Raw genomic sequence first — 54,206 nt, forward strand, 5'->3', positions numbered from 1 at the left:
ACCGTGCGCAAAACCACTCGCCAAGCCGCCGCCGCCTGGCCTGCTCCCGACCCCGCCACGCCGGTAATGGCCGCCGTCACGAAGCCCACCGGCTGGGAGGCCTACGACGATGCCCAGGCCCGCCAGGGCCGCGACGCGGTGTACGCCGCCCCGGGCATGGGCGTGCACATCCGCACGGGCCACGAAATGGACAACTACGACGGCACGCCCCGCAAAACCCCGGTTAGCACGAAGCAAACCACGCTCTCGCCCAGCCCCCGCTAGGCCGGGACTAATCCACGGCTGACGATTACACGTAAAGGTGGGCCCCGGCTAACGGCTGGGGCCCACTTCTTTATTCCAAATAATTGTACTGTTATGCTACGTTCTTTCCTCGCTGGTGCCCTAGTGCTCGCTGTGTTATTCGGGGCCCAGGCCCAAACCGGCACTAAAAACTACAAGCGCGCGGTGCGCCAAACCAGCCGCAAGAAAGGCAAGTACTACCGCGCCGGTACCCTCAAGGCCACCGGGGCCGGCAAGCGCCAAATGGAAGTGTCGCGCGGCGACTACTACCTGGCCCCCGGCATGCCTATGCCCCAAACCGACCACCGGCACATCGATAGCTACATGGGCGACGTGCCCCCGCGCAAGCACTACGCCAAAAAGCCCGCCCCCGGGGCCCCCGGCAGCAACAGCACCCTCAGCCCCGCCCGGAAATAAGGGAAGCTGAAAATTGAGGTGAGTGGCCGATAATTACAAGGCCGTCATGCTGAGCGCAGCCGAAGCATCTCTCCCGCAGCAGTAAATAATTACTTGCGCGGGAGAGATGCTTCGGCTGCGCTCAGCATGACGGCCTTGTAGCTTGGCGCAGCGGCCTTTTTTGTATCACCGCCCGTCTGGTGCGGCCGTTCTACTCAGCTTCCATCTCTATTTCCTCGGCTACGAACTCGCCAACGGCTTCGTAGTAGAGCGTATTACAGTTTTCGGGGCGGAGCACTTGGGCGGCGGCGGCGCGTACGGCGGCCACGTCCACGGCCTGGATGCGGCGGCTCTCGTCGTTCACCAGGTTGGCGTCGCCGATGAGCTTGCTGTAGGCTAGATTGAGGGCCCGGTTCAGCAGGTCGATTTCGCCGAATACCAGGAGGCTTTCGGCCTGGTTTTTTACTTTTTCCAGTTCGCGAGCATCCACGTCGGCGGCCACGAACTCGGCCACCACGGCTTCCACGGCGGCGTTGGCTTCGTGCAGGTCCACGCCGGCGTTCAGCTTGCCGCTCACCACGAGCAGGCCCGCGTCGAGGGCCCCGGTAAGAGAGGCCGAAATGTTGTTGAACAGGGCCAGCTCCTTCACCAGGCGCTGGTACAGGCGGCTCGATTTGCCCCGGCCTAGCATGTCGGCCAGCAGGTCCACGGCGTAGTAATTGTCGTCGCGGCGGGCGGGGGCGTGGTAGGCTTTGTAGAGGGCCGAGAGGGGCACGGGGGCCTGCACGGTTTGGGTGCGGGCCTGGGTTTGGGTGGGCTCCTGGGGCAGGTCGCGCACGTAGGCGGGGCCCCCGGCAATGGGCCCGAACCATTTCTCGGCCAGGCGCTTGGCTTCATCAAACGATACGGCGCCGGCCAGCACCAGAATGGCGTTCTGGGGGGCGTAGTGCTTGTTAAAAAAGCCGCGCACGTCGTCCATCACGGCGTTCTCGATGTGCGCAATTTCCTTGCCGATGGTGTTCCACTGGTAGGGGTGCACCTGGTAGGCCAGGGGCATCATTTTCAGCCACACGTCGCCGTAGGGCTGGTTGAGGTAAGTTTGCTTGAACTCCTCGACCACCACCTTGCGCTGCACTTCCAGGCCATTTTCCGAAAATGCCAGGTTCAGCATCCGGTCCGATTCGAGCCAGAAGCCGGTTTCGAGGTTGGCGGCGGGCAGCGAGAGGTAGTAGTTGGTGACGTCCTGCGAGGTGAAGGCGTTGTTTTCGCCGCCCACGCGCTGCAAGGGCTCGTCGTAGCTGGGGATGTTCACGGAGCCCGAAAACATCAGGTGCTCAAACAGATGCGCGAAGCCCGTGTGGTCGGGGTCCTCATCGCGGGCCCCCACGTCATACATCACGTTCAGCACGGCCATCGGGGTGCTGAAATCTTCGTGCACAATGCAGCGCAGGCCGTTGGCAAGGGTAAATTCCTGGAAATTAATCATGTAAATTGGAGTGAGGCTATCTATTGGGTGCAAACTTACGGGGGTCCGATTTCAATAGGTCTCTAACAGCAGAAACGGCAAAATAGTGTACGGGTCTGCCCATGGGCCCGTGTACCATCTTGCCGTCCGAAAACGTCAATTCTCGCCCCTGGTTACTTCCTGGCTGGCGCCCCTCAAATGGACGCCCGCACGCCCAGCAGCCAGGTGCGGGGCACGGGCACAGCTCCGTAATCGCGGCCGGCTAGGGCGGGGGCGGGGCCCCCGCTGCTCACATTGGGGTCATATCCGCGGTAGCCGGTCAGTACCAGCAGGTTCTGGCCGCCAATCCACAGGCTGAGGTCCTGGGTGGCCGTTTGGCGCAGGCGGTAGGTGAGGGTGAGCGAAGACAGCCGCACGTTGCTACCGTTTTCCAGCAAGCGGTCCGTTACGGCAGGGCCATTGGTAGCGTTAAAATTACCGGCGTAGCCCGCCCCCGGAATGGACGTGTCTTGATGCGTGGGCGTCCACCGGTCACGCACGGTGGTGGCGTTATTGCTGTAGCCGGTGGGCGTATCCAAAAAGTCGCGTTGGTAGTTCAGTACCTGGTAGCCAAACATGCCGTCCATTTGCGCATCGAGGGCCAGGGGGCCCCGGCGCAGCTGCTGGCTGAGGCTCACGAGTTGCGCCGGAATGCCGCTGCCGATTACTGTCTGGGTCAAAAAAGCATAGCCGCCGCTGCTCTGGGTTCGAAACCGCAGCGTGCCGTCGGCGTTCAGCCCATCCTGCTGGAAGCCATAGAACGCGCCCGTGGGCTGGTTGTCATATACCGGCCCAAGCGACGGGGGCGTATTGCTCGTATTAGTCGGGCTGTCCTCTCGGAGGCGATTGTGGTTATAGCTGGCGGCCAGCGAAGTAGCGCCTTGCAGGCGGCCCCGCCGCCAGTGGGCGGTTAAGGTCAATTCCAGGCCCCGGTTGCGGATGGTAGCCTCGTCAAATACCGTGACTGGGCCCCCATTAGCATAATCCGGAATGGCTACGGCGTTGCTGATCAGCGCGTGGTAGCTGGTGCGCTGGTAGGCCACGAACTGGCCCGTGAAGTGGCCGCTGCGCGGGCCAAAATGCACGCCTGCCTCTGCCTGGTCGTTGTGCAGGGGTAATTGGTAGCGGTAGTTTGGGTAAGACCCTCCAAGGATTTGGGCGGGCCCAAACTGCCCGTAGCCCAGCTGGGGCACGCCGGTGCGGGCCGCCCCCAACCACAGGCGCAGGCCGGCGCGGCCGGGGCGGGCCTGCCAGCTAAGTTGGGCGTTGGGGTAATACTCGGTGGCGTCGCTGCCGCGGTAGTGGCCGTAGCTCAGGCCGGCTTGTACGGTAAGGGTGCTGTCGAAAGTGTAGTGCAGGCTGGCCCAAGGCCGGTGCAGGCGCGTTTCGCCGGGCCCCAACTGGTAGAAACCAGTGCTGTAATTGGCCCCGGGACCGGGCGTAGGTTGGTTGCTGAAATAGTAGTCGGTGCGCGATACTAAGTCGGCGGCCTGGTATTGGTAATCCACTTCGGCGCCTACTTCGTGCCGGGCCCCCAGTTGCCGCTGGTAGCGCACGGCCAGCTGGGCCGCCCACTGGCTGGTGTGGTAAATCTGGGTAGCATAGACCTGGCTAGTAGCTGGGCCCTGGTTCGTGTAGAAGGGCGGGGCGCTGCTCTCCGCATCGAGCAGAGTGCGCTGAAAATTGGCGGCGGCCTGCACCGTGAGGTGCGGCAGTGGCTCGTAGTCGGCGGCTAGCTGCGCGAGCAGGCGCCGGGTGCGCGGGCTGCGGTACGTGTAATCATTGATGGCCAACGGGTTCGCGAAGTTGTAAGGTATGCCGTATTGCCCCGTAAAAGATCCGTAGCCACTGTAGCCGCCCTGGTCGGTGCGCACCGATTGGGTAGGCGGGGCCAGCAGCGCGGCAAAGGTGCTCCCGCGCGTGCCTTGGGTGTAGGGCAGGCGCTGGTCGGTTTGGCCCATGGCCGCGGTGCCGTGCAGGCGCAGCTGGTGCCCCACGCGCTGGTCAAGGGCCAGGCGCAGGCCCAGGCGCGTCAGGTCGGTGCCCCGCAGCACGCCACTTTGTTGGCGGTAGTCGGCGCTGAGCAGGTAGGTGGTATTGGCGCGGCCGCCGTCCAGGCTCACTTGGTGCTGCTGTAAGCCCGCTACCCGGTAGGTTTCGGATTGCCAATCGGTGCCCGTGCCAAGGTTGGTACTGAGGTAGGGCGCTGGCGAATTATAGCGGAGCGCGGCTTCGTTGACCAATGCGGCGTATTCGCTGGCCGGCAGCAAATCATAGCGCTGGCGCATCTGCTGCACACCGGCGTAGGCGGCGTAGCGCACGCGCAACGGCCGCCCGCCCTGGCCCCGGCGGGTGCGGATGCTGATGACCCCGTTCGCGCCCAGGGGCCCGTAGCGGGCCACGGCGGCGGGGCCCGCTAACACCTCCACGCTCTCAATGCTTTCGGGTGGCAGCAGTTGCAATGGGTTGGCCCCCGCCTCGGCGTGTTGCTCCGCGATAGTCGCCGCCGAAGAACTACTGCCGCTCGACGATTCAAAGGGCGCCAGGGGGGCGCTCACGCCGGGTGCCTGGCCCACCGTCAATTCGTCGTTGAGGGCGGGTAGGCCGTCGATGACGTACAGCGGTTGCGCCTGCCCCAGGGCCAAACTGGCCCCGCGGATGCGCACCGCCCTGCCGCTGCCGGGGCTGCCGTCGTAGGGCGTTACCTGCACGCCGGCCACGGTGCGTAGCTGGTCTTGCACAGTGAGAAAAGGGCGCGCCGGCTGCTCCTGGTTTTGCACGCGAAACGTGCCGGATAGCGTCGGGGAGGGACTCAGCGAATCGGGTAAATCGATGCGAAAAAAGTGGGTGGCTGGTAGCGTATCGGCGGGAGCCGCGTGGGTAACTGGCTGCGCAACGGCTGGTAATGCCGCCGTTAGCAGGAAAATACCAAGATAATAGTTGGCCATAAAATCGGCGGCGGTCTATTGAAGAGTGAGGTTGTAATTGTCAATCACAATCTTGATGCGAGCCGTGTGCATGCGCAAACTTTTACTAAAGGAGCAGGATTTGCGGACCAATACCCCGCAGCGCTGGCGTAAGGAGCAGTTGATAGCCTCAACAATATTGGTTTTGCCGCTGCCTTTGGGATGAGGCCGATGCTGGTGGGCGGGCAAGACCTTGGCGTAGGCTTCCCACTGGTCGGTGTGGTAGCGGCAGTGGCGTTGGTAGCGTCGCGGCAGCGCGGCCCACAAGCGCCGGGCCGTGGCGGCTCCCCGGCAACCCAGCACCCAGGCCACGATGCGGCGCGAGGCCCGTTCAACGGCCAGCCACAACCAGACTTTGCACGTGCGCCGGCCCACGAAGGTCCACATTTCGTCAAGTTCGAGGGCTTCAGGTTTCCGGCGTTGGGCCTTTTTCGTCCGGCGACGCGGCAGCCGGGGCGAGTCCAAGGCCGCTTTTTTTTATCAGCTTGGCGATGGTCATCCGTGCCACGCCGGTGGCGCGCACGATGCTACGTTGGGAGTTACGCTCGGTGAGCAAGGCTTCCACCTGCGCATACTGTGCCGCCTTGGCCACGGCCGCTGGTATAAACCGTGCCTGATACCCGCACGCCTTGCACTGGTATTTAGGCTGACCACCCTGCGTGCCATTGCGGCGGATGTGTTCACTACCACAGCGGGCACATAAGTGTTGCGTATAAACCATGCGCTAATTTACAACCTCACTCGCTAATAGACCACCGCCATAAAATGAAACGTGGATGAAGGCCTCCAAATCTACTGTTCAGCCCCCTATTGTGCTGCCCGTTCTGCGGATTTTTGAAGAAACCGCAAACCCCGGGCCCTCACCGGTTGGGAAAACGGCCGCCGCTACCTTTGCCTCATCCCTATCCGCCCCATCCGCCCACCCCACGCACCCCATGACCTTCGACCGCCGCGACTACGCCAACGATACCCTGCTGCACCTGTACCGCGAGTTGCTGAAGCCGCGCCTGATTGAGGAGAAAATGCTGATTCTGCTGCGCCAGGGCAAGGTCAGCAAGTGGTTTTCGGGCATTGGGCAGGAGGCCATTTCGGTGGGCAGCACCCTGGCCCTGGAGGCCGATGAGTACATTTTGCCGCTGCACCGCAACCTGGGAGTGTTCACGGCGCGGCAGGTGCCGCTGGCCCGGCTGTTTGCGCAGTGGCAGGGCAAGCCTGCGGGCTTCACCCAGGGGCGCGACCGCAGCTTCCACTTCGGCACCAACGAGTACCACATCGTGGGCATGATTTCGCACCTGGGGCCCCAACTAGCCGTGGCCGACGGCATTGCCCTGGCCGATGTGCTGGATGAAAAGCCGCGCGTCACGCTCACGTATTCCGGCGACGGCGGGGCCTCGGAGGGCGACTTCCACGAGGCCCTGAACGTGGCCGCGGTGTGGCAGCTGCCGGTCATTTTCCTGATTGAAAACAACGGCTACGGCCTCAGCACGCCGTCCAACGAGCAGTTCCGGTTCAAGTCATTCGTGGACAAGGGCCCCGCCTACGGCATGGAGGCCGTGCAGGTGGACGGCAACAACGTGCTCGACGTGTTCGACACCATCCACCGCCTGGCCGTGGACCTGCGCCAGCGCCCGCGCCCCGTGCTGGTGGAGGCCCTTACCTTCCGGATGCGCGGCCACGAGGAGGCCAGCGGCACCAAGTACGTGCCCGCCGAGCTGCTCCAGGAGTGGGCCCAGAAAGACCCCGTAGACCGCTACGAAAAGTGGTTGCTGGCCGAGGGTATCCTCACCGAAACCGCCCGCCTCAGCCTGCGCGAGCAGTTCAAAAAGGAAATCGAAACCGCCCTGGCTGAAGCCGATGCCGCCCCGGGGCCCACCGCCGACACCGCCCACGAGCTGGCCGACGTGTACGCGCCCTTCGTGCCGGATGCGTCGGCAGTTGTCGGTTATCAGTTGTCAGTTGTCAGTGAGCAAAAAAACTCTCCAAACGTCCTGACAACTGACAACGAACAACGAACAACTAAAAGCCTACGCTTCATCGACGCCATTTCCGATGGGCTGCGCCAGAGCATGGTGCACCACCCCGGGCTGGTGCTCATGGGCCAAGACATTGCCGAGTACGGCGGCGTGTTCAAGATTACCGAGGGCTTCGTGGCCGAGTTTGGCAAGGGCCGCGTGCGCAATACGCCCCTGTGCGAGTCGGCCATTGTGGGGGCCGGGCTGGGCCTGAGCGTGCGCGGCAAGAAATCGATGGTGGAAATGCAGTTCGCTGATTTTGTGACCTGCGGCTTCAACCAAATCGTGAACAACCTGGCCAAGAGCCACTACCGCTGGGGCCAGGCCGCCGATGTGGTCATCAGGATGCCCACCGGCGCGGGCACCGCCGCGGGGCCCTTCCACTCGCAAAGCAACGAGGCGTGGTTCACCCACGTGCCGGGCCTGAAGGTGGTATACCCCAGCAACCCGCACGACGCCAAGGGCCTACTCTGCGCCGCCTTCGACGACCCCAACCCGGTGCTGTACTTCGAGCACAAGCTGCTCTACCGCAGCCTCAGCGGCCCCGTGCCCGACGGCTACTACACCACGCCCATCGGCGAGGCAGCCTTGGTGCGCGAGGGCGACGAGCTAAGCATCGTCACCTACGGCATGGGCGTGCACTGGGCCCTGGCGGCCTGCAACGAACTGAACATCAGCGCCGACATCCTCGACCTGCGCACCCTGCTGCCCTGGGACACCGAAGCCGTGCGCCGCACCGTGGCCAAAAACGGCCGCCTCCTGGTGCTCCACGAAGACACCCTCACGGGGGGCCTGGGCGGCGAAATCGTGGCCTGGGTGGCCGAGCACTGCTTCCAGCACCTCGACGCCCCCGTGCAGCGCGTAGCGGGCCTCGACACGCCCATCCCCTTCGCCCCGCCCCTCGAAGCCGATTTCCTGCCCCAGCAGCGGCTGAAGGAGCGGCTGACGTGGCTGCAAGCGTATTAGCCAGCGATATCTGGCCCCAGCTTCTGTAAGCGTAGCCCTGACACGTATTCAAAGTGTTGGTCACGGGACAGCAAAGGCACGTCGTATGCCACGCACAAAGCAGCAATCCAGATATCATTTTCGGGAATGGGCCGGCCTGCTTGTTTCAGTTGCAGCCGAATTTCGGCATAGGTATCTGCCACCAGCGCATTAGTGTTTAGCAGTACGCAGCTGGCAATAAAAGCCTAGTAACGCGCTTCGTTACGGCTGCGGTTGGCCGAGTTTTTCGCGCCAAAAAGCAATTCGCCGCTAACAGTTACGGGTAGGCATATCACTTCAAACTGCTGTAAAAGCGCCCGCACGGCTTGTTTACCGTTTAGCACATCCACTACTACGTTCGTGTCGAGGGCTATCGTATCCATCTACCACTCGCCTTCTATTTGCCCAAACTCCTGCGCTAGCGACTGCCGCAACTCAGCCGCCTCAGCATCGGAAATAGTGTCGGCAAAGCGTAGCACGGCGTCACGGTTAGGCGTAACCTGTCCAACGTTGCGCTTGATAACCTGCATATAGTCAAACAGCTGATTTAATAATTGTAAATCAGTAATCGAGTTGACATCGTGGATAATTCGCTCGCGTAAAACCATAATTGTGAGTGCTAAAGGTGAGGAAAAGGGCGCTGATAACTGCGAAAAATTTATACTGCGTCAGGAAGTCGATTACCACGCTAGTATCAAGGAAAAGATGCCTCATTTGCTGGAACGTTCCAGCAAAGCTTCTGTCAGGCTTTCCTTGTAATCAAAGTCGTCGGGCACTTTCAAGGAACCAAATAATTCCTGTACAGCCGGTGAAAGAGTTGGCGTTACAGCTGCTGGCGAAGTGTTAGCTCTAAGCATCGTTTCGACTAGTTCATCTAAGCTTCTGCCTGTCGCTTGGGCATACGCCTGAGCTTGTTCAACGACTTGGGAGTCGAGCGTGAGGCTGGTAGACATGGCGCTGGGGATTTTGGTTGAAGAAGATACGAAGAACAATGGCTGCAAGGGTACTAAGGCCCCAGCCCCTAATCGTCCAGCATTATCCGCTTGCCCGGTACTTCCTGGTGGTAATCGGCCATGATCTGCCGTAGAATCTGCATGTCCTTGGGGCAGGCCCGGGCGAAATTTTACCAGTTTTGCAACACCAGGCAATCAGGCATTTCAACCACGGCGATGACGGCATCCCAGAAAGCGTCCCAACCCACGCCGTACCAGTCCGGAAATCCCAGCTGGCTTTTCATCGTCATGTGAAAAGCAGCTTTGGTATTGACGTTGGTTTGGCCGATGGTCATTGATTAATTGCAGATGGCGCTTGCGTGTTGCAGCAGTGAAATCACAGCCTCTACGCCATAGTTGGATTTTTAAAACTAAATTTTGGTTATTTATAAAATGGGGCAGTCGTCTAATTTATAGTGATTTGCAAAATCATTAATCAGACTTAGAATTTTTTTCATGCATAAACTATTGATTAACAATATATTTATCCAATAATTTTTCCTCAAAATCATTATATTAAATAACGATTTTAGCACCTTGGTTTAGACCATCGACGGTAATCATTTTGACGCCCGGGGCCCGCATTTTGGCTGCGTAGCTGCTGTCTTTGGCCTAGGCCCCGGCCAGCAGCGGCAGTAGCAGGAAGAGGGATAAACAGGCTTTGCGAAACAGCATGGAGGGTGGCGGTAGCGGATGGGCCCCGGGGGAACCTCACGAGGCCCCCCGGGGCCCTAAAGTTCACAACTCGAACCGCTTCATAACCTGCGTGGTGAAGCTGCTGTAGCCGGGCGCGGCCACCATTTCGGCGGGGAGGGGCTGCACTTTGGCGGTGGTGGGCAGGCCCAGGCTGCGGTCGGTGGCGGTGAGGTGCAGGCGTTTGGCGTCGTTGGGGCCCAGCTCGAACTCCAGCACGACGCCCTGGGGACCCGGGGCGAAGAAGGTGAGGGCGCTGTACGCGTTGCGGGAAAACAGGAGGGTGGGGTCCACGGCGTGGCCCGCTACGCGCAGGCTTTTTAGCTTGAGGGTGGGCCAGCTTAGGCGCAGGCTCACCACATCGGGGCGGGCGGGGCGCACTTGCAGGCGCAGGCGGCGGCCGGTGGGCAGGGTGGTATCAGCCAGCACGGTGAGGGTGGGCGGGGCCAGCGGCAGGCGCGGGGCTGCCTGGTGCAGCACCGGCAGCGCCGAGCTAGGGAACAGCTCGGGCAGGGGCCCCACGGTGGGCGCGGGGAAAAACTGCCGCGTCCAGGCGTCGGGCTGGGCCATGCTGCTGATCCAGTAGGCTTGCCCGTGGTTGGCATCAAGAGTGTAGTATGCGTGCGTTTGCTGCGGGTGCTCGGCGGTGGGGCTGCTGGTGGCATGGCCCGCCGCCAGGGCCCCCAGGGCCACGGCGGCGGCTAGCAGCGGCAGGCCCCAGCGGGCGCCGGTGGTTTCGGTGCGGCCCAGGGCGGGCAGCAGCGCCGGCAGCAGCAAACCCAGCAGCACCGCCAGAAAAAATAGGCCGGCCAGCACCAGGGGCCCCAGGCCGGCCAGCGTGAGCAGCGCGCGCAGGTTGGGCGCCAGCAGCGCCACCGCCGGCACGGCCAGCAGTGCGCCCACGGGGCCCAGGGGCAGTGAATAAATCTCGCGCCGGCCCCGGGGCCCGATGAACGGCCGCGGTGTGGTCACCGTTTGCCAGAGCCAGCCCAGGGCCCCGCATCCGATGGGAATGCCCAGCAGGAAGCCCGACGTGGGCGCCTTCAGCTGCAAAAAGGCTTGCAGCCCGGCCAGCACCAGCAGCACGCCGCCGGTCAGCGAATCGGGCCGCAGCCACTGGCGCAGGGCTCCGTAGTAGGCCGCGAACACGGCCGTGCCCAGCGCCGCCAGCGCCAGGTGGTACCAGCCCACGTTGTAAAAGGCGTGGTCGTAGAACACCGCGTACTTTGGGTAGGCGGCCACCACGGCGCGCGCCAAGTACCAGCCCGCGGCCAGCACCAGCGCGGTGCCGATGAGCCAGGCCAGGGCCCCGCCCAGCAGGCCCGCCAGGCGCAGGCGGCCCCGCCGTCGGGCCTGCGCGATGGCTGCCAGCAGCAGCAACCCGCCCGCAATGTTTAGCCCCCAGTTCCAGCCGGCGTCGTAGCGCACCAGCCAAGTGCCCAGCGGGTTGAAGAAGGAGCTATCGGACGTGGGCGCGTGGGCGAGCGAGATGCTAGCGAAGTGCCGCACCAGGGGCAGCATGTAGTCGCCGTGGTGCTGGAGCGAGGCCAGGTCGAGGTGCGCGGGCGTGTCGGCCGGGCTGTGGTAGTAGGCGTAGCCGCCGGTGAAGGCGAAGTTTAGCCCCGGCAGTCCCGCGGCCCGGAAGGCGGTGAAATCGGTGCCGTTGGGCAGGTAGCGGTAAATTTCGTAGGCTAGCGACGAGCCCAGCGGCGCCGACGGCGCGGCTCTGACGAATTCTTGCAGCACCCAGGTATTGCCGCTGCTTACTTCGAACAACAGGCTGGGCCCCGCGTTGCCCCGCGCCTCAAAATTCAGCACCACGCCCACCTCGCGCCGCAGCCGGGCCGTGTCGGCGGCGTAGGCCTGGGCCCCCAGCAGGCCCACTTCCTCGCCGTCGGTGAACACCCAGCGCACGTCGTGGGCCAGGGGCGGGCCGGCGCGCAGGGCCCGGATGGTTTCAAGGGCGGCTGCCACACCCGCGCCGTCGTCGCTGGCGCCGGGTGTGTGCGGCTGCGAGTCGTAGTGCGTGAGCACCAGCACAGCGGGGCCCCCGGGCAGGCGGCCGGGCAGGCGGGCCACCACGTTTTGCACCCGCGCCCCGGTGAGGGCCCCGGGGCCCCCGGCCACCACCACAGTGGTGTCCTGCACGGTGGCCGTGAGGCCCAGGGCCCGGCAGCGGCGCAGCAGGTAGTCGCGCACGGCGGCGTTGGCCGGCGTGCCGATGCTGTGGGGCGTGCGTGCCACCACAGCCACCTCGCGCAGGGCCCGCTCGGCCGAAAACGCGGTGGCTGGGGCCCCGGCCGGCACTGGCCGCGGCGCCCGCGCCAGGTAGATGGCCAGCGCGGCAAATAGCAGCAGCCCAAGCAATGGCAGCCAGCGGCGTAGAAATGCGGACATAAGCAAGGCGCTGCGTAAGGTCAAGTTAGGAATGAGCACCAAAGCAACGCACTGGCCCCCAGCAATCCAAAGCCGCCCGCCGGCTGCCGGCCGGGGCTCCCGCGCCCGGCCCGGCGTCGGGGCGAAATAGCAAGGTAGCAAGATGAAATAGGGAGCCGCCAAGATGGGGCCCAGTGGGGCGCGGCCGCTGCTAGGCCGTGCTTATCTTCCAGCCCTTATTCTATGCTATGCCCCCCGTAAACCGCTTAATTATCCTCCTGCTGCTAGGCGCACTGCTGGGCTCGTGCAGGCTGTTTCACCCCTACCGGCTGCCCACGCCGCCCGTTTCGTCCGAGGTGAAAGCGCAGCGCAAGGCCGCTGAGCACGCCCGCAAGCAAAGCGCCCGCGCCGCCGGCCAGCACCGCAAGAAAAAAGACGCCACCGACGACGCCCCCACGGCCTCCGGCGCCGCTCCCACCGCCACCGCCGATGCGCCCAAGGAGCCCGCCAAGGCCGGCAAGCTGCACTTCGACAAGAAAACCGGGCTCATGAAAAAGCCCAAGCTCAAGCGCCGCATCGTGCACAAGAAGCCGCACAAACCATTTAGGCCCCTCGAAGCGTTCAAAAACCTCTTCCACCGCAAAGCCAAACCCAATGCCAAGCCCCACGCCGCGTCGCCCAAAGCCGACCCCGAATAAGCCGCCCCGCGCCGGCGGCTGGCTGCTGCTAGCGCTGGCCCTCGGTGCCGCCGCCCCCGCCCAGGCCCAAATCACGCCCCAAAAGGCGCGTGACGTGGACGCCGCCCACCGCCGGGCCCAACGCGAGGGCCGCCGCCTGCCCACGCCCTACAAAGACACGCACCTCGACATTCCCCGCACCCGCCTCGACCGTGGCGCCGGCGACCAACCCCGCCCCGCCGGGGCCGATGCCATGCAATACCGCCACGGGACCCCGGTGAACCCGAAGAACAAAAAAAACTTTCTGGGCCTGGGCCGTAAGAAGAAATAACCGTCCGTTTGTTGGTGCAGAGAATTATTGGCCGCGGCCAGTGTTAAGGGCCCGGTGAATATATCTTCGCAACCGGCCCTGGCCTGGCCAAACGGGCAATAAGTCAGTAACTTAAACTCTGTTCTATGTCTACTCCCTGGCTTCCGCTCACCGATGCGGCCCAACTCACGGCCATTGCCGACGAATCGCGCCAGCACCCCGTCATCATCTTCAAGCACAGTACCACGTGCTCCATCAGCGCTGCGGCGAAGGCCAAAATTGAGCGCCAGTGGGCCGCCAGTGGCCTCGACGCCGTGCCGATTTACTACCTCGACCTGCTGCGCTTCCGCCCCCTGTCGGCCCAGATTGCCGAGCAGTTCGGCGTGCAGCACGAGTCGCCCCAGCTGCTGCTCATCCAAAACGGCGAAGCCACGTTCGCCGCCTCGCACATGGGCATCCGCCTCGATGCCGTGAAGGCCGCCGTGGCCAGCTAGGCGCTGGCTACGCCACCAAAAACCAACGGGGCCCCCGGCGCAACTTGCACCGGGGGCCCCGTTTCTGTTGGGAGGAAGTTAATTGAACGTCATGCTTCGCTACGCGCTGCATGACGTTTTTTTCTGTGCAACTCCTTGGTAAGGAGCAATCTTTTCCTTCGGGCCGGGGTCCTACAGGTCGTAGCTGAATGTGATTTGCTCGTCCACGTCGGGGTGCAGGCTCAGGGCCACGGGGCAGGTGCGGGCGGTGCGCTCCATCAGGGCCCGGTCGGCGGCGGCGAGGGCGGCGGGCAGGTGCAGGGCCACCTCAATGCGCGCGATGCGGCGCGGGGCCTCGGTGCTCATGTGCTTGGTGGTGGTGTAGGTGCTGCCGGCCAGGGCAAGCTGGTGGCGGTCGGCCACGATGCCCATGGTGGTGACGATGCACGAGGCGAGGGCCACGCACACCAGGTCGGTGGGCGAGAAGGCTTCGCCCTTGCCGTGGTTGTCGACGGGCGCATCGGTGTGGATAACGGTGCCCGAGGCCACGTGGGTGGCTTCGGTGCGCAGGTGGCCGAGGTAATGGGCGGTGGCGGTGGGCATTGCGTGTATCTTTACGAGTGGAACGGGAACGGGGCCAGGGGCCGCGCAAAGGTAGCTCGCCCGCCGAACCCAACCGGCCGCGCGCGGGTTCTGGGGGCTATCCTCTCTCATCTGTTTGCGCCTAACTTCGTTGCGTATGTTGTGTGTTCGCCGCTTCCTTCCCGGTTTGGTGCTGGCCGGGGCCCTGCCGCTGGCCGCCCGGGCCCAAGATGTGCCCGCGCCGGCCCGCCCCGCCGCCCGCGCCACGGCGCCGGCGCCCGCCCGCCGGCCCGCGGCCGGGCCCCCCGCCAATGGGCGCCCACCCATGGCCACGGCCGCGCCGTCCGATGAGCAGTCGTACCACAAGGAGTTCGTGTACGGCATCAACTTCAACACCCAGGGCGGCCTCATTGGGGGCGTGTCCATCCGCTCGGCCCGGGTGCTCGACGACCGATGGCTGCGCTTCTGGAGCCTGGAGGGCGTGTCGCTGAAAAACCAGAAGGAGGAGCGCGTCAGCAACACCACCACGGGCGGCAGCTACATCTACCACAAAACCAACTATGCGTTTGCCCTGCGCCCGTCGTTCGGCGTGCAGCGCATCCTGTTCCGCAAGGCCGCCGACGCTGGGGTGCAGGTGAACGCCCTGCTGAGCGCGGGGCCCTCCATCGGCATCCTGATGCCCTACTACATCAGCTACGACTACACGGCGGCCAAAACGCTGGTTTTCAACTCCAGCGACGACATCCGCGACGAGCAGTACGACCCCAGCATCCACGTGCAGGAGGGCGCCATTGTGGACCACGCGCCGTTTTTTAGCGGCATCGGCAGAACCCAGCTCGTGGCCGGGGCCCACCTGCGCGGGGCCCTCAGCTTCGAGTACGGGCGCTACCGCGACGCCGTGGCGGGCATCGAAGCCGGCTTCCTGGTTGAGACCTACGCCAGGCGCCTGCTCATCCTCAGCCCCGGCAACCAGGGCGACGCCGCTCTCATCAACAACAAGTTCTTCCCGTCGGTGTACCTCACTTTGTACATCGGTCACCGCTCGTAACCAAGTAGCCGTGCAACAGTAAATGGGTTACCAGTTACTCGTTGACAGTTGTTGGTCAATGGGTTATGGTTGAGCTAATAAATAACAACTAATGACTAACAACTTAGTTGTAAGTCATAGATCATGAAGGCTGAGTTGGGGCCCCGGCCCGGCCGGGGAAGCGAATTTTCACGCTTTTGCTGCTTCAACTCGTACCGCGGCCACTACCCACCGCTTCATGGTTTACAACTTGCAATTCATAATTAATAATATGATTGACCTGCCCATCCTTAACCAGCCCGAAACGGCCGCCCCGGCCCGCCCCCGCAAGCCCGATTGGCTGCGCGTGAAGCTGCCCGTGGGCCCCGAGTACGCCGCCGTGCGTAAGCTCGTCGACGAGCACAAGCTGCATACCATTTGCGAAAGCGGCAACTGCCCCAACATGGGCGAGTGCTGGGGCGCTGGCACCGCCACGTTCATGATTCTGGGCAACATCTGCACCCGCTCGTGCTCGTTTTGCGCCGTGGCCACCGGCCGCCCCACCGAGCTTGACCTCGACGAGCCTCGCCGCGTGGCCGAGGCCATTGCCCTGATGAAGGTGAAGCACGCTGTACTCACGAGTGTGAACCGCGACGAGCTGAAGGACCGCGGCGCCAGCGTGTGGCGCGAAACCGTGGTGCTTACCAAGCAGCTTTCGCCCGGCACCACCATCGAAACGCTCATCCCCGACGTGAAAGCCAACTGGGACGCGCTGGAAACCATGATTTCGGGCGGCCAGGAGGTGATTTCGCACAACGTGGAAACCGTGGGCAGCCTCTACCGCCTGGTGCGCCCTCAGGCCAAGTACGACCGCTCGCTGGAGCAAATTCGCCGCACGAAGCTGGCCGGGCACCGCACCAAGTCGGGCATCATGCTGGGCCTGGGCGAGCAGCCCGACGAGCTGTACCAGGCAATGGACGACCTCGTGGCCAACGGCCTCGACATCCTCACCCTCGGCCAGTACCTCCAGCCCACCAAGCGCCACTTGGCCGTGGCCGAGTTCATCACTCCCGACCAGTTTGCCCACTACCGCGAAGAAGGCCTCAAGCGCGGCCTGAAGTACGTGGAAAGCGGCCCCCTGGTGCGCAGCTCCTACCATGCCGAGCGCCACGTAAACGTGCCGGTGTAGTACTGCCAGGGCCCCGGGGCGGACGAACGCACGGCTTTTTCATGGCTGCCGGCATGCTGCTGGTGCAAAGCACTACGGGGCCCGGCTTATTGCCCGTGGCTCCAACGCCACTGTAGCGCAAGCCCATTCTAAGAAGCTGTTTGAAACGGCCATACTTCACCGCGTGGACGCCAGATGAGCATGGCCATCGAAAAGGGCGTTTAGCTAACTCAAACGGCTTTTAAGCAAACGCGCCTCTTTCTAATATAGAAAGAGGCGCGTTTGCTTAGGGTAAACACCTGAATAATAAGCAGCGCATTTGGTGTTATTCCTTGGATTATTGCTGGCGCCCCAGGGCCCAAACGCCCATCCCTAGCCCAAACAGCAGCAATCAAACCGCGCCGTCGTTGAGCGGTACGGCGGTGGGCGGCTCGGCCGGCTCCTCCTGGGCGTCGAGGCTGGCGTTGGCCGCCAGGGTTTGGGCCTGCTTGCGGAGCAGCGCGGTCTTTTGGGCTTCGTTTTCGAGGGCTAAAAACGAGGTCAACGGGGTGAGGATGCGGTTAGCGAAACTGGCCTGGGTTAACGCCACGCGCTGAGCGTCGGCCTCGGCGGGGTGCAGGGTTTGCCACTGGCTGTAGCCTTGCGGCCACAGGCCCGCCAACCAGCGCGACGAGGACCCGGCGGTGGGCATCAGGTCCGCCTGCGGCTGGCTTAGCACTACGGCGGGCAAGCCGTCGTCGGGTAGGTAGGCCTGGGGATGGGCGGCCGTGGGCCAGGCGCGCACGGCCCGGCCGGCCGGGGCCCCGGTGGCGGCCAGGGCCGGCGCAAACGGGTGGCGCAGCGAGCGGGCTTCGGCGCGCCGTACGGCACTAGCACCAAAAAGCCGTCACCCTCCGGGTACGCCGGGGCCAGGTCGGCGAAGTCGGGCGCCAGCACGGCCTGGGCCAGCGAACCGGTGACGACGACCAGCACCGGGTAGCTGGGGGCGGGGTGCAGCTGTGCATCGGCCAGCACGCGCTGCACGGCCCCGGTGAGGTAGCAGCCACCCGCGTTGGGAAAGGCATCGAGCTGGCTTTGCCAATCGCGGCCGGCGGGCACGGGCGTGGCGCAGGTATTTACGAGGGTGAAGCGCGGGGCCCCCAGGCCGGGCCGGGCCTGCAAAAAGCGCGTAACCCACTGCTTGTAAGCGGGCTTGCGGCCGGCTTTGCCCGCCGATACGTCGAGCAGAAAGTGGTAGTAGGGCCGGCGCTGCATTAGGGGCCGCCGCTGCTTGGCCGCCGCGCCGACGTACACGACTGTGCCGCCGGGCGTGGCCGTGGCCCCCGGCGCGGGCGCGGGGCCCCGGGCAGTGTTGCCCAGCGCCGCCGCGTCGTCGTCCAGCGCCCGTATATGCACCACCAGCACCACTAGCGGCGTGAGCATCAGGAAGCCTGTGCCGATGGCAACAACCGCCAGCACAGACAGCGGCAGAAACGGCAGGAACACCAAGAAGAAATAGGCCATGTAGCCCAGCAGCACGCTGCGCCCGGCCAGCAGTGCCAGGTGCCACCCGGGCCGCGCCGGCGCCGGGCAGCACAGCAGCACGCCGTTGAGCACCGCCAATCCGAAAAACCAAGGGCTGCTGAAATCTCCGGAGGTGCCGTTTTTCGTGCCCCCGCCCAGGCCGTCTAGAAATAACTCCTTGTTTACCAGTAGCCCCAGCACGGGGAGGACTAGGGCAACCATGATTTTCCAGGCCAGGCTAAACGTGCCGTCCGGGCGGTTCAGGCCGATGATGTAGGCGCCCCGCACCAGGTAGAACAAGAACGCCAGGGGCCCTACGGTGAGCAGCGCGCCGGACAGCCCGTTGCTGAACCACTGCGGATGCGGCGATTGATTAAAATGGCGGTAAATGGCCCACGGTGCCCAGACGGCCACCCAGGTTGCCACGGGCACCGCCGCGGCCAGCTAAAGCTGGGCAGCGCGCGGTGCGGGCGGTCGGCAGGGGTGGCGCGCACCACCAACACCAGCAGCGCATGGGCCAGCGTGGGCATCAAAAACGTCCAGACGTACAGGATGGGTTCGGTGGGCACCATCCAGCGCGGTACCGCGGGCGGGATCAGTGGTCGCTGTCGTGGGTGCCCAGCCACAGCAGGGCCCCGTAGGCCACCAGGGCCGCCCCCGCGTACCCAGGCGCTGATGCGCTGGCCCCGCCGCCAGTACCAGGCCGCGTAGCCCACGTCAGGGCGGCGGCCCCGGCCAGCCCCAATGCCTGCTGCTGCCAGAGCGCCATGCTTTCGGGCGTCAGCAGCGACTTGATGACGCTGAACTCGCCGTTGTACAGCAGCGCCAGCCTCACCGTGGGCGCTGTACTGACGAGAAGTAGCCACCTGGGCGTAAGGATGTTGCGCATACGGCAATGGCTCTGGTGGTGCAGCGTGAATAGGGCCCCGGCCGTCTTGGCCGTCGGTGGGGCAGTCCGGATTAATATACTGATGTAAATGTATTACGAAGAACTTTGAAATTCAAAGTAAATGCCTGGAAAGTTTCTCATTCGTAAATAGGTATTAAAGCTAATTCGGAAGTGTGTGTTAAGTTACTGCCCGTAGGCGAGGCGTAAATTTGGCTATGGATTACCTGAGTTTGCGCGAGCGGCCCCGCCAGTTTCTGGCCCTGACCAGCCTGCGAGCGGCGGAGTTTGACGACTTGCTGACCGACTTTGCCCCGGCCTGGGAGCGCCACCACCGCTACCACACCCTGGAAGGAACCCAACGGGCGTTCCCCGCCCACCGCGAGCGGGCCAACGCCGTGCTGGCGGGCAGCGATATAAAGCTCTTTTTTCTGCTCACCTACCTCAAAAGCAACGCCTTGCAAGAGCACCAGGCCGCCAGCTTTGGCATTTCGCAAGCGCGCGTCAGCCACTTGGCTACCGCCCTGCTGGGCGTGCTCAACCAGGTGCTGGCCCGGCGCGGGCTGCTGCCCGTGCGCGACGGCGGCGAGTTGGCTCAGCGCCTGGCTAACCACCCGGAGCCGGTCTTTGCCTACGACGGGGTCGAGCGGGGCGTACCACGTAACACGGACCGGGAGGCCCAGGCGGAGGAGTACAGCGCCAAAAAAAAGCGCACCGCGTGAAAAACATGACCTTATGCGATTCCACGCAGTACGTGCATTTTCTCTCGGCTACGGAAAGCGGGCGAGCGCACGACAAAAAACTGGCCGACGAGTACGCGCTGCACCTACCGGCGGGCTGCGTGTTACGGCAGGATTTGGGCTTGCTGGGCCACGCCCCGACCGGGGTCGTGGTGGAGATGCCCCACAAGAAGCCGCCGAAGCGGGAGTTGACGTTTGCCCAAAAGCTGTATAACCAGTTGCTGAGTCCGTTGCGCGTCGTTATCGAACACGCGCACAGCGGTATCAAGCGCCTGCACATGGTGCAGGGCACTATCCGCTTGCGCGGCGAATGGGTGCGCGATACGGTCATGGTCGTGGCCTGTGGGCTGCACAACCTGCGCGTGCGCAGCCCGCACCGCGCCTATCGCGCACCTGTCCACGCGAAACTCGCTAACTACGCCGAATAAGCTTTATTAAATAATCAGTTGTTTATGAAGCTGTTTAGGAAGTAGTCAGGCGGGCTCAAAACAGAAAAGACTCCCACGGCAGAGCGAAATTTGAGGTGCGACCCATCTCCTTTCCCTCCGTCATGGAAGTCCTGCCCAAAGATATCATTACCGCCTGGATACTCCCCCATTTGCCCTTTAGCGCCCACGGCCGTCGGCGGGCGGCCCAGCCGGTGGAAGTCGTCGGCGCCATTCTCTACAAGCTCAAAACGGGTTGTCAGTGGCGCTGGCTGCCCGTGCGAGAATTGCTGCCAACCCACCCCCTGACGTGGCAGGGCGTCTACTATTATTTCAACCAGTGGCGCAAGCAAGGTGCTTGGAAACAGCTTTGGTTGAGCGTCTTGCGCTTGAACCACGCGGCGCTGGACTTGTCGAGTGTGCAACTCGATGGCAGCCACACCCCGGCTAAAAACGGCGGGGCGGCTGTCGGCTATCAAGGCCGCAAGGCGGCCCGCACCACCAACGCCCTGTTTCTGGCCGACAACACGGGCCAGCCCCTAGCCGTGGCCACGCCGCAAGCCGGCAACCACCACGATACGTTTGCCCTCGAACACGTCTTCGCCGAACTCTGTGAGCTGCTCGAACAAGCGCACCTGCGCCTGGAAGGCCTCTTTCTGAATGCCGACAAAGCCTTTGATGTCACTAGCTTGCGTCAGGCCTGCGCCCGGCGCGACATCGAAGCCAACATTCCCCGCAACCGGCGCTCGACCGACTGGCAAACGGATGATGACACGCCGCTGGACCCCGAACTTTACCGGCGCCGGCTGGTCATCGAGCAAATGAACGCCTGGCTCGACGGCTTCAAGACCCTGCTGGTGCGCTACGAAACCTGCCTGGAAAATTGGCTGGCCTTCCACTGGCTCGCCTTTGTCGTGCTGCTACTGCGTAAAATTACCCGACCACCCACTTCCTAAACAGCTTCTATAATAAAAAAAGCCTCTTCCTATTCGGAAGAGGCTTTTGAAAATCAGAGAACGCCGGCCGCTTAGCGGCGGGTGTTGTTCTCGTTGGGCGGGTAGGTGCCCAGGATGCCGGTGACGATGCGCGTAGCCTCGTCCTGCGAGATGTTGTTCTGGTTGAGGGCGGCCATGCCGGTGCCGCGCCAGGCCAGCTCCTTGCGGCGGGCATCCACGATGTCGATGATGACGGTGCCGGCCTTGTACTGCGTCACGGGCGCGTAGCCGCGGCCGTAGCCGCCGTACCCGTAGCCGTAGCCGTAGGGGTAGCCCAGCCCGTTGTAGTAAGGCGAAGACTGCTGCTGGTTCTCCACGCGGGCGCTGTAGGCCACGAACACGTCGGGGTCCTGACCCTGGGCCACTTCGGTCAGGCCCTTAGTAGCTAGGTCAGACGCTACGGCCGCGCGGATGCGCTGGTCCACAAACGACTCGTAGCCCTTGGCGGGCCCCCCCTGGGTGTCGGCCTGCTGCTTGGGGTACCAGGCCCAGGTTTTGTAAGCGCGGAAATTAACGGCATGGTCGAAGTCGTTGGACACACCCACGCGCGACGTGGTGCAGGCGGCGGTGCCCAGGAGCAGCGCCAAACCCGTGGCAACCAGGGCTGCCGGGCGGGCAAAAAAGCGGGAATTGGGTTTCATAACGAGGGAAGAAAAAGTGGGGCGCCGGTTTGCCCGGTGGGGATGCCGCAACAGGGCTTGAGTGCTGGCGGATTAACGAAAAACCGGGGCCCCGCGTTCCGATTTGGGGTGGGCTTCTCGACGGATGGGAGGCGTTAATCGCCAGCGGCTTGCCGCGCAACGACGAAAGCCCGGCGCGTAGTATTGGCCGGCCGGCCAAGGGCCCATAAAAAGCCTCAACTGCACAGCGCCCTGGGGCCCTAACTGCCCGGAATAGCCCGTCTGCACGGCTACCGGCGAGCTTTAGTAGAATAATGATGATCTGGCGAGCTTAATGGGTAAAACTAAATGGATTAATCTTAAAATTCTTCTATCTTTCCGCTTCCATAATCACCCTATCTTTCTACTCTTTATCTCCATGTCAAAAGTTTTATTCCTCTTATTGGTGGCTACTGGGTTGGCCTCCTGCACCGCCGTGCGCGACGAGCGCCTGCGTACAGCCAGCGCCAACCGCACCCCGCAGCCCCACACCACCATCGTGGACTGCCCCGTGTACGACGGCATGACGAAAGCCTCGGCCGTGCTGGCGCAGTCGCCCACCGGCACCGTGGTGCAAGTCACCGACACTATTAGCGCCTACTTCGTGAAGGTGCGCCTCGACCAGGGTGGCAAAACCACCACCGGCTACATGGACCGCCGCTGCTTTGGCGAGCGGGGCAGCAAGTAGTATCAGTTATCGGTTTTTAGTTGTCGGTTATTCGGTTGCTGGGGCTCCATTAGGGCCCCAGCAACCGACACGAGAAAGGGCCGTTTCCATTGTGGAAGCGGCCCTTTTTACTAACAATCGACAACTAAAAACCGACAACCAAAAACTAGTATGAGGAGCCCTTGTCGGCCTGCACCAGCTCCTCTTCGTGGTCGACGTACTGCTCGATAGGCGTGCAGCTGCAAATCAGGTTGCGGTCGCCGTAGGCCGAGTCGATGCGGCTCACGCTGGGCCAGAACTTGTTGGCGCGCACCGATTCGAGCGGGTATACGGCCTGCTCGCGCGAGTAGGGGCGCGTCCAGTCGTGCACGAGCACGGTGGCGGCGGTGTGCGGGGCGTGCTTCAGCACGTTGTCCTTGGCGTCGGCGCGGCCGGCTTCCACCTCGGCAATCTCCTTGCGAATGGCAATCATGGCGTCGCAGAAGCGGTCCAGCTCGGCCTTGCTCTCGCTTTCGGTGGGCTCCACCATCAGCGTGCCGGCTACGGGGAAGCTCACTGTGGGCGCGTGGAAACCGTAGTCCATCAGGCGCTTGGCGATGTCCTCTACCTCTATGCCAGCCTTTTTGAAGTGGCGGCAGTCCAGAATCATCTCGTGGGCGCAACGGCCGTGGCGGCCGGTGTATAGCACCGGGTAGTGGGCCTCCAGGCGGGCCTTGATGTAGTTGGCGTTCAGGATGGCTAGCTCCGTAGCGCGCTGCAAGCCGTCGCCACCCATCATCGAAATGTAGGCGTAGCTGATGGGCAAGATGCTGGCCGAGCCCCAGGGCGCGGCCGACACGGCGCCGCTGCTGCGGCCTTCCACCGGCACCACGGCGTGGCCGGGCAGGTAGGGGGCGAGGTCGGCCACCACGCCGATGGGGCCCACGCCGGGGCCGCCGCCGCCGTGCGGGATGCAGAAGGTTTTGTGCAGGTTCAGGTGGCACACGTCGGCGCCGATGATGGCGGGCGAGGTGAGGCCCACCTGGGCGTTCATGTTGGCGCCGTCCATGTACACGCGGCCGCCGTACTGGTGAATCATCGCGCAGATTTCGATGATGGTTTCCTCGTACACGCCGTGCGTGCTGGGGTAGGTCACCATGAGGGCGGCGAGGCGGTCGGCGTGTTTGGTGGCCTGGGCCTTCAGGTCGTCCAGGTCGATGTTGCCATCTTCGCTGCTTTTCACAACCACTACTTCCATGCCGGCCATTACGGCTGAGGCGGGGTTGGTGCCGTGGGCCGAGGACGGGATGAGGGCCACCTTGCGGTGGTGGTCGCCGCGGGCTTCGTGGTAGCCGCGGATGGCCAGCAGGCCAGCGTACTCGCCCTGGGCCCCCGAATTGGGCTGGAGGCTGACGGCGGCAAAGCCGGTTACTTCGCACAGCCAGGTTTGCAAATCGCTGAAAATCTGTTGGTAGCCCTTGGCTTGCTCCACGGGGGCGAAGGGGTGCAGGCCCCCGATTTCGGCCCAGGTCACCGGAATCATTTCGGCGGTGGCGTTGAGCTTCATCGTGCACGAGCCCAGGGCAATCATGCTGTGGGCCAGGCTTAAGTCCTTGTTTTCGAGCTGCTTCATGTAGCGCAACAGCTCGTGCTCGGCGTGGTGCGTGTGGAAGACCGGGTGGGTGAGGTAGTCGCTGGTGCGGGCCAGGCCGGCGGGGGCCAGCAGCTCCACTTCTTCGAGCGCGGTGGGCGCGTCCGTCTCCTTGCCCAGCACCTTGCCAAACACGTCGAGGATGTCGGCCACGTCGTGCAGCTCAGTATTTTGGTTGAGCGAGATGCCCACCCGCACCTCGCCGAAGTAGCGGAAGTTGAGGTGCCGGGCCTCGGCTTCCTGGCGCACGGCTTGCTGCATTTCGGCGCTTTCCAGGCGCAGGTTCAGCGTATCGAAGTAAAACTCGTTGGTTTGCTCAACGCCCAGCCCGTGCAGGCCGGTGGCCAGGGTTTGGGCCAGCGCGTGGGTGTTGATGGCGAACTGCTGGAGGCGCTGGGGCCCGTGGTACACGGCGTACATGCCGGCCAGCACGCTCAGCAGCACCTGCGCGGTGCAGATGTTGGAGGTGGCTTTTTCGCGGCGGATGTGCTGCTCGCGGGTTTGCAGGGCCATGCGGTAGGCCTTGTTGCCGGCCGCGTCGATGCTCTGCCCGATCAGGCGGCCGGGGATGACGCGCTTGAACTGGTCTTTGCACGAGAAGAAGCCCGCGTGGGGCCCCCCGTAGCCCATCGGGATGCCGAAGCGCTGCGAGTTGCCCACGCACACATCGGCGCCCAGCTCGCCGGGCGACGTGAGCAGCGTGAGGGCCAGCAAATCGGCCGCCATTACCACAAACACGTTTTCTTTCTGAGCGCTGGCGATGAAGTCTTTGTAATCAAAAATCTCGCCGTCGGCGGCCGGGTATTGCACCATTGCGCCGAAGAAGTCGGGGCCCCCGAGGTCGGCCTCGCGGTGGTCGCCGATGACCAGCTCGATGCCCACCGGCGTGGCGCGGGTGTGGAGCAAGTCGATGGTTTGGGGCAGTACCTGCTCCGAGACGAAGTATTTGTAGGCGCCTTTTTTCTTCGTTTGGCTGTGCAGCATGTGCATGGCCTCGGCGGCGGCGGTGCCTTCGTCGAGCAGGCTGGCGTTGGCAATTTCGAGGCCCGTGAGGTCAATTACCATCGTCTGGTAATTGATGAGGGCCTCGAGGCGGCCCTGGGCAATTTCGGCCTGGTAGGGCGTGTAGGCGGTGTACCAGCCGGGGTTTTCGAGGATGTTGCGCTGGATGACCGGCGGTAGCGTGGTGTCGTGGTAGCCCAGGCCGATGTAGCTCTTGAACACTTGGTTCTGGCTGGCAATCTGCTTGAACTTCGCCAAAAAAGCCCGCTCGCTGAGGGCAGCAGGCAAGTCCAGGGCGCGGGGTAGGCGGATGGCGGGCGGCACGGTTTCGTCGATGAGCTGGGCTACGCTGGCCACCCCGATGGTGCGGAGCATGGCCGCCTGGTCGGCAGCGCTGGGGGCGTTGTGGCGGGCTTCAAAAACGTCGGCGGGCTGGGGTTTCAGCGACATCGGTAGGGGCGTGAAGTGGAGAGGTAGCGGGGCGTAAAAACCTGCAACAAAGGTAGGGACGAAACGTCCCGGCGCGGTCCCTAATCGGTAGCTTTGTCCAACTGCTTCACTCGTTTTTCTGCCGCTTTATGCTCAAAATAGGCCTGCTCTGCGAAGGCAAAACGCCGCCCGACCGCCGCGTGCCCCTCACGCCCAAAAAATGCGCCGAGGCCCAGGCTACGTTTCCCGGCCTGCACATAGTGGTGCAAAGCAGCCCGCTGCGCAGCTACGCCGACCAGGAATACCGCGACCTGGGCCTGGAAGTGTGCGACGATGTGGCCGGCTGCGACGTGCTGCTGGGCGTGAAGGAGGTGCCCGTGGCCCAGCTGCTGCCGCACCAAACGTACCTGTTCTTTTCGCACACCATTAAGGAGCAGCCGGCCAACCAGGCGCTGCTGCGCGCCGTGCTCGATAAAAACATCCGTCTAATTGACTACGAGCTCATTACCAACGACCGTGGCGAGCGGGTGGTGGCTTTTGGGCGCTACGCCGGCATCGTGGGGGCCTACAACGGGCTCCTGACCTACGGCCGCAAGCACGGTCTGTTCGCCCTCAAGGCCGCCCACGCGTGCGTTGACATGGACGACATGCAGGAGGAGTTTTTCAAGGTGAAGAAGCTGCCGCCCATTAAGATAGCCGTGACCGGCACCGGCCGCGTGGCCCAGGGGGCCCTGGAAGTGCTCGACCGCGTGGGCATCCGGCGGGTGAGCGTGTACGACTACCTCTACCACGACTTCCGCGAGCCGGTGTACGCCCAGCTGGGCTCGGCCGACTACAACAGCCGCCGCGACGGCCGCGTATGGGACACGCTCGACTTCCACCGCCACCCGGAGGCCTACGAATCCACGTTCGGCCTGTTCACTCCCGTCACGGACCTGCTGATTGCCTGCGCGTTCTGGCACCCGGCGGCCCCGCACCTGTTCGCGCTGGCCGACGTTGGGGGTCCCAACTTCCGCATCAACACCATCGCCGACGTGACCTGCGACGTGAACGGCTCCATCCCCGTCACCCAGCGCAGCACCACCATCCCCGACCCCGCCTACGACTACGACCTCGCTACCGGGGCCCTGGCGTCGCCCTACTCGGGGCCCCGCACCATCACGGTAATGGCAGTGGACAACCTGCCCTGCGAGCTGCCCCGCAACGCCAGCCGCGACTTCGGCCGCCAGCTGCTCGACCACGTGTTCCCCCAGTTTTTCAACGACGACGCGGGCGGCGTGCTGGCCCGCGCCACCATTGCCCAAGGCGGGGAATTGACGGAGCGGTTCGGGTACCTGGCGGGGTACGCGGGAGGAGGTCAGAAGGAGTAGCGAACGCCAGCTGTGGCACCACCGCCTACGTTGCCCAACCCGTCCGTACGAGAGCTGAAAATGAAGCCGCTGTCAAACAAATAAATTACACCCTGAGCATCTGCTGTGAGTTGCCAATGTGGACTAAGACGATACCTCATCCCTACCCCAATGGCGAGTTGGGCGCTGCCGTTGCCAATAAATGAGGTGCTGCTGCCACCATTCTGAAAGTAAGCCCGAACATCCTGAGTAGTGCTAATACCCGCGAGGCCAGCAGTAACTGACGTCCCCCAGGGGCCACCCCAATGAGCGGGAAACAAATTTCGTCTTACCAAAAACGTAACAGCATAGGCGCTGCTCCGGTACTCAACGCTACTGCCCCCCGCCGTATCACGTTGCATAGCTGGGAAGCACCCAGTAAAACTTGCTTCAATGGAGTAATTGGCATTGATTCGGTAACCAATAGTGCCAGCTATTGGATAAATGGATTTGGGTAGAGAATGGGTGCCGCTGGTTCCGAATCCCAGCCCCGGGTAGTGCATATAGCAGGCTTGCAACCCCACGTAAAAGCGGGGCTCGGCGGGCGCCACGCCTTGGCCCCGGGCCACGGTGGCCCACCCAAAACCAAGTAATAGTAGTAGTTTCATTGGCGGTGAACGGGGAAAAGGCTGGAGAAAACGATTAGCCCGAAAGTAGGGTCCCTGGTGCCGTGACCAATTACCAAAAAAACACTGTGTAGGACTCTTAGTAAGGTTATTATGATCGTATAATAAATTGACCATTAACATTATAGACAAAATTTATTAGATATAATGAAGGATTGCTATTAAACTAAAACGGGCTCTTGTTGCGCTTGCGGCAAGGGCCCGTTGCACTTGAGATTCCTGATGATGCCCCGCCCCTAACCCACCGGCCGGGTGGCCACGGCAATTTTGGAATCGGCCGTGCCGTAGTACAGAAACCAGGTGGACTTGAACTGCGCCAGCCCTTCCAGAAACACCACTTGGTTGACCTGGCCGGTGCGTTCGTAGGGCCGGTCGGGGCGCATGAAATAGGTATCGGTACGCTGGAGCAGCTTGGTGGGGTCGTTCTTGTCGAACAGGGCCTGGGCGGCGGTGTAGGTGCCCTCGGGCAAGGACTTGTCGCCGATGGCGGGTACGTTGCGGCTGTTATAAATCAGGCGGATGCCTTGGTCGGTGAGCATGGCCGGGGGCCCCGGTTCCACCAAGTCGCTGTCGAACTTGCCGGCGCGGGTGGGCAGCATCACTTTTAAGTAGGGCAGGGTGAGGGCCTGGGCGCGCAGCGGTACGGGCGGCTGCTCGCCGGGGCCCATTTCCAGCGGCGTCCAGTGGATGAGGTCGTCGGAGGTGGCCAGCCAGATTTGGGCGTCGCCCCAGTACATCCAGTACTTGCCCTTTATTTTGGTGGCCACGATGCGCCCGTCGGGCTCGTAGCGCGACACGATGGCGCCCGATTTGCTCCACTTATTCAGGTACTTGCCGCCGCCGGCCCGGGCAAAGGCGTTGCCGTACTTCGTCCAGTGCCGCAGGTCGGGCGAGGAGGCCACGTGCAGGCGGGCCAGCTTGCCGTCGTAGGCCGTGTAGGTCATGTAGTAGGTGCCGCCGGGGGCCTCCACCACCCGCGGGTCTTCGGTGCCGCCGGTTTCGTAATTCTGCTGGGCGTCGTTGGCGGGGTAGAGCACGGGCGCCGGTTCGCGCATGAAGTGGATGCCGTCGGTGCTGCTGGCCAGGCCGATGCGTGAGGTCTTACCGAAAGGAGTAACCTTGTTTTCAGCCCGGTACAGCATGTAAATCTTGCCGCCGCGCACCACCACGGCGGGGTTGAACACGTCCTTTTCCTCCCACCGCACGTTCCTTTTCAGCACGGGGTCGGTGAACTGGCCCACCGCGCTGGGGCCCATGATGGGGTTGGCGCGGTCCACTTTAGTGAAGTTCAGCAGGGCCCAGCGGTTGGCCTGGGCCGGCTAGGTGGTGGCCACCGGGGCCGTGGCCACGGTGGCGGTGGGCGTGCCGTTGCAGCCGGCCAGTAGCAGCAGCAGCAGCGCGGGGCTCCAGGCGCGGCGGGCGTAATCATCGAAATGGCTCATTCGTTCGCGGGGTTGAAAGTGGCTGCGGTACGCCGCTGCAAGTAGTGCATTCCAAAGCAACCCGCTGGGGCCCTACTCCTCGCCCCGCACCCGCTTGTACACCGCAAACTCGTAGAATGGGCGCAGCAGCCGCACTACATCCAGGGCGTCGGCCAGGGCCTCGTGGGCCACGGTGGTATCGTCGAACTGGGCGCGGGCCTTGGCAATGGCCATGCTGGGCAAGCGGCTGTCCTTGCGCCAGTTGAGGTACAGCAGGGCGGGGTCGATGGTGGCGGGCTCCGACTTAATGATGGTGCCCCAGCCGGGCAGCTGCTGCAAAAAGAGCAGGTCGAACACGGCCACGTTTTTCCCCGCTAGGATGAAGCGCACCCGGTCCTTGGGGTCGGGCCGGAAGCCCTGGCCCACCAGGAATTCGCGCAGCTGCGGCAGCACCTCGGCGGGCGTGCAGCGCTCGGCCGGGGGGCCCAGGGCGGCGTCGGCCAGCTCGGCCAGCAGGCGCGCGTTTAGCACCAGGGCCCCCGGCGTGCCCACAATTTCGGGGTGTACCAGCAGGCGGCGGAAGGTGGGCAGCTCGGCCAGCGGGCGCGGGCGCTTGGTGTCTTCCACCACGGCGGCCAGCTCCAGCACCTGGTGCCGCAGCGGGTCAGTGCCGCTGGTTTCGAGGTCGAGAGAAACGTAGCGCATGGATGGCGGGCTAAAAGCGGGCGAAAAAAAGCGCCCTTTCCGAAACGGAAGGGGCGCTTTTAACGGGAAAGGAAGGACTCAAATTAACTTTAGAACGTCTTTTGGAACCAGCCCTTGATGTCGTCGATGGCGTGGCCGGTCTTCTCTTGCAGCTGGCCGAACCACTCATCTTGCTTGCCTTCCTGGTAAGTCAGGTCGTCATCGGTGAGGTTGCCCCATTTCTGCTTGGCCTGGCCCTTAATCTGGTTCCAGTCGCCGCGGGCCTGGTACTCAGTGCTTTTCACATCGGCCTGGGTGTCGGCGCTGCTGGTTTTTTCGTTAAACCAGTTCTTGATTTCGTCAATCGTGCTACCGGTTTTTGCTTGCAGCTTGCCAAACCACTCGTCCTGCTTGCCATCGGCATAGGTCAGGTCATCGTCGGTCAGGCCGGCCCATTTTTGCTTGGCTTCGCCTTTCAGCTGGTTCCAGTTTCCCCGGCCTTGCAGCTCGGTGGCATCGTTGAGGTTGTTGTTATTGGCGTCCATGAGGGAAGAATGGTTAGGCGGGAAAAGAACTCGGGGGCTTTTACGCCAAGGGCGCGGCTGGGGTTGGCCCACTGCGGGGCCCCGGTGCCGGACGAGCGGCCCGCTGCTTCGCGGGGTGGCCGCGCAATGCTGATGGTGAAGATGACCAAATGTGCCATTCGGGCGGCTGTGAGCCGTTAGTAAAGTTAATTTAAAGTGCTGGCCAACAGTGCGGCAATCAGTACCACCCACACGCCCACGCCCGTGCCGTAGCCCGCCCAGGTGCGCTGGCGCTTACTGCGGTTGGCCTGGTCCTGGTAGCCGCGCAGGTAGTCGGGGTCGGCGAGCAGGGCCGGGGCGGGGGCCCGGAAGTTGCGTTCCTTCACCGCCGCGCCGCTGATGACGGCGGGCGCGATGATGCCGAACACCGGCCCCCCGTAGAGGGTGGCTCCCAGCGTGCCCCAGTACGGGCCGTGGTCGGTGTAGTGGGCCCAGGCATCGCGGCGGCCCAGCCCCAGCCGCTGCCCGGCGTCGAGGCCCGGCAGCACGTCGGCGGGGCCCCCGGCGGCCACCTCGGGATGCAGCACCTCCTTGGTGCCGTTGGCGTAGCGCACCAGAAATACCTCGGCCACGGGTAGTGCCAGCGTGTCGGGCGGGGCCGGAGCGGCGGGCAGGTAGCGCAGCTGGGTGGGCGTGAGGACCACCACGCGGCCCTGGATTTCCTGCCCGTCGAGGCGTAGGATGGTGTCGGGGCCGGGGCTGGCCTGGGCCCAAGCCCGCGCGGGCAGCAGGGCCCCCAGCACAGCCAAAAGCAGTAAGTAGCGCATGGCGAATAAATGGTTTAACCAGTTGATTTATAAGAAATTAATTACTTATAAAAAGGCTCAGCGGCGCCGCACGGTGAAGCCCGTGAGCAGGCTGATGCGGACCCCACCGTTGCCGGGCACCACGGCCAGGTTGATGGGGAAGTTGATGCCGGCCTTGGTGCGGATGGACGCGCCCACGGCCAGCACGATGTTGGCCCCGATGGGCGTCAGGTTGGGGCCCAGGCCGAACTCGAACCCCTTGGGGCCCCGGATGCCCAGGATGCCGCTCACGCTCGGGATGAACTTGCCCTGCTCCAGGCCGCCCACCAGGGGCACGAACTCGACCAGGCCGGCCACGCCGTTGGGCAGGCGGAACAGGCGCGTTTCAAACTGCCACCCAAACTGCGTGAGGAAGGGGTTCAGGTCGTGGTAGCCTTCTTCCTGGCGGCCCCGCGCCAGGGGCCCGTTGGTGAGGAGGGTGATGCCCAGGCGCGGCCCGCCGAGGTGCACCTCGTCTTCGGCCAGCACCACGTCGCCGGTCACCACGGGGCCCGGCAGCGGGCCCGTGGCGGCGGCGGCGGCGGCGGCGGCCCGCGGCGCGGCCAGGTACGGGGCCCCCGGGGCGGGCGCGGCCCCAAACACCTCCTTGGCCCCGTTGGCGTAGCGAATCATGAACACCTCGGCCTTGTACACGCTGATGAGTGGGCCGTCGGGGTTGTCGGTGCGGCGAAACTTGATTTCCAGGGGCGTGATTTCCAGGATTTTCACCTGCACCTCGTCGCCGTTGCGCTTGGTGAGCAGGTCTTGGGCGCGGGCCTGGCCAGCGGCCAGCAGCAGGGCCAGGGACAGGAAAAGTAGACGGAGCGGCATCGTGAAAAGGGTTTGGTGAGGCGATGGCTCAAAGGTGCGGGGCCCCGGGCCCGTACCGTTCACCAAAAAATCAGGCCGTCAGACTTTTGCACCAGGTAATCATAGATAAAAGTCCTGTTGACTATCAGTGAGTTGAATAAATAATATCCGACATTTGGGTAAAGTGCTATATTACCGGGCCCCGGCGAAATCGGGCCTGGTTTTGCGCTTCCTTTGCAGCTCATGGATGACCTCCGCACTGCCCTACTCACCCTCAGCCCCGACGACCGCACCGAGTTTGTGCGGTTTCTCCAGCGCCAGCGCCAGCGGGTGGCCGGCCGGCAAGACGTACGCCTCTACGAGCTGCTGACGGGCCCCGCCCTGGCGCCCGCCGCGCTGGTGGCACGCCTCTACCCGGCCGCGCCCAACGCCGTGGCCTACTACGCCGTGCGCAAGCGCCTGCTGCTGCACCTCACCGATTTCCTGGTGCTGCGCCAGCGCCAGCACGACGCCACGGCCGCCGCCGCCGTGCGCGGCCACCTCACCCTGGCCCAGTATCTGTTCGGGGCCGGCGTGCCGCGCCTGGCTTGGGGCACGCTGCGCAAGGCCGAAAAGCAAGCCCGCGACCACGAGCAGTACGAGGCCCTGAACGCGGTGTATAACCTGCAAATCCAGCACGCCGGCACGCCCCACGCCGAGCCCCTGCCCGACGTGCTGCGCCGCCGCCACGCCAACAAAAAAGCCGCCGACGAGGAGGAGCGCGCCAACATTGCCGATAGCCTGCTGCGCCACCGCCTGCGTGAGGCCCGCACCCAAGGCCGCCCGGCCGCCGCCTTCGACGCCATCGTGCAGGAAATCCTGGCCGAGTACGACCTGCTGGAAGCCTTCGCCCGCTCGCCCTCGCTGCTGTGCCGCCTGCTGAGCATTGCGCGCAGCGGCATGCTGGTACGCCGCGACTTTGCCTCGTTCGCGCCCTTCGCCGAGCGTTGCTACGGGCTGATGGTGCGCCGCCACGGCTTCGCGCCGGCCCAACGCGGCTACCAGCTGCGGCTGCTCTACATGCTGGCCCACGCGCTGTACCGCACCCGGCACTTTGCCGAGTCGGTGCGCTACCTGGAGCAGGGGCGGGCCGTGCTGGCGGCCGGCGGCCGGCCGCTGGCCGAATCGGGGCCCCGGTTTATGTTTTTGCTGGCCGCCAACTACGCCTTTCTGCAGCGCAACGCCGAAAGTATTGCCCTGCTCGAAGGGGCCCTGCGCACCGTGCCCGCCCTGCCCGCGCTCGATGCCCTCACGGCCCGGCTCCAGCTCACGTTTCACTACTTTGCCGAAGGCAACTTCCAGAAAGCCAATCACGTGCTGCTGCGCCTGGGCCGCACCGACCACTGGCTGGAGCAGCACATGGGCCTGGAGTGGCTGCTGAACCGCAACCTCGGCGAGCTGCTCATTCAGTTCGAATTGGGCGCGGCCGACGTGGCCCTGCTCCGCCTGCGGGCCATCGACCGTGGCCTGCGCGAGCGGTTTCCGGCCGGGCCGGGCGGGGCCCCGGCGGCCGGGGGCTCCTACCGCTACGTGCTGGGCTACCTGGCCCTGGTGCACGAAATTCTGGAAGACCCCACCGTGGCCCAGCGCCCCGCCTTCGCCCAAAAAGTGGCCCGGATGCCCGAATTCTGGCCCCTGGAGCGTGAAGACCTGCAGATCCAGAGCTTCTACGCCTGGCTGCGTGCCCGCATGCTGGGCCGCCCTTACTACGAGGTGCTGCTGGAAATAGCCACCAGCTGAGGGCCCCAATGGCCGTGGTGCAAGTGAATGGAAGTTTGACCAGTTGTTGGTAATAAACTGGTGCAGTAGCAGTAGCACGGTCATGCAGAGCACAGCGAAGCATCTTTCCCGCAGTAGTAATTATTGATTAGTGGAGCAGTAAAGATGCTTCGCTGCGCTCTGCATGACCGGAATTATAAGCACATAAAAAAGCCTGGGCCCCACTGGGGCCCAGGCTTTTGGCGCAGTGGCGCGGGCCGGTTGCTTAGTTATTCATGCCTTGCTTGAGGTTGGCTTTGGTTTCGCGGGCCGACTTGGCGGCGGCATCACCCATGGCGTCCATGCGGTGGCCGGCTTTGTCCATGGCCTCCTTGGTGTTGGCTCTGGCTTCGGCAGCCTTGGCGTCGATTTTGGTGCCAGCGGCGTCCATCTTGGCGCCCATTTTGCTGCCGGCGGCGTCCATTTTGGCACCGGCCTCGTCCATCTTGGCGCTCATTTTGTCGCCGGCGGCGTCCATTTTGGCACCGGCCTCGTTCATTTTGGCGCCCATTTTGTCGCCGGCGGCGTCCATTTTAGCGCTGGCGGCCTGGGCCCCTTCTTTCATGCTGGCCGAAGCGTTGTCGACGGCGGCACCGGCGGCGGCACCGGCCTGGGTGGCCGTCATGGCCGAGCTGTCGGTGGTCACGGTCGCCGTGGTAGTACCGTCGGCGGCGGTAGTGGTGGCGGTGGTTTCGGACTGGTGGCAGGCGGTGGCGGCCAGGGCCACGGCGGCAGCGGCGAAGAGGGTTTTGAAGGAAATTTGCATGGGAATGAAAATGAAGTGAGAATGTGCCCGTTAATCAACCGTACTGCCAAAAGGTAACCCAACGGTGGGGCCCCGGGCGGTGGCTTTTCAACTTTTTGGGTGGCCGGCAAGTATAGCCCGTCATATACTCTTCCCAAACTACCCATCCCATGGATTCTACCACCGCCACCCCGTCCAACGCCGCCCAGCCCGCTGTGCCCTTGTCCGTGAGCGACCAGCAGGCCACCGCCTTGCTCGACGATACCCTGGCCCTGCTTGGCCACGGCCTGCCCGCCAAAGCCGACGGCCCCGGCAGCACCGAAATTGAACGCTGGGCCGCTGTACTGGCCGCTTCCGACCGCCCCGGCCTGGCCAAAATTACCCAGGAGCTGGGCCAGCTCGGCGAGTTGCTGAGCGGCCCCAACGCCGCATCGCACGAGGTAGCCGAGCTGCTGGCCAGCCTCAGCGCCGAAACCATCAAGGTGGCCGAAACGGCCCCGGGCAGCTATGCCGGCCCGCTCGGCAACCTAGGCACGCTGCTGCGCAAAGCCGCCAATTCGCTGTCGCGGTAGGCTCCAGTTGTTCGCTGTTGGTTGCTAATATCGTTTTGAGCGACCTGACAACTGACAACGAGCGACGGACAACTAAAAGCAGAAGCGCGAACTTTGCCGCCCGCCGCGGCTAGGTCCGCGCTTCCGTTTTTATGCCCGATTACACTCCCGCCGACCTCACGCCCTACGACCCGTTCGAGGGCATGCGCTTCGGCCCCACCACCTGCTTCCTCAGTGGCCAGCCCGTGGGGCCCGCCGATACCGTGCCCGTGTTTGCCGACTGGCTGCAAGCCCACTACGACCTGGCCGACCGGCCCATCCAGCTCCTCGACCAAAGCACCGCGGCCTTCCGCGACCTGCGCCTACCCGCCAGCTCTGCCGTGCGCCCACGCCTCGCGGAGCTGGAGAAAACCGTGGCCGCCGCCGCTGCCGCGGGCCCCGAGGCCCTGCGCGCCCTCGGCGATGACACGTTGTTTTTGTGGTTGGGCAAGATGTTCTACGGCATCTTCATCACCGAGCTGCTCACCGAGTTTGCGCCCCTCATCCGGCCCCGCTACCCGCTGGCCGAAAACGCGGCACTGCTGCGCAAGTTCCAGATATTTTTCCAGCTGCTCCAGGGCCTGCGCGTGCCCACCGAATACGCCGATTTTGTGCCCGGCTCGGTATTCGTGCTGGAAGTGGACCCCGCTGAAGACACCGTGCCGTTTGAGTACGATGATGACCTCAACACCTTGGTGTTCAGTATTAAAATGGGCCGGTCGGTGCTCGTGGCCTGCCTGGCCGACATCGGCCTGATTGGCCAGGCCATGCGCCAGGTGTACGCCGATGCCCAGCGGCCCCTGCACCCGGTGCAGGTGGCCGAGTTTAAGGCGCGGGTGTACTACGCGGCGCACCTGCTGCACATGGTGCCCGACCTGTACCCGCGCCACCCGCGCCCCGGCGACACCCACCTAGTATTCGACGCGCTGATTGACGACGTGGGCGTGGCCATCTTCAACCCATGGGAAAACGCCGCCTACGCCCAGGCCCTGGCCGAGCTGTGGTACCGCTGGGATATCACGCTCGCCGACGTCAACCGCGACCCTACCCAGCCCCTGAGCCTGCTGTACACCCCCGACGGTACGCCCCGCACCGTGGTGCACTGGGCGGGGCCAGTAAGAGATTAAGGGCCAGCGCAAACCATTTCCGGCACAATTTGGGGCCCCAAAGGCACATTCTTTAGCAGAATGGCATTTTATTGATAGCTTGCCAGTGCAAAGAGGGCGGTAATTGGTAGCTAAATCCATACCTATATATTTGGTAGATAAGTCAATTTGTAAACCCGATTATAAGTTTGAGCTTTGTTTTCAAGCCTTTTACTTTTGCGCTGCCTTACCCACCCAGCACTTTCGTCCATGGACTCTTACTCGTATATCGCCAACGCCGACGCGGTGGCCATCGAAACCCTGTACCAAGCGTACCAGCAAAACCCCGAATCGGTGGATTTTGGCTGGCGCAAGTTTTTCGAAGGGTTTGATTTCTCGCAGCAGTTCCCGGCCGAGGAGGCCCCGGCCACCAACGGCAGCGGCGCCGCTTCGGCTCCCGCGGGCCCGGTAGCGGCGCCGGCCGCGCCGGCCGCGCCGGCCGCGCCCCAGCCTAACGACTACGGCGTGCTGAACACAGTGGCTTCGACTAATAACGCCCCCGCGGGCCTCGTTGGCAATGAAACCGTGCCCAACGATAAGGAGACGGCCGTTCGCAACCTCATCCACGCCTACCGCAGCCGTGGCCACCTGCGCGCCAAAACCAACCCGGTGCGCGAGCGTAAAGACCGCCAGCCCCACCTTGATTTGTCGGATTTTGGCCTGAGCGAAGCCGACTTGGACACGCCGTTCCGCAACGGCGAAACGCTGGGCTTGGGGCCTAAGGCCACGCTGCGCGACATCGTTGCGGCGCTGGAAAAGATTTACACCGGTACAGTGGGCTTCGAGTACATGTACATTCGCGACCCGGAGGTGCTGGACTGGCTGCGCGAGAAAATTGAGCGCGAAGCCCTATCCTTCAACCCCGGCGCGGAGTACAAAAAGCGCATCCTGAAGAAGCTGAACGAGGCGGTGGTATTCGAGAACTTTCTGCACACCAAGTTTTTGGGGCAGAAGCGCTTCTCGCTCGAAGGCGGTGAAACCACCATTCCGGCCTTGGACGCCATCATCGGCAAGGGCGCCGATTTGGGGGTGCAGGAGGTGATAATCGGCATGGCCCACCGCGGCCGCCTGAACGTGCTGGCCAACATCATGGGCAAAACGTACGAGCAGATTTTCTCGGAGTTCGAGGGCACGGCCATCCCCGACCTGACCATGGGCGACGGCGACGTAAAGTACCACATGGGCTACTCGTCGGAGGTGGAAACGGCTAATGGTAAGAAAGTTAACCTGAAGCTGGCCCCCAACCCCTCGCACCTGGAGGCGGTGAACCCGGTGGTGGAAGGCTTCGTGCGCGCTAAAATTGAGCACCAGTACGGCGGCGACTACCACAAAATCCTGCCCATCCTCATTCACGGCGACGCGGCGCTGGCCGGCCAGGGCATCGGCTACGAGCTGACCCAGATGTCGCAGCTGGAAGGCTACAAAACCGGCGGCACGGTGCACTTCGTCATCAACAACCAAGTGGGCTTCACCACTGATTTTGAGGATGCCCGCTCATCGATTTACTGCACCGACCTGGCCAAGATGATTGACGCGCCGGTGATTCACGTCAACGGCGACGACCCCGAGGCCGTGGTGTTTGCCGCCCAGCTGGCCGCCGAGTACCGCCAGCAGTTCCACGCCGATTTCTTCATCGACATGGTGTGCTACCGCCGCCACGGCCACAACGAGTCCGACGAGCCCAAATTCACCCAACCCACGCTCTACAACATCATCTCGAAGCACCAGAACCCGCGCGAGGTGTACAACGCCACGCTAGTAGAGCGCGGCGACGTGGACGCTGAGCTGGCCAGCCAGATGGACAAGGAGTTCCGCGACACGCTGCAAGCCCGCCTCGACCTGGTGAAGCAGAAGCCGCTGCCTTATAAATACCAGGCCCTGGAAAACGAGTGGCGCAGCCTGCGCCGCAGCACCAACGAGGACTTCGCCCAATCGCCCGAAACCGGCGTATCGGAGGAAGTGGTGGCGAAAGTGGCCAAAGCCCTAACCACGATTCCCGACGGCTTCAAGCCCATCAAGCAGATCGACAACTTGTTGCGCGAGCGCCGCAAGATGTTCTACGAAACCCGCGTGCTGAACTGGGCCGCCGGCGAGTTGCTGGCCTATGGCTCGCTGCTGACCGAAAACCACGTCGTGCGCGTGAGCGGCCAGGACGTGCAGCGCGGCACGTTCTCGCACCGCCACGCGGTGCTGCACGACGCCGAAACCTCGGCGCCCTACAACTCGCTGAACCACCTGGAAGGCGAGCACGAACAACTGTGCATTTACAACTCGTTGCTGAGCGAGTACGCAGTACTGGGCTTTGAGTTTGGCTACGGCATGGCCAACCCCACGGCCCTGGTGGTCTGGGAGGCGCAGTTCGGCGACTTCGCCAACGGGGCCCAAACCATGATCGACCAGTTCGTGGTGAGCTCCGAGAGCAAGTGGCAGCGCATGAACGGCCTGGTGATGCTGCTGCCCCACGGCTACGAGGGCCAGGGCCCCGAACACTCCAACGCCCGCCCCGAGCGCTTCCTTCAGCTGGCCGCCGAGAACAACATCGTCGTGGCCAACGTGACCACACCGGCCAACTTCTTCCATCTACTGCGCCGCCAACTGGCGTGGAGCTTCCGCAAGCCGCTGGTGGTGATGTCGCCCAAGTCGATGCTGCGCAACCCACTGTGCGTGTCGCCGCTTGACGAATTCACCAGCGGCCGCTTCCGCGAAGTGCTGGCCGACGACTACGCCGAAGCCAAGAAGGTGAAGCGCGTGCTGCTGTGCTCGGGCAAGGTGTACTACGACCTGCTCGACGAGCAGCGCACCAGCAACCGCACCGACGTGGCCCTGGTGCGCGTGGAGCAGTTGCACCCCTTCCCGCAGCAGCAACTGCAAGTCGAGCTGTCCAAGTATCCCAAAGCCAAGGTGTTCTGGGTGCAGGAGGAGCCCGAGAACATGGGCTACTGGAACTACCTGCTCCGCTTCATGCGCCGCGAGCTGGAAGACGTGGTGGCCCGCAAGCCCTCGGCCTCGCCGGCCACCGGCTACAACAAAATCCACGTAAAGGAGCAGAAAGACCTCGTGGCCCGCGCCTTCGACAAGCCCAAGGAAGCCGTGGCCGACGGCCAAATCAAGGAAACGGTGGCGGTGGCCAAAAAGCAAGAATAGCCGTGATCAGTGAAGAGCAAATCCAGGCCATTGTGCGCCGCATCGTAGAGGGCTACGCGCCGGACAGAATCATCCTGTTCGGCTCGTATGCCTACGGCGAGCCTACGGAGGACAGCGACCTGGATTTGCTCGTGATTAAGGCGGGCATCGGGCCTACGCGCGCCGAACGGGCCGTGGCCGTGCGCCGCCTACTGCGCGGGGCTGGGGCCCCAATGGACATTCTGGTGCGCACCCCGGCCGAAGTAACCGCCGCCGCCGCCGCCGTCCGCTCTACCATCGAGGCGCAGGCCGTTACCGAAGGACGCATCTTGTATGCAGCCGCTTAGCCCCGCCGAAAAAGCGTACCTGCAGGAATGGCTGGAGGTGGCCGACCCGGACCTGCGGGCCGCCGAGCGGATGCTAGCCGATGACCCGTCCATATACGGCTATCATATTCCTTTTGCCTGCCAGCAGGCAGTAGAGAAATACTGCAAAGGCGCGTTGCTGGCCCACGGCAACAAGTTTCCGCGCGCACACGACCTGCCTGAGCTTTTGAACCGGCTCCAGCCAGTACTTACGTTTTCGGCGGCGGAGTTGGACCAAGCCGACGAACTGGCCGACTATGCGGTAGAAACGCGCTACCCGCCGCAAACCCGCGTTACGCTTGCCGAAATGCAAGAAGCGCTGCGCATTGCGCGGTACTTTCAGGCCCGGTTGCGGCCCTTGGTTCAGGCCGCGCTTTTGTGACAACGCGCCGGTAGTGTTTTTCGATAAACAAAATTCAACCTTATAACCCATGCCCACCGAAATCAAAATTCCCGCCGTCGGCGAATCCATCACGGAAGTAACCATTGCCAAGTGGCTGAAAAAAGACGGCGACGCCGTGAAGCGCGACGAGGTAATTGCCGAGCTCGAATCCGACAAAGCCACGTTTGAGCTGCCCGCCGAAACCGCCGGTGTGCTGAAAATTCGGGTGGCTGAGGGCGAAACCATCGGCATCGGTACTATTATCGCCGAGCTCGACGGTGGCAGCGAAGCCGCCGGGGCCCCCGCCGCCGCTGCTCCGGCCGCTGCTGCTCCAGCTCCTGCCGCCGCCGCCGCCGCCGACCCGCTGGCGAAAGGCGAAGAAAACCCGCAGGCCAGCGACCAGGCCGGCTACGGTGGGACCCCGGCCGACCGCCCCGGTGGAAGCCCGGCCGCCGCTCCTGCGGCGGCTCCGGCACCCGCCGCTGGCGGTGGCAGCACCGTAGAAATGAAGATTCCTGCCGTTGGCGAATCCATTGCGGAGGTGACCATTGCCAAGTGGCTGAAGCCCGACGGCGCGGCCGTGAAGCGCGACGAAGTGATTGCCGAGCTGGAGTCAGACAAAGCCACGTTTGAGCTGCCCGCCGAGGCCGAAGGTATCCTGCGCCACGCTGCTCAGGAGGGCGAAACCATCGGCATCGGGGCCCTCATTGCCCGCATCGAAGGCGGCGGTGGGGCCCCGGCGGCCGCGCCGGCTGCGGCGGTCCCCGCCGCCCTGGCAGCGGCCGTGCCCCTGGCCCAAACGCCCGCCGCGCCCGGTGCCGCGACGTACGCTACGGGTGTGCCCTCGCCGGCCGCTGGCAAAATATTAGATGAGAAAGGCGTAGCTACTACCGATGTGGCCGGCTCGGGCCGCGACGGCCGCATTACCAAGGAAGATGCCCAGAACGCGCAGGCCAAGCCCGCCGCTCCTGCTCCGCAAGCTGCTCCGGCAGTGCCCGCGGCGGCCGCGCCCGCGGCGGCGGTGCCCGCTGCCCCGGCCGGCAGCCGCGGCCAGCGCCGTGAGCGCATGAGCAATCTGCGCAAAACGGTGGCCCGCCGCCTCGTGGCCGTGAAGAACGAAACGGCCATGCTCACCACCTTCAACGAGGTGAATATGCAGCCCATCATGGACCTGCGCACCAAGTTTAAGGACAAGTTCAAGGAGAAAAACGGCGTGGGCCTGGGCTTCATGTCGTTCTTCACCAAGGCCGTGTGCGTGGCCCTGAAAGAATGGCCCGCCGTGAACGCCCAAATCGACGGCACCGACTTGGTGTACAACGATTTCTGCGACATCAGCATCGCCGTGTCGGCCCCCAAGGGCCTGGTAGTACCCGTGATTCGCAATGCCGAGCAGCTCTCGTTCGAAGGTATTGAGAAGGAAGTGGTGCGCCTGGCCGTGCTGGCCCGCGACAACAAGCTGACCATCGAGCAGATGACGGGCGGCACGTTCACCATCACCAACGGCGGCGTCTTCGGCTCGATGCTGAGCACGCCCATTATCAACGCCCCGCAATCGGCCATTTTGGGGATGCATAACATCATCCAGCGCCCCGTGGCCGAGAACGGCCAGGTGGTGATTCGCCCTATGATGTACCTGGCTCTCAGCTACGACCACCGCATCATCGACGGCCGCGAATCCGTCAGCTTCCTGGTGCGGGTGAAGGAGCTGCTTGAAGATCCCACCCGCCTGCTACTGGGCGTGTAGGGCCCCCAGCGGGCAGCAATAGAAAAACCAGCCTTCGGGCTGTGGTTTTCGTTAAGGCTACGGGCCGGGCACGTGCGCCCGGCCCGTAGCCTTACCTTTTTTATGAAAGCTAAAAAATTGAAAGCCGCCAAGTTCAAGAAAGACCCCAACTGGCCCAAGCCGGCCCCCTCGGCCCGCTTCTGGCCTGTGCTGGGCCTGGCCGTCCTGTCGGGCATGCGTACCAATAGCGGCCCCGCCTTCCTCAGCCACTACCTGAGCGGGCAGGCCCGCCCCAAGAGCCTGGCCAAGTCGCCGTTGCGCTTCCTGCAAAATCCCGCCGTGGCCAGCACCCTCAAGGTCCTGCTGGGTATGGAATTCGTAGGCGACAAGTTGCCCAACATTGGCAACCGCACCGAGCCCCAGCAAGTGGGGGCCCGGGCTGTTTCGGGGGCCCTGGTGGGCGCCACGCTCTATAAAGCCCGCGGCGGCAGCGCCCTGAGCGGGGCCCTGGTGGGCAGCCTGGGGGCGGTGGCCTCGACGTTCCTCACATTCTGGCTGCGCAAAACCATCAGCGAGCGCACCCACACCAATACGTCGCTCGTGGGCCTGGGCGAAGACGCGCTGGTGGTGGCCGGCGGCTCGGCCTGGGTGGCGGCGCAGGCCGAGCGGTAGGGCTCCGGCAAGTAGTAGCCGTGGCCGCAACGCCCGGCGCACGAGTCTGTACGCCGGGCGTTTTTCGTTTATGCCGGTTGTATGGTCTAAATTGGCAGACGAACAACGATATATGCCGGTTTAAATATTATTTTTCTCGCTTATGCAGAGGCGTATCGCTAACTTTGGTAGGTCGTACCCATTAGCGTTGCCCCATGAGCCACTCCGCTTCACCCAACTGTCTGGATTGCCCCAACCGCAGGGGGCCCCTGCCGGGCTGCTGCCAGCTGGACGAATTGGGCAGGGTTGCTGGCAACAAAATATCGCAGGTGTACCAGAAGGGCCAGGCGATTTTTAGCGCGGGCAGCGCCACGCTGGGAATGCACTGCGTGCGCCAGGGCCGCATCAAGGTGGCCCGGGTGGGCGGCGATGGCAAAGAGCAGATCGTACGCTTGGTAAAGGGCGGCGACGTGCTGGGCTACCACTCGCTGCTGACCGAAAAGTGCTACTCGACCTCGGCCGTGGCCCTGGACGACTGCGTGGTGTGCTTTGTGCCCCGCGCCGATTTCCTGCGGCTGGTGCAATCCAACGTCCAGTTTTCAATGTCGCTGATGCAGCTGATGGCCCAGGGGCTGGGCGAAGCCGAGGAACGTATGCTGCACCTGGCCTATAAGCCTGTGCGCGAGCGGCTGGCCGGAGCCTTGCTGCTGTTGCAGCGCACGTACCACGACGGCGCGGCCGCGCCGTTCACCATTTCGCTCTCGCGCGACGACCTGGCGGCCCTGGTGGGCACGGCCAAGGAAACGGCTACCCGCTTGCTCTCCGAATTCAAGGCGGAAGGTATCATCGACACGCGCGGCAGCCGCATTACCCTGCTGGCCCCCAACCGCCTGGAGCAAATCTCCAGCCTATACGACTAGCCGGCCCCCAACGCGGCCCCTGGGCGCTGCCTCTCGCCTAATTGCCATACGAAAGGCGATGGTTGCCGGGCGAGATGATCGGAGGCGCCCTGCTCGACTTGACCAGCCAGCTGCACCCAACTAAACCCAGCACCGGCGGTAATAAGCTCATCTGCTTGGTGGTGAGCACGCGGGGCGTCAACTTGGCCATTGCCCGCGGAGTCCTCCGCGCCAATACCAAATACCTTAATTAATGGGATGAGAAAGTCTGAAAAGCCCAGCCGTGTTGCGGCTGGTTTTTTTGGGTTTTACGGGGCCCCGGGCGTCGGTGGGAGCCCTCGGGGCGGCTGGTTTTGCCGTACCTTTGAGCATTCAACCGACCTTTTCGCTTTTATGAATCAGTACGACGTTACGGTAATCGGTAGCGGCCCCGGCGGCTACGTGGCGGCCATTCGCTGCGCCCAGTTGGGCTTCAAAACCGCTCTGATCGAGAAATACCCCACCCTGGGCGGCACCTGCCTCAACGTGGGCTGCATTCCGAGCAAAGCCCTGCTCGACAGCACTGAGCATTACCACAATGCGCACACCACGTTCAAGGAGCACGGCATCGAGCTGAAAGACTTGGCGGTGAATATGAACCAGATGATGGACCGCAAGGGCGGCGTGGTGAAAGCCAACGTGGACGGCATTGTCTACTTGATGAAAAAGAACAAAATCGACGTGCTGGCCGGTGTTGGCTCGTTCGTCGATAAAAACCATATCATCATCGCGCCCACCGGCGGCGGTGAGGCCCAAACCATTGAAACCAAGAACGTCATCATCGCCACCGGTTCGAAGCCCACGGTACTGCCGTTCATCCAGCAAGACAAGCAGCGCATCATCACCAGCACCGAGGCCCTCACCATCCGCGAAGTGCCCAAGCACTTCGTCGTGATTGGCGGCGGCGTGATTGGCCTGGAAATGGCCTCGATTTACGCCCGCATCGGCGCCAAGGTGTCGGTGGTGGAGTACATGGACAGCCTTATCCCAAACATGGACTTATCCCTGGGTAAGGAGCTCAAGCGCGTCCTGGGCAAAATCGGCATTCAGTTCTACATGAGCCACAAAGTAACCGGCGCCACCCGCACCGGCGACGTGGTGACCGTGACGGCCACCACGCCTAAGGGCGAGGAGCTGAAGCTGGAAGGCGACTACTGCCTCGTGGCCGTGGGCCGCTCGCCCTACACGGCGGGCCTGAACCTGGAAGCCGCCGGCGTGCAGATGGAAGAGCGCGGCCGCATCAAGGTCGACGCGCATTTGCAAACCAACGTGCCCGGCATCTACGCCATCGGCGATGTGGTGCGCGGGGCCATGCTGGCCCACAAGGCCGAGGAAGAAGGCACGTTTGTGGCCGAAACCATCGCCGGCCAGAAGCCGCACATCAACTACCTGCTCATCCCCGGCGTGGTGTACACCTGGCCCGAAGTGGCCGGCGTGGGCTACACCGAGGAGCAGCTGAAGGAGCAGGGCAAGGCCTACAAAACGGGCTCGTTCCCCTTCAAAGCCAGCGGCCGCGCCCGCGCCAGCGGCGACACCGACGGCTTCGTGAAGGTGCTGGCCGACAAGACCACCGACGAAATCCTGGGCGTGCACATGATCGGGCCCCGCATCGCCGACCTCATCGCCGAGGCCGTGACGGCCATGGAGTTCCGCGCCTCCGCCGAGGACGTGGCCCGCATGAGCCACGCCCACCCCACCTACGCCGAGGCCATGAAGGAAGCCTGCATGGCCGCGACGGATAACCGCGCCATCCACATGTAATTGAATGGGATAGCATAAAAAAACTGCCGTCGCTACCTTGGTAGCGACGGCAGTTTTTTTATGCATAAAGTGACGAAAATTTATTTGGCTACTGCCGCGCTAGTGGCCTGTCTTGGCAGCTACGATTGGTGCTATTACCATGGTTTCCAGTGCGAACCGTGCTTGGACAAAGGGCCATGCACGCCGTGCCCTTCGGTTTTCGCCGGGTCCATAGCGGTGGTTACGTTTGTAGCACTGACCACGCTTTTAGGCGCATGGCTGTTCCATAATTTATGCAGGGCCCCTACGCCGGGCGCTGGGGGCGCTTAGCCAGGATGAGCTGCGTGCGGTAATCGTAGAGGCTGAGCTCCAGGCCTACGGGGTAGGTGTGGGGGTTGAGGAAGCGGCGCACGGCGGGGTCGAGGCTGGCCACTTCGCGCTGGGCAAGGGCCCGGCTTTCGGCCAGGGTGGGCAGGTCGAGCACGCGGCGGCCCTGGCAAAACACGGGTTCCAGCAGCTCGCGGAAGGGGGCCCCGGGGCGCACCGGGCGGCGGCGGGTGGCATCGTTGGGGTCGACGAGCACGAGGCGCTCGGGCAGCGGCACGGCGGTGTTGTAGAGCATGTCAGCCCGTGGGTGGCCCTGCTCGTCGAGGTAGCGGCGCACCTGCAAAATGCCGGGGACGCTGGTTTTGGCAATCTGCTCGCTGAGCTTAATAGTGAAATCCCAGCCCGTGCCGTCGGCGGTGCGCAGGGCGGCCAGCTTATACACCCCCCCGAGGGCCGCCTGGTTGTAGGCCGTCACGAGCTGCGTGCCCACGCCCCAGGTGTCGATGCGGGCCCCCTGCTGCTTGAGGCTGGTGATGAGGTTTTCCTCCAAGTCGTTGCTGGCCACGATGCGCACTTTATCAAATCCCGCCTCGTCCAGCAGGGCCCGGGCCTCGCGGCTGAGGTAGGCCAGGTCGCCCGAATCAAGGCGGATGCCGCCCAGCTCGTGGCCTTGGGCGCGCATTTTCCTGGCTACTTCGATGGCGTGGCGCACGCCGTCGAGCGTGTCGTAGGTGTCCACCAAGAACACGGAATCGTCGGGAAACGCCTGGGCGTAAGCGGTAAAGGCCTGCTCTTCGTCGGCAAACGACATGACCCAGCTGTGGGCGTGGGTGCCGCGCACGGGCAGGCCGTAGCGCTGGCCGGCCAGCACATTGCTGGTGGCATCGGCCCCGCCGAGGTAGGCGGCGCGGCTGGCCCCCAGGCCCCCGTCGAAGCCCTGAGCACGGCGCAGGCCGAACTCCAGAATCTGGTCGTGGGGCCCCGCGGCCTCGCGGATGCGGGCGGCCTTGGTGGCGATGAGCGTCTGGAAATTGACGAGCGTGAGCAGTGCCGTTTCCAGCAGTTGCGCTTGCAGCAGGGGCCCCTGGATGCGCAGCAGCGGCTCGTTACCGAATACTACGGTGCCTTCGGGCACGGCGTCTACGTCGCAGGTAAACTTCAAATCGCGCAGGTAGGCCAGGAAGTCGGGCGGGAACAGCGGCGTGCCCTTGCTGCCGCGCAGGCTGCCGAGGTACGCCAGGTCATCGTCCGAAAAGCGCAGGTTTTCCAGCCAGTCCACGGCCAGGGCCAGGCCGGCGGCCACCGCGTAGCCGCCCTGGAACGGCGCCTTACGGAAGTAGAGGTGGAACACGGCCTCGCGGTCTTGCAGGCCCTGCTGCCAGTAGCCGTAGGCCATCGTGAGCTGGTACAAATCGGTGATGAGGGCGAGCGAGGGGGCGTAGAGGCCGGAGAGCGGGGCGGGGTTCATGCCGGCAAAGGAAAGAAAACTTGGGGCAGCGGGCCCGCACCGGGGCCCCGCGGCCGCTTCCTTCAGCCAACCAACACTGGCCCTGCCTTACCTTAGGGCTTTATGGCTAAACCCGCTGCCCCCGCTACGCCTGCCCAAACCATCAACCTCTGGCTGCGCCTGGCGCACCTGGAGTGGCGCTTTGCCCTGGGTGCGGCCGTGGGGGCCCTGGCCGCGTGGCTGGCCCCGGCCACCATGGGCACTCTGGCCCGCGCCGTGGCTGGCTGGGACGGCTTCGCGGCCGTCAACTTGTTCCTGATCTTGGCGGCGATGCGCACGGCCGATACCGACGACATCCGCCGCGTGGCGGCCAGCGACGACTTGCCCCGCACGGTGGCCTTTCTGGTGGTGATTGGGGCCGCCCTGGCCAGCCTGGCGGCTGTGGTGGGGCTGTTGGGCACCATCAAAGACGTGCCCAAAGAGGCGAAGGCCCTGCACCTGGCGCTGGGCCTGGGGGCCGTGGCCCTGGCCTGGACGCTGGTGCACTGCGTATTCACGCTGCGCTACGCCCACTCGTACTACGACGCCGATGCGCAGGGCCACGACCAGGGGGGGCTGACGTTTCCCGACGACACCGGCAAGGAGAAAGACGAGCCAAAGCTCCAACCCAACTACCTCGATTTCGCCTACTTCTCCTTCGTGGTGGGCATGACGGCCCAAACGGCCGACATCGGCATCAGCAGCCGTGAAATCCGCGCCATTGCCCTGCTGCACGGGCTTATCGCCTTCCTGTTCAACACCGCCATTGTGGCCCTCACCATTGGCACCATCGGCGGGGTGCTGAGCTAAGGGGGCGGGCAATACTTAAGGCAAATAGCTGGCTGCCAGTGCCGCGGTCTTAGCTAATGAAGCCCTGCCGGACGGCTAGCTTGATAAGAGCGGCGGTGTTTTTGGCGCCGGTTTTGCCGATGATGTTTTGGCGGTGGGTTTCGATGGTGCGCTTGCTGGTGAAGAGCTTGTCGGCCACCTCGCTGTTGGTGAGGCCCTCGGCGATGAGCTTGAGCACTTCCAGCTCGCGGGCCGTGAGGCCCACGCCCCCGGCGGGTTCTGCTAGCTCACTGCTGCCGGTAGGGCCCCCGCCAGCGGCCTTGTAGAGCATATTCAGCCCAATTTCGCTGCACAAAAAACGCTGCCCTGCGGCCACGGTGCGGATGGCGTAGGTGATTTCCTGAAAGGCAGCGTTCTTCAGCACGTACCCCAGGGCCCCGGCCTGGAGCATCCGCAGCACATAATGCTCGTGGTCGAGCATGCTGAGCACCAATACTTTCGCTTCGGGAAAGCGCTGCTGCAACTCGGTCGTGGTTTCAAAGCCGTCGAGCACGGGCATGTTCACGTCCACCAGTATCACGTCGGCGGGGGTGCTGGCCAGCAGGGTCAGCAGCTCGGCCCCGTTGCTGGCTTCGCCGACCAGCTCGATGCCCGGCTCGGCGGCAAGTAGCGCCCGCAGGCCATCGCGCAGGATGGCGTGGTCATCGGCAAGCATCAGGCGGATCATGGCGGAAACGAAAAGTGGAACGGGGCCCTACGCGGTGCGCTTCAGGCCCACGATGCCCACCAGAATGAATCCAATATACAGCACGTGCCACGCGCTGAACGGCTCCTTGAGCACCAGGGTATCCACGATCTTGATGCCGACCAGGGCAATGCCCATCCACACCGCAAACGCGGTGCTGGCGGGTATCTGGTTCAGGGCCTTGGAGAAGAAAAACACGTTGGCCACGCCAAAGGCCACGTAGCCGATGGCCGGCAGCAGGGTGTAGAGCCCGGCCGGAGCCGCAAAAAACTGCGACCAGTCGATGGCCCGGATTTTGGCGACGCTGGTGTACTTCAGGCTATAGTTCCAGCACACTTCCATCGTGGAAGCCAGGAACAGGTAGACCCAGGCGGAATTAGCAACTGGATTCAAGAGTGGGCGTTGACGGGGCAGGACGATTCGGCGGCGGCGGGAATAACGGGCGCCGCGGGGCTGGGGTTGCCGCCGGGGCGGTGGGCCACGGTTTCCGGGGCCCCATCGGGCACGTTCCAGCCTTGCAGCACCTGGGCGGCGGGCACGTGCTGGCCCACCCAGTTCAGCAGCCGGAAGCGTACGCCGTGGTAGTGCCGGAACAGGGCCGATTTCTCGGCCAGGGCCCCCTCGTCAAAGCGGCGCACCGAAAAGGCGTGCTGCAAAAAGTAGTCTTTCGGAAACGCGTAGGGCAGGCCCCAGCGGATGGGTTTGCGGCCCTCGGGCAGGTAGGCGGTGCCAAACAGCCAGTCCCAGACTGCAAACTTGGTGGAGAAATTGGCGAAGTACACTTCCTCGTGGTCGGCGTGGTGCCAGAGGTGCATTTCGGGCCCGTTGATGACGTACTGCAGCTTGCCCGATTTCACGTCCACGTTGGCGTGGATGTACATGCCCCACACGGCGTCGATAAGGGCCTTGATGGGCACCACGATGGGGTTGGCCCCCAGCAGGATAATGGGCGCAAACTCGATGGTCTGGTTGATGATAATTTCGACCGCGTGCGAGCGCGAGCCGGCCAGCCAGTCTACCTGCTTGCCCGAGTGGTGCGCCTCGTGGGTGCGCCAGAAAAAGGCGCTGTTGTGCTGGAAGCGGTGAAACCAGTAAATATAGAAGTCGTGTGTAACCACGAAAAAGCCCACCTGCGCCGCTACCGGCCAGTCGCTCACCCAGTGGAACTGGGCCCCGAAGTGCTTGGCCAGCGGCGCGATGATGAACCCAAAAATGAGAATTTGCAGGAAGTAGCTCTGCACCAGCGTGTACCAGAACAGGTCGAGGAACAGCCCTTCGCGGAAGAATGGCAGGCCCTTGCGGTACGGGTACTTGCGTTCGAGCACCAGCAGCACCACCACCGCTAGCAGCAAAATGGGCGTGGTGATGAGCGTGGTGCGGCCCACCGGGTTCAGGCCGTCGTAAAAGCTGCTTAGCGTCTCCAGCATGATTGTTTAAGCTTTTAGCTAATAGCGGCTGGCTACCAGCTTTCGGGTATTTTGGACAAAAGCCAGGGAAATAAGCCAGGGTGGCCAGCGCTTGATTGGCTTTACAAAAGCGGACCGCTCACTAAAAAAGCGAGCGGCCCGAATAGTTTCAACTCAACGGCATATTGTGCATTCAGGGTCTATCCGAATAAGCGCTCAGCATGACCGGCCATTTCAAGTAGCTAACAGCTGATTTAAGCGGCCGTCACCTCGCGGCGCAGGCGGCGCAGGGGTTCTTTTTCGCTCTCGTACACCACCTTCACGCCGTCGCCGAGGCCGGTTTCGGTGTCGCGGATGTCGCGCACCATTTTGGCCATGCCGCCGGGCTCCACGCTGGCGGCGTGGTCGGAGCCCCACATGGCGCGGTCGAGGGTGAAGTGGCGCTCCACGAAGGTGGCGCCCAGGGCCACGGCCGTCACGGTGGTGCTCAGGCCGGTTTCGTGGCCCGAGTAGCCGATGGGCGTGTTCGGGAACTGCTGCTGAAGGGTCTGGATCATGCGCAGGTTCAGCTCGGCCGGGGGGCAGGGGTAGGCTGAGGTGCTGTGCGCAATCATCAGGTTGTCAAGGCCCACGTAGGTCACGGCGTCCGTAATTTCGTTCTGGGTGCTCATGCCGGTGCTCAGCATCAGCGGGCGGCCGGTGGCGCGCACGCGGTCGAGCAGGGGCTTATCGGTGAGCGAGGCGGACGCCATTTTGTAGAGCACGGGCTGGAATTGCTCCATGAAATCGACCGACGGCTCGTCCCAGCACGAGGCAAACCAGTCGATGCCGCGCGCCTTGCAGTAGTCGTCGATGGCCGTGTATTCTTCGAGGCCAAACTCGGTTTTGCGCTTGTAGTCGATGTAGCTCATGCGGCCCCAGGGAGTGTCGCGCATCTTTTCCCACTGGTCTTTGGGCACGCATAGCTCGGGGGTGCGCTTCTGGAATTTCACGGCGTCGCAGCCGGCCGCTACCGCGGCGTCAATCAGCTGCTTGGCAATATCAACGGAACCGTTGTGGTTGATGCCGATTTCAGCGATGATGTAGCAGGGCTGGCCGGGGCCAATGCTGCGGTTCTTCTTGATTTGTACGGTGCTCATGCCAAAGCGGATGGGGTAAGAGTGAAGCCAGGAGCTGGCCGGATACGAGAAATAATAATACGCAATAAGCAGGACCGCGGGTTTGTTTGGGCCCCAGACGTGCGCCCGGCGGTTTTATTTTACCGGCTGGCGATAATAAACTCGGCCACTTCGCGGAAGCAGCCGTGCCCGCCCCGTGTCTCGCAGTGGAAGTCGGCCACGGCCCGGGCAAAGCTGGTGGCGTCGCTGGGGCAGGCCGCTAAGCCCACCAGCTTGAGGATTTCCACGTCGTTGGTGTCGTCGCCGATGAAGGCGATTTCCTCGGCCACCAAGCCCGTGCGGGCCATAATCTCGTGCAGCCGCGCCGGCTTGTCCTTAATACCCAGGTGAAGCTCGGTGATGCGCAGCTTGTCGGCCCGCCGCTGCACCGAGCCCGACGTTTCGCCGGTCATAATGCCGCTTTCCACGCCCACGGCCCGCAGGCGCTCCACGGCCATGCCGTCGCGGATGCTGAAGCGCTTCATTTCCTCGCCGCGCTCGGAGTAATACACGCCGTTGTCGGTGAGCACGCCGTCGCAGTCGGTCAGCAGCAGTTTGATGCGCTTGGCACGGGCTTGGAGGTCGGTTAGGTTCATTTAGCTAATGGTGAATTCATGGCCCTCAGAACGTAGTAGAGACGCATCTTTGCGCCTCCGGTCTGAACGGTATCCCGTGTACTGCCCAGCGGCGTTCTATCCTGAGGCGTAAAGATGCGTCTCTACCTCGCTAAATGGCCGTCCAGCCGCCGTCTACTACCAGGTTGGCGCCGGTCATGTAGGCCGAGGCTTCGGAGGCCAGGAACACCACGGCGCCCTGGTAATCGGTGGCGGCGGCCATGCGGCCCAGGGGCGTTTTGGCGCTGTATTGCTTCACGAAAAAGGCGTCCTGGCTGTTCTCCACGCCGCCCGGCGAAAGGGTGTTTACCCGTACGCCCTGGGGGCCCCAGTAGGCGGCCAGGTAACGGGTGAAGTTCACTACCGCACCTTTAGTCATGGGATAAGAAGGTGATTTATAGAAGGTTTGCTCACCGGCCTCGTTGCGGTAAATGCTTTGGTCGGGCCCCACGATGCCGTAGGTGCTGGCCACGTTGATGATGGAGCCGCTGCCCTGCACCGCCATCGGCGTACCGAAGATCTGCGCCGCCAGGAAAACCCCCGTCACATTCACCTCCAGCACTTTCTGAAACGTGGCGAGCGGGAAGTTCTCGAACTTGCTGAGGTCGGCGGCCAGTGCCGGGTTCTCGAACATGTCGTTGATGGCCGCGTTGTTCACCAGCACGTCGATGTGCCCGAACTGCTTGATAATCTGGTCGCGCGCCGCCGCCAGCGATTCGGGCTTGGTCACGTCCACGGCCAGCGGCAGGTGGGGGCCCCCGGGCAAGCCGGCCGCAACCGCGTCGGCTGCGGCTTGGTTGATATCAGCCACCACCACGTTGGCGCCGGCGGCGGCCAGTGCCGCGCAGTGCTGCCGGCCAATGAGGCCGCACGCGCCCGTGACGATGGCCGTTTTGTTGGTAAGGTCGAAGAGGTTCATAAAGGATTTAGGCGTGCTGGCCCGGGGCCCTAAATTGTCCCGGGCCGTCATGCTGAGCGCAGCCGAAGCATCTCTACTGCGCAAGTAATCAAATTGATTGAGTTAGTGCAGCAGTAGAGATGCTTCGGCTGCGCTCAGCATGACGGCCCGGGGAACTGCCTGGGCTTGAGGTCCCTATTGCTGCTGGGCCCCAAAAAGCCCCTACTTCACCTTCGCCGGGGCGGCGTTGGTCACTTTGCGGAACACGGCTTCCACCGGCTCGCCGTGGAGGCGGGTGGCTACGTCGCCGGCGGCGATGGCCTCTTTCAGCAGCGGCAGCACTTCGGCGTACATGGCCAGGGCGTGGGCCACGTCGGCGTCGGTGTGCGAGAAGCACATGTTGTGGAAGCCGCCCCACATGATGCCGCGCTTGAACAGCTCCTGCTGCACGTAGGCCTTCACTTCCAGGGGGTTGCCGGCGCTGGCATCGAAGGTGACGATGCTGCGGCAGTCGTAGCCGTAGCACTTGGTGTACTGGCTCAGGCCGAGGTCGGCGGCGATTTTGTTGTAGCCGACTTTGAGCTTGTTGCCCTGCTCGGCGAGGCGGGCGGGCACGTTCTTTTCGCGCATCTCGGCGATGGTGGCCATGGCCGCGGCCAGGCTCAGGGCCTCGCCGCCGAAGGTGGTGAAGAAGAACACGTCCTGCTCAAACAGCTGCATTACGTCGCGCCGGCCGGTGAGCAGCGAAATGGGCATCCCATTGGCAAACGCCTTCGAGAACACCGCCAAGTCGGCCTTGATGCCGAAGTGCTCCTGGGCCCCGCCCACGGCGATGCGGAAGCCGGTCCACATCTCGTCAAAAATCAGCAGCGTGCCGTTCTCCTTGCAGAGGCGGGCCACTTCGTGCAGGAAGTCGCCCTTGGGCTCGTCGAAAATGAACGGCTCCAGAATCACGCAGGCCACGTCGGGCGTCAGTAACTCCTTGAACGAATCGAGGTTGTTGTATTCAAAGGCGTCCACCAAGTCCTTGCTTTCCTGCGGGATGCCCTTGTCGCGGCTCGTGGTGCCGATGTACCAGTCGTGCCAGCCGTGGTAGCCGCAGCATAGCACGTGGGGCCGCCCCGTGAAGGCGCGGGACACGCGCACTGCCGCCGAGCACACGTCGGCCCCGGTTTTGCTGATGCGGATGCTCTCGGCGTTCGGGATAATCTCGTGGATAAGCTCGGCAAACTGCACTTCCAGCTCGTGCATCATCGAAAACGTAATGCCGTCCTCCAGCTGCGCCCGGATGGCGTCGTCCACCCGCTGGTAGGCGTAGCCCAGCGAAATGGGCCCGATACCCATCTGGAAATCAAGGTATTCGTTGCCGTCCACGTCCCAGATGTGGGCGCCTTTGCCACGCTTCACGTACTTGGGGGCCCCGCCCTTGGTGTACTGCCCGGGGCCCTTGGCCAGGGTCTGGGTCACCGGCGTCATAATGGAAGTGGCGCGGGCGTACAGTGCGTCCGACTCGGTGAAGTCGGGGTAGTCGGCGTTGGAAGAAACAGTGTTGGGCATCGGATTCGGGAAGGTTTGAGTTGATTTACAGAACGTCATGCTCATCTGGCGTCCGCGTAGCCGAAGCATCTCTACTGCGGCAGTAATCAATGATTAGTCAGCGGGAGAGATGCTTCGGCTACGCGGACGCCAGATGAGCATGACGGCCTTTTTGGCGGCACGACAGCCAGTTAGGGCAACGAACGAGTAATTACTCGGCGAATTGGTTTTCCACCACTTCAGTTTTGGTGGTAATGGCGGCGGGGTCAGCGCCCAGCTTTTCGGCGATGCGCCGGGCAATGTGCTGGCCGGTAAAGCCTTCGTATTCTAGTACTTCGCTCAGTAGGCCGGGCTTGTACCACTTCTCGTTGAGGGCGATGGGCAGGACCTTGGC

Annotated in this window: 57 protein-coding genes (2 of these 57 cut by a window edge); 25 read left to right on the top strand and 32 right to left on the bottom strand. The window is 63.5% G+C overall.

Going from position 1 to position 54,206, the window contains the following annotated elements:
• Positions 1–264: the 3' portion of a hypothetical protein gene (locus tag DDQ68_RS17195; protein ID WP_162550198.1), read on the top strand. Its footprint begins 129 nt before the window's first position; only the last 264 of its 393 coding nucleotides appear in the window; its start codon lies off the left edge, out of view; its stop codon occupies positions 262–264.
• Between the two features lie 93 nt (positions 265–357).
• Positions 358–699, top strand: coding sequence for a hypothetical protein (locus DDQ68_RS17200; RefSeq protein ID WP_162550199.1), 342 nt, complete (start codon positions 358–360; stop codon positions 697–699).
• Between the two features lie 190 nt (positions 700–889).
• On the opposite strand, the gene DDQ68_RS17205 is transcribed toward DDQ68_RS17200, so the two are convergent.
• The 4 genes from DDQ68_RS17205 to DDQ68_RS23015 all read right to left on the bottom strand — a co-directional run bounded on the left by DDQ68_RS17205 (position 890) and on the right by DDQ68_RS23015 (position 5,869).
• Entirely contained in the window at positions 890–2,164 is a 1,275-nt protein-coding gene (locus DDQ68_RS17205; protein ID WP_109657408.1) for a M16 family metallopeptidase, read from the bottom strand.
• Positions 2,165–2,337: 173 nt separating this feature from the next.
• Entirely contained in the window at positions 2,338–5,130 is a 2,793-nt protein-coding gene (locus tag DDQ68_RS17210; RefSeq protein ID WP_109657409.1) for a TonB-dependent receptor domain-containing protein, read from the bottom strand.
• A 15-nt stretch (positions 5,131–5,145) separates the two neighbouring features.
• The gene (locus DDQ68_RS17215) at positions 5,146–5,535 is read right to left on the bottom strand and encodes an IS1 family transposase (protein ID WP_162550044.1); all 390 of its coding nucleotides are present in this window, start codon (positions 5,533–5,535) and stop codon (positions 5,146–5,148) included.
• A gap of 19 nt (positions 5,536–5,554) precedes the next feature.
• Positions 5,555–5,869 carry a transposase-like zinc-binding domain-containing protein gene (locus DDQ68_RS23015; RefSeq protein WP_162549800.1) on the bottom strand — a complete coding sequence of 105 codons (315 nt, stop codon included), beginning with the start codon at positions 5,867–5,869 and terminating at the stop codon, positions 5,555–5,557.
• Positions 5,870–6,083: 214 nt separating this feature from the next.
• Here DDQ68_RS23015 and DDQ68_RS17220 point away from each other — a divergent pair, with 214 nt between their 5' ends.
• On the top strand, positions 6,084–8,126 hold the full coding sequence (locus tag DDQ68_RS17220) for an alpha-ketoacid dehydrogenase subunit alpha/beta (protein ID WP_109657410.1): 2,043 nt from the start codon (positions 6,084–6,086) through the stop codon (positions 8,124–8,126).
• Here DDQ68_RS17220 and DDQ68_RS25020 read toward each other — a convergent pair.
• From DDQ68_RS25020 to DDQ68_RS17240, 5 genes are all read right to left on the bottom strand, one after another.
• Entirely contained in the window at positions 8,123–8,308 is a 186-nt protein-coding gene (locus DDQ68_RS25020) for a PIN domain-containing protein (RefSeq protein ID WP_162550200.1), read from the bottom strand. The genes DDQ68_RS17220 and DDQ68_RS25020 overlap by 4 nt on opposite strands.
• A gap of 219 nt (positions 8,309–8,527) precedes the next feature.
• Complete coding sequence (locus DDQ68_RS17230) at positions 8,528–8,752, bottom strand: hypothetical protein (RefSeq protein WP_109657412.1); 225 nt, start codon at positions 8,750–8,752, stop codon at positions 8,528–8,530.
• Between the two features lie 102 nt (positions 8,753–8,854).
• Entirely contained in the window at positions 8,855–9,097 is a 243-nt protein-coding gene (locus DDQ68_RS23020; RefSeq protein ID WP_162550201.1) for a DUF6364 family protein, read from the bottom strand.
• Between the two features lie 170 nt (positions 9,098–9,267).
• The gene (locus DDQ68_RS17235) at positions 9,268–9,432 is read right to left on the bottom strand and encodes a barstar family protein (protein WP_109657413.1); all 165 of its coding nucleotides are present in this window, start codon (positions 9,430–9,432) and stop codon (positions 9,268–9,270) included.
• A 442-nt stretch (positions 9,433–9,874) separates the two neighbouring features.
• Positions 9,875–12,226 carry a M20/M25/M40 family metallo-hydrolase gene (locus DDQ68_RS17240; protein WP_109657414.1) on the bottom strand — a complete coding sequence of 784 codons (2,352 nt, stop codon included), beginning with the start codon at positions 12,224–12,226 and terminating at the stop codon, positions 9,875–9,877.
• Positions 12,227–12,453: 227 nt separating this feature from the next.
• Between DDQ68_RS17240 and DDQ68_RS17245 the strand changes: the two genes are divergently transcribed.
• From DDQ68_RS17245 to ytxJ, 3 genes are all read left to right on the top strand, one after another.
• On the top strand, positions 12,454–12,903 hold the full coding sequence (locus DDQ68_RS17245; RefSeq protein ID WP_109657415.1) for a hypothetical protein: 450 nt from the start codon (positions 12,454–12,456) through the stop codon (positions 12,901–12,903).
• On the top strand, positions 12,860–13,213 hold the full coding sequence (locus DDQ68_RS17250) for a hypothetical protein (RefSeq protein WP_109657416.1): 354 nt from the start codon (positions 12,860–12,862) through the stop codon (positions 13,211–13,213). Before DDQ68_RS17245 ends, DDQ68_RS17250 begins: the two co-directional genes overlap by 44 nt.
• Positions 13,214–13,338: 125 nt before the next feature.
• A complete protein-coding gene (ytxJ, locus tag DDQ68_RS17255) occupies positions 13,339–13,686 on the top strand; it encodes a bacillithiol system redox-active protein YtxJ (protein ID WP_109657417.1) in 348 nt (115 codons plus the stop codon).
• A 171-nt stretch (positions 13,687–13,857) separates the two neighbouring features.
• Here the strand turns inward: ytxJ and DDQ68_RS17260 are convergent, their stop codons facing one another.
• Complete coding sequence (locus DDQ68_RS17260; RefSeq protein WP_109657418.1) at positions 13,858–14,268, bottom strand: OsmC family protein; 411 nt, start codon at positions 14,266–14,268, stop codon at positions 13,858–13,860.
• Positions 14,269–14,404: 136 nt separating this feature from the next.
• Between DDQ68_RS17260 and DDQ68_RS23025 the strand changes: the two genes are divergently transcribed.
• Positions 14,405–15,295, top strand: coding sequence for a hypothetical protein (locus tag DDQ68_RS23025; RefSeq protein ID WP_162550202.1), 891 nt, complete (start codon positions 14,405–14,407; stop codon positions 15,293–15,295).
• A 250-nt stretch (positions 15,296–15,545) separates the two neighbouring features.
• A complete protein-coding gene (gene lipA / locus DDQ68_RS17275; protein WP_109658488.1) occupies positions 15,546–16,442 on the top strand; it encodes a lipoyl synthase in 897 nt (298 codons plus the stop codon).
• 370 nt (positions 16,443–16,812) lie between these two features.
• Here lipA and DDQ68_RS17280 read toward each other — a convergent pair whose 3' ends face one another.
• From DDQ68_RS17280 to DDQ68_RS17290, 3 genes are all read right to left on the bottom strand, one after another.
• Positions 16,813–17,205 (bottom strand): hypothetical protein, encoded by a 393-nt coding sequence (locus DDQ68_RS17280; protein ID WP_162550203.1) that lies wholly within the window; start codon positions 17,203–17,205, stop codon positions 16,813–16,815.
• A complete protein-coding gene (locus DDQ68_RS17285) occupies positions 17,139–18,356 on the bottom strand; it encodes a hypothetical protein (protein WP_109657422.1) in 1,218 nt (405 codons plus the stop codon). The genes DDQ68_RS17280 and DDQ68_RS17285 overlap by 67 nt, the downstream gene beginning before the upstream one ends.
• A 163-nt stretch (positions 18,357–18,519) precedes the next feature.
• Complete coding sequence (locus DDQ68_RS17290; RefSeq protein WP_162550204.1) at positions 18,520–18,813, bottom strand: hypothetical protein; 294 nt, start codon at positions 18,811–18,813, stop codon at positions 18,520–18,522.
• A gap of 215 nt (positions 18,814–19,028) precedes the next feature.
• Here DDQ68_RS17290 and DDQ68_RS17295 point away from each other — a divergent pair, with 215 nt between their 5' ends.
• The 3 genes from DDQ68_RS17295 (at position 19,029) to DDQ68_RS17305 (ending at position 20,931) form a co-directional block, all read left to right on the top strand.
• Positions 19,029–19,532 carry a transposase family protein gene (locus DDQ68_RS17295; protein ID WP_109654768.1) on the top strand — a complete coding sequence of 168 codons (504 nt, stop codon included), beginning with the start codon at positions 19,029–19,031 and terminating at the stop codon, positions 19,530–19,532.
• A 5-nt stretch (positions 19,533–19,537) separates the two neighbouring features.
• Positions 19,538–19,978, top strand: a complete 441-nt coding sequence (locus DDQ68_RS17300; protein WP_109654769.1) for a transposase family protein — start codon at positions 19,538–19,540, stop codon at positions 19,976–19,978.
• A gap of 122 nt (positions 19,979–20,100) precedes the next feature.
• The gene (locus DDQ68_RS17305; RefSeq protein WP_109656237.1) at positions 20,101–20,931 is read left to right on the top strand and encodes an IS5 family transposase; all 831 of its coding nucleotides are present in this window, start codon (positions 20,101–20,103) and stop codon (positions 20,929–20,931) included.
• Positions 20,932–21,002: 71 nt separating this feature from the next.
• Here the strand turns inward: DDQ68_RS17305 and DDQ68_RS17310 are convergent, their stop codons facing one another.
• Positions 21,003–21,611, bottom strand: coding sequence for a DUF4136 domain-containing protein (locus DDQ68_RS17310; RefSeq protein ID WP_109657424.1), 609 nt, complete (start codon positions 21,609–21,611; stop codon positions 21,003–21,005).
• Positions 21,612–22,008: 397 nt separating this feature from the next.
• Between DDQ68_RS17310 and DDQ68_RS17315 the strand changes: the two genes are divergently transcribed.
• Positions 22,009–22,317: a hypothetical protein gene (locus tag DDQ68_RS17315; protein ID WP_162550205.1), complete on the top strand. Its 309-nt coding sequence runs from the start codon at positions 22,009–22,011 to the stop codon at positions 22,315–22,317.
• Between the two features lie 145 nt (positions 22,318–22,462).
• Here the strand turns inward: DDQ68_RS17315 and gcvP are convergent, their stop codons facing one another.
• A complete protein-coding gene (gene gcvP / locus DDQ68_RS17320) occupies positions 22,463–25,378 on the bottom strand; it encodes an aminomethyl-transferring glycine dehydrogenase (RefSeq protein ID WP_109657426.1) in 2,916 nt (971 codons plus the stop codon).
• A gap of 128 nt (positions 25,379–25,506) precedes the next feature.
• Between gcvP and DDQ68_RS17325 the strand changes: the two genes are divergently transcribed.
• Complete coding sequence (locus DDQ68_RS17325) at positions 25,507–26,727, top strand: NAD(P)-dependent oxidoreductase (protein WP_109657427.1); 1,221 nt, start codon at positions 25,507–25,509, stop codon at positions 26,725–26,727.
• On the opposite strand, the gene DDQ68_RS24845 is transcribed toward DDQ68_RS17325, so the two are convergent.
• The 7 genes from DDQ68_RS24845 to DDQ68_RS23030 form a co-directional block, all read right to left on the bottom strand.
• A complete protein-coding gene (locus DDQ68_RS24845) occupies positions 26,715–27,494 on the bottom strand; it encodes an outer membrane beta-barrel protein (RefSeq protein WP_109657428.1) in 780 nt (259 codons plus the stop codon). The two genes, DDQ68_RS17325 and DDQ68_RS24845, sit on opposite strands and share 13 nt — an antisense overlap.
• A gap of 113 nt (positions 27,495–27,607) precedes the next feature.
• Positions 27,608–28,648 carry a glycoside hydrolase family 130 protein gene (locus tag DDQ68_RS17335; RefSeq protein WP_245897090.1) on the bottom strand — a complete coding sequence of 347 codons (1,041 nt, stop codon included), beginning with the start codon at positions 28,646–28,648 and terminating at the stop codon, positions 27,608–27,610.
• 42 nt (positions 28,649–28,690) lie between these two features.
• Entirely contained in the window at positions 28,691–28,813 is a 123-nt protein-coding gene (locus DDQ68_RS24305; RefSeq protein WP_281271042.1) for a hypothetical protein, read from the bottom strand.
• 72 nt (positions 28,814–28,885) lie between these two features.
• Entirely contained in the window at positions 28,886–29,497 is a 612-nt protein-coding gene (locus DDQ68_RS17340; protein WP_109657429.1) for a 3'-5' exonuclease family protein, read from the bottom strand.
• A gap of 89 nt (positions 29,498–29,586) precedes the next feature.
• Positions 29,587–30,021, bottom strand: coding sequence for a CsbD family protein (locus DDQ68_RS25025; protein ID WP_438830708.1), 435 nt, complete (start codon positions 30,019–30,021; stop codon positions 29,587–29,589).
• Positions 30,022–30,206: 185 nt separating this feature from the next.
• On the bottom strand, positions 30,207–30,827 hold the full coding sequence (locus tag DDQ68_RS17355) for a hypothetical protein (RefSeq protein ID WP_109657430.1): 621 nt from the start codon (positions 30,825–30,827) through the stop codon (positions 30,207–30,209).
• Between the two features lie 57 nt (positions 30,828–30,884).
• Positions 30,885–31,676: a hypothetical protein gene (locus DDQ68_RS23030; protein WP_162550207.1), complete on the bottom strand. Its 792-nt coding sequence runs from the start codon at positions 31,674–31,676 to the stop codon at positions 30,885–30,887.
• A 222-nt stretch (positions 31,677–31,898) separates the two neighbouring features.
• Here DDQ68_RS23030 and DDQ68_RS17365 point away from each other — a divergent pair, with 222 nt between their 5' ends.
• On the top strand, positions 31,899–33,434 hold the full coding sequence (locus DDQ68_RS17365) for a hypothetical protein (RefSeq protein ID WP_109657432.1): 1,536 nt from the start codon (positions 31,899–31,901) through the stop codon (positions 33,432–33,434).
• A 244-nt stretch (positions 33,435–33,678) separates the two neighbouring features.
• Here the strand turns inward: DDQ68_RS17365 and DDQ68_RS17370 are convergent, their stop codons facing one another.
• Positions 33,679–34,218: a hypothetical protein gene (locus DDQ68_RS17370; protein ID WP_109657433.1), complete on the bottom strand. Its 540-nt coding sequence runs from the start codon at positions 34,216–34,218 to the stop codon at positions 33,679–33,681.
• A 149-nt stretch (positions 34,219–34,367) separates the two neighbouring features.
• On the opposite strand from DDQ68_RS17370, the gene DDQ68_RS17375 reads away from it, so the two are divergent.
• The 10 genes from DDQ68_RS17375 (at position 34,368) to lpdA (ending at position 44,875) form a co-directional block, all read left to right on the top strand.
• Positions 34,368–34,769, top strand: coding sequence for a hypothetical protein (locus DDQ68_RS17375; RefSeq protein WP_109657434.1), 402 nt, complete (start codon positions 34,368–34,370; stop codon positions 34,767–34,769).
• A 131-nt stretch (positions 34,770–34,900) separates the two neighbouring features.
• Positions 34,901–35,914 carry a hypothetical protein gene (locus DDQ68_RS17380; protein ID WP_109657435.1) on the top strand — a complete coding sequence of 338 codons (1,014 nt, stop codon included), beginning with the start codon at positions 34,901–34,903 and terminating at the stop codon, positions 35,912–35,914.
• Between the two features lie 228 nt (positions 35,915–36,142).
• The gene (locus tag DDQ68_RS17385) at positions 36,143–39,076 is read left to right on the top strand and encodes a 2-oxoglutarate dehydrogenase E1 component (RefSeq protein WP_109657436.1); all 2,934 of its coding nucleotides are present in this window, start codon (positions 36,143–36,145) and stop codon (positions 39,074–39,076) included.
• Positions 39,077–39,108: 32 nt separating this feature from the next.
• A complete protein-coding gene (locus tag DDQ68_RS17390) occupies positions 39,109–39,402 on the top strand; it encodes a nucleotidyltransferase domain-containing protein (RefSeq protein WP_211320167.1) in 294 nt (97 codons plus the stop codon).
• On the top strand, positions 39,389–39,802 hold the full coding sequence (locus tag DDQ68_RS17395) for a HEPN domain-containing protein (RefSeq protein WP_109657438.1): 414 nt from the start codon (positions 39,389–39,391) through the stop codon (positions 39,800–39,802). Before DDQ68_RS17390 ends, DDQ68_RS17395 begins: the two co-directional genes overlap by 14 nt.
• Before the next feature lie 49 nt (positions 39,803–39,851).
• Entirely contained in the window at positions 39,852–41,546 is a 1,695-nt protein-coding gene (gene odhB / locus DDQ68_RS17400) for a 2-oxoglutarate dehydrogenase complex dihydrolipoyllysine-residue succinyltransferase (RefSeq protein WP_109657439.1), read from the top strand.
• Between the two features lie 102 nt (positions 41,547–41,648).
• Entirely contained in the window at positions 41,649–42,197 is a 549-nt protein-coding gene (locus tag DDQ68_RS17405) for a DUF4126 family protein (RefSeq protein WP_109657440.1), read from the top strand.
• 194 nt (positions 42,198–42,391) lie between these two features.
• Positions 42,392–43,096 carry a Crp/Fnr family transcriptional regulator gene (locus DDQ68_RS17410; protein WP_109657441.1) on the top strand — a complete coding sequence of 235 codons (705 nt, stop codon included), beginning with the start codon at positions 42,392–42,394 and terminating at the stop codon, positions 43,094–43,096.
• A gap of 74 nt (positions 43,097–43,170) precedes the next feature.
• Positions 43,171–43,329, top strand: a complete 159-nt coding sequence (locus DDQ68_RS23035; RefSeq protein WP_162550208.1) for a hypothetical protein — start codon at positions 43,171–43,173, stop codon at positions 43,327–43,329.
• Between the two features lie 139 nt (positions 43,330–43,468).
• Positions 43,469–44,875 (top strand): dihydrolipoyl dehydrogenase, encoded by a 1,407-nt coding sequence (gene lpdA / locus DDQ68_RS17415; RefSeq protein ID WP_109657442.1) that lies wholly within the window; start codon positions 43,469–43,471, stop codon positions 44,873–44,875.
• A gap of 283 nt (positions 44,876–45,158) precedes the next feature.
• Here the strand turns inward: lpdA and DDQ68_RS17420 are convergent, their stop codons facing one another.
• Positions 45,159–46,649, bottom strand: coding sequence for a nicotinate phosphoribosyltransferase (locus DDQ68_RS17420; protein ID WP_109657443.1), 1,491 nt, complete (start codon positions 46,647–46,649; stop codon positions 45,159–45,161).
• 102 nt (positions 46,650–46,751) lie between these two features.
• Between DDQ68_RS17420 and DDQ68_RS17425 the strand changes: the two genes are divergently transcribed.
• A complete protein-coding gene (locus DDQ68_RS17425) occupies positions 46,752–47,477 on the top strand; it encodes a DUF1345 domain-containing protein (RefSeq protein ID WP_109657444.1) in 726 nt (241 codons plus the stop codon).
• A gap of 49 nt (positions 47,478–47,526) precedes the next feature.
• Here DDQ68_RS17425 and DDQ68_RS17430 read toward each other — a convergent pair whose 3' ends face one another.
• The 8 genes from DDQ68_RS17430 to DDQ68_RS17465 form a co-directional block, all read right to left on the bottom strand.
• Positions 47,527–48,183, bottom strand: a complete 657-nt coding sequence (locus DDQ68_RS17430; protein ID WP_109657445.1) for a response regulator — start codon at positions 48,181–48,183, stop codon at positions 47,527–47,529.
• A 27-nt stretch (positions 48,184–48,210) separates the two neighbouring features.
• Entirely contained in the window at positions 48,211–48,594 is a 384-nt protein-coding gene (locus DDQ68_RS17435) for a DMT family transporter (protein WP_162550209.1), read from the bottom strand.
• A complete protein-coding gene (locus tag DDQ68_RS17440; protein WP_109657447.1) occupies positions 48,591–49,628 on the bottom strand; it encodes a sterol desaturase family protein in 1,038 nt (345 codons plus the stop codon). The genes DDQ68_RS17435 and DDQ68_RS17440 overlap by 4 nt, the downstream gene beginning before the upstream one ends.
• Before the next feature lie 233 nt (positions 49,629–49,861).
• The gene (locus tag DDQ68_RS17445; protein ID WP_109657448.1) at positions 49,862–50,746 is read right to left on the bottom strand and encodes an N-acetylneuraminate synthase family protein; all 885 of its coding nucleotides are present in this window, start codon (positions 50,744–50,746) and stop codon (positions 49,862–49,864) included.
• 119 nt (positions 50,747–50,865) lie between these two features.
• Positions 50,866–51,360: a KdsC family phosphatase gene (locus DDQ68_RS17450; protein WP_109657449.1), complete on the bottom strand. Its 495-nt coding sequence runs from the start codon at positions 51,358–51,360 to the stop codon at positions 50,866–50,868.
• A gap of 130 nt (positions 51,361–51,490) precedes the next feature.
• Complete coding sequence (locus tag DDQ68_RS17455; RefSeq protein ID WP_109658491.1) at positions 51,491–52,297, bottom strand: SDR family oxidoreductase; 807 nt, start codon at positions 52,295–52,297, stop codon at positions 51,491–51,493.
• A gap of 201 nt (positions 52,298–52,498) precedes the next feature.
• Positions 52,499–53,833 carry an aminotransferase class III-fold pyridoxal phosphate-dependent enzyme gene (locus DDQ68_RS17460; RefSeq protein ID WP_109657450.1) on the bottom strand — a complete coding sequence of 445 codons (1,335 nt, stop codon included), beginning with the start codon at positions 53,831–53,833 and terminating at the stop codon, positions 52,499–52,501.
• A gap of 190 nt (positions 53,834–54,023) precedes the next feature.
• Positions 54,024–54,206 carry the end of a transketolase family protein gene (locus tag DDQ68_RS17465; RefSeq protein ID WP_109657451.1) on the bottom strand. It continues 771 nt past the right edge of the window, so 183 of the gene's 954 nt are visible here — the last part of the coding sequence; its start codon lies off the right edge, out of view; it ends in the stop codon at positions 54,024–54,026.

Origin of the sequence: Hymenobacter nivis (assembly GCF_003149515.1) — a bacterium.
GTDB classification, from domain to species: Bacteria; Bacteroidota; Bacteroidia; order Cytophagales; family Hymenobacteraceae; genus Hymenobacter; species Hymenobacter nivis.

What these genes read in the sequence shown, in the direction of transcription:
- DDQ68_RS17200 (WP_162550199.1), top strand. Translation starts at nt 358, where the DNA reads ATGCTACGTTCTTTCCTCGCTGGTGCCCTAGTGCTCGCTGTGTTATTC.
- DDQ68_RS17205 (WP_109657408.1), bottom strand. Translation starts at nt 2,164, where the DNA reads ATGATTAATTTCCAGGAATTTACCCTTGCCAACGGCCTGCGCTGCATT.
- DDQ68_RS17210 (WP_109657409.1), bottom strand. Translation starts at nt 5,130, where the DNA reads ATGGCCAACTATTATCTTGGTATTTTCCTGCTAACGGCGGCATTACCA.
- DDQ68_RS17215 (WP_162550044.1), bottom strand. Translation starts at nt 5,535, where the DNA reads ATGTGGACCTTCGTGGGCCGGCGCACGTGCAAAGTCTGGTTGTGGCTG.
- DDQ68_RS23015 (WP_162549800.1), bottom strand. Translation starts at nt 5,869, where the DNA reads ATGGTTTATACGCAACACTTATGTGCCCGCTGTGGTAGTGAACACATC.
- DDQ68_RS17220 (WP_109657410.1), top strand. Translation starts at nt 6,084, where the DNA reads ATGACCTTCGACCGCCGCGACTACGCCAACGATACCCTGCTGCACCTG.
- DDQ68_RS17230 (WP_109657412.1), bottom strand. Translation starts at nt 8,752, where the DNA reads ATGGTTTTACGCGAGCGAATTATCCACGATGTCAACTCGATTACTGAT.
- DDQ68_RS23020 (WP_162550201.1), bottom strand. Translation starts at nt 9,097, where the DNA reads ATGTCTACCAGCCTCACGCTCGACTCCCAAGTCGTTGAACAAGCTCAG.
- DDQ68_RS17235 (WP_109657413.1), bottom strand. Translation starts at nt 9,432, where the DNA reads ATGACCATCGGCCAAACCAACGTCAATACCAAAGCTGCTTTTCACATG.
- DDQ68_RS17240 (WP_109657414.1), bottom strand. Translation starts at nt 12,226, where the DNA reads ATGTCCGCATTTCTACGCCGCTGGCTGCCATTGCTTGGGCTGCTGCTA.
- DDQ68_RS17245 (WP_109657415.1), top strand. Translation starts at nt 12,454, where the DNA reads ATGCCCCCCGTAAACCGCTTAATTATCCTCCTGCTGCTAGGCGCACTG.
- DDQ68_RS17250 (WP_109657416.1), top strand. Translation starts at nt 12,860, where the DNA reads ATGCCAAGCCCCACGCCGCGTCGCCCAAAGCCGACCCCGAATAAGCCG.
- ytxJ (WP_109657417.1), top strand. Translation starts at nt 13,339, where the DNA reads ATGTCTACTCCCTGGCTTCCGCTCACCGATGCGGCCCAACTCACGGCC.
- DDQ68_RS17260 (WP_109657418.1), bottom strand. Translation starts at nt 14,268, where the DNA reads ATGCCCACCGCCACCGCCCATTACCTCGGCCACCTGCGCACCGAAGCC.
- DDQ68_RS23025 (WP_162550202.1), top strand. Translation starts at nt 14,405, where the DNA reads ATGTTGTGTGTTCGCCGCTTCCTTCCCGGTTTGGTGCTGGCCGGGGCC.
- lipA (WP_109658488.1), top strand. Translation starts at nt 15,546, where the DNA reads ATGATTGACCTGCCCATCCTTAACCAGCCCGAAACGGCCGCCCCGGCC.
- DDQ68_RS17290 (WP_162550204.1), bottom strand. Translation starts at nt 18,813, where the DNA reads ATGCGCAACATCCTTACGCCCAGGTGGCTACTTCTCGTCAGTACAGCG.
- DDQ68_RS17295 (WP_109654768.1), top strand. Translation starts at nt 19,029, where the DNA reads ATGGATTACCTGAGTTTGCGCGAGCGGCCCCGCCAGTTTCTGGCCCTG.
- DDQ68_RS17300 (WP_109654769.1), top strand. Translation starts at nt 19,538, where the DNA reads ATGACCTTATGCGATTCCACGCAGTACGTGCATTTTCTCTCGGCTACG.
- DDQ68_RS17305 (WP_109656237.1), top strand. Translation starts at nt 20,101, where the DNA reads ATGGAAGTCCTGCCCAAAGATATCATTACCGCCTGGATACTCCCCCAT.
- DDQ68_RS17310 (WP_109657424.1), bottom strand. Translation starts at nt 21,611, where the DNA reads ATGAAACCCAATTCCCGCTTTTTTGCCCGCCCGGCAGCCCTGGTTGCC.
- DDQ68_RS17315 (WP_162550205.1), top strand. Translation starts at nt 22,009, where the DNA reads ATGTCAAAAGTTTTATTCCTCTTATTGGTGGCTACTGGGTTGGCCTCC.
- gcvP (WP_109657426.1), bottom strand. Translation starts at nt 25,378, where the DNA reads ATGTCGCTGAAACCCCAGCCCGCCGACGTTTTTGAAGCCCGCCACAAC.
- DDQ68_RS17325 (WP_109657427.1), top strand. Translation starts at nt 25,507, where the DNA reads ATGCTCAAAATAGGCCTGCTCTGCGAAGGCAAAACGCCGCCCGACCGC.
- DDQ68_RS24845 (WP_109657428.1), bottom strand. Translation starts at nt 27,494, where the DNA reads ATGTTAATGGTCAATTTATTATACGATCATAATAACCTTACTAAGAGT.
- DDQ68_RS24305 (WP_281271042.1), bottom strand. Translation starts at nt 28,813, where the DNA reads ATGAGCCATTTCGATGATTACGCCCGCCGCGCCTGGAGCCCCGCGCTG.
- DDQ68_RS17340 (WP_109657429.1), bottom strand. Translation starts at nt 29,497, where the DNA reads ATGCGCTACGTTTCTCTCGACCTCGAAACCAGCGGCACTGACCCGCTG.
- DDQ68_RS25025 (WP_438830708.1), bottom strand. Translation starts at nt 30,021, where the DNA reads ATGGACGCCAATAACAACAACCTCAACGATGCCACCGAGCTGCAAGGC.
- DDQ68_RS17355 (WP_109657430.1), bottom strand. Translation starts at nt 30,827, where the DNA reads ATGCGCTACTTACTGCTTTTGGCTGTGCTGGGGGCCCTGCTGCCCGCG.
- DDQ68_RS23030 (WP_162550207.1), bottom strand. Translation starts at nt 31,676, where the DNA reads ATGCCGCTCCGTCTACTTTTCCTGTCCCTGGCCCTGCTGCTGGCCGCT.
- DDQ68_RS17365 (WP_109657432.1), top strand. Translation starts at nt 31,899, where the DNA reads ATGGATGACCTCCGCACTGCCCTACTCACCCTCAGCCCCGACGACCGC.
- DDQ68_RS17370 (WP_109657433.1), bottom strand. Translation starts at nt 34,218, where the DNA reads ATGCAAATTTCCTTCAAAACCCTCTTCGCCGCTGCCGCCGTGGCCCTG.
- DDQ68_RS17375 (WP_109657434.1), top strand. Translation starts at nt 34,368, where the DNA reads ATGGATTCTACCACCGCCACCCCGTCCAACGCCGCCCAGCCCGCTGTG.
- DDQ68_RS17380 (WP_109657435.1), top strand. Translation starts at nt 34,901, where the DNA reads ATGCCCGATTACACTCCCGCCGACCTCACGCCCTACGACCCGTTCGAG.
- DDQ68_RS17385 (WP_109657436.1), top strand. Translation starts at nt 36,143, where the DNA reads ATGGACTCTTACTCGTATATCGCCAACGCCGACGCGGTGGCCATCGAA.
- DDQ68_RS17395 (WP_109657438.1), top strand. Translation starts at nt 39,389, where the DNA reads ATGCAGCCGCTTAGCCCCGCCGAAAAAGCGTACCTGCAGGAATGGCTG.
- odhB (WP_109657439.1), top strand. Translation starts at nt 39,852, where the DNA reads ATGCCCACCGAAATCAAAATTCCCGCCGTCGGCGAATCCATCACGGAA.
- DDQ68_RS17405 (WP_109657440.1), top strand. Translation starts at nt 41,649, where the DNA reads ATGAAAGCTAAAAAATTGAAAGCCGCCAAGTTCAAGAAAGACCCCAAC.
- DDQ68_RS17410 (WP_109657441.1), top strand. Translation starts at nt 42,392, where the DNA reads ATGAGCCACTCCGCTTCACCCAACTGTCTGGATTGCCCCAACCGCAGG.
- DDQ68_RS23035 (WP_162550208.1), top strand. Translation starts at nt 43,171, where the DNA reads ATGATCGGAGGCGCCCTGCTCGACTTGACCAGCCAGCTGCACCCAACT.
- lpdA (WP_109657442.1), top strand. Translation starts at nt 43,469, where the DNA reads ATGAATCAGTACGACGTTACGGTAATCGGTAGCGGCCCCGGCGGCTAC.
- DDQ68_RS17420 (WP_109657443.1), bottom strand. Translation starts at nt 46,649, where the DNA reads ATGAACCCCGCCCCGCTCTCCGGCCTCTACGCCCCCTCGCTCGCCCTC.
- DDQ68_RS17425 (WP_109657444.1), top strand. Translation starts at nt 46,752, where the DNA reads ATGGCTAAACCCGCTGCCCCCGCTACGCCTGCCCAAACCATCAACCTC.
- DDQ68_RS17430 (WP_109657445.1), bottom strand. Translation starts at nt 48,183, where the DNA reads ATGATCCGCCTGATGCTTGCCGATGACCACGCCATCCTGCGCGATGGC.
- DDQ68_RS17440 (WP_109657447.1), bottom strand. Translation starts at nt 49,628, where the DNA reads ATGCTGGAGACGCTAAGCAGCTTTTACGACGGCCTGAACCCGGTGGGC.
- DDQ68_RS17445 (WP_109657448.1), bottom strand. Translation starts at nt 50,746, where the DNA reads ATGAGCACCGTACAAATCAAGAAGAACCGCAGCATTGGCCCCGGCCAG.
- DDQ68_RS17450 (WP_109657449.1), bottom strand. Translation starts at nt 51,360, where the DNA reads ATGAACCTAACCGACCTCCAAGCCCGTGCCAAGCGCATCAAACTGCTG.
- DDQ68_RS17455 (WP_109658491.1), bottom strand. Translation starts at nt 52,297, where the DNA reads ATGAACCTCTTCGACCTTACCAACAAAACGGCCATCGTCACGGGCGCG.
- DDQ68_RS17460 (WP_109657450.1), bottom strand. Translation starts at nt 53,833, where the DNA reads ATGCCCAACACTGTTTCTTCCAACGCCGACTACCCCGACTTCACCGAG.